Genomic DNA, 57,671 nt, shown 5'->3' on the forward strand with positions numbered 1-57,671 from the left:
CTCGTTGAACGCTTCCTCATCCTCGAGGAACGTTTGTAATCGCTGGAGATCGTCGATTGCCGTAGTTTTGTCGAAAGTGCCTCTTTTGGAAATTGACAGGTAAAACGCCTTCGCCTGTTTGAAAGCTCCCGACAGAAAGCTGAATGCTCCCGATTGTCTGATCACAACAAGTGGGCCTTCAACGTCGGACGCCTTCAGACGAGTTTTAACAGTGACTGCGCCACTTAACTCCGCGTGCCGCTGGCGAAGAGCCTCTGCTCTTTCTAAAAGCCCCCTGAGGGTTTCGATCGAAGCCGCGTCGATCAAGCTCGCACGGCGCTGTGCGACAACTCGCTCACTGGTTTCCGACCATATTCTACGCGCGTTGCGCACGTCTCGGACAGTCCATTCTGCTGCACCGGGTACACGGCGTACAAAAGCCGATACATCGGCGCTAAGCCGTTCTGCCTCGATTTTGGCATTCGAGTGAAATTCGATTTGCAGTATCCGATCAGATGCATCCAATCTTACGATCCCGTTCGCCTCACAGATATCGGCGATACGGGTGAGTGAATCAGAAAGGTCTGGCATCAAAGGATCGGTGACAACTTCACTGAGCTTTGCCACCTTCTCTTGAGCGCTCGCACATCGGTCAAGGAATTGCGAAATCGCTGACGCGGGAGCCGCGACCGCAATTGTGATATCGTCGTCCGACAAAGACTGCGGATTCCATTCGACGAGACGATTTATCCATGAAGCTAGCTGAGTAACATCGCTAAGCGTAAGGGTCGAAATGCCTGTCCGCTTGCGCAGGGTCGAAAGGGCCTCATCAAACCGCTTATAGGACGACGCCGCCTTCTCGGTGCGGGCAATAATAGCGTTCATCTTGAATGGGCTGGTGTCGAGGGATGTGGTGCCGCGCCAATACGGACGCTTGGCGGCATCCGTGGAGGATATCTCTGCCAATCTTCGTACCGCCTCAACCAAGTTGTTGATCTCGTGTTCCTTGAGATCGGCCTTGGGCAACCGATGTTCCAATACGGCCGTTGGCGTAAGGCTCGACAGGGCATCTTGTGTCGCGATCGCAGCGCCCAAAACAGCATGGACTGATTTGCCGCTACCGTTCCACTCTTCTGAAAGGATGCTGACGTAGCGCGCCAAGCGGTCTCTAGCTGCAGCAAACCGTTCTCGTTCTTGTTGCATATACCGGGGCGATGGTTCCACCGCATCAAGTCGCGCTCGAAGCGAGTCCATGAACTCCTCTCGGCTCCCCTTTCCCGCAAGAAGCGGCAAAACGAACTCCCCTAACCCAACTTCTTCGAGACGAGAATGGACGACTTTCAGGGCCGCGGATTTTTCGGCAACGAAAAGTACCTTCTTGCCCTTCGCCAACGCCGCGGCAATCGAGTTGACGATCGTATCGGACTTCCCTGTCCCAGGCGGGCCCTCGACAGCGATGTTCTTGCCTTTCACGAGATCAACGAGGACGCTAAACTGTGAAGCATCCGCCTTTTTCACTAGATGAGGGACATGCGCCTCGACATCTGGAGCGTCGACTTCGTACTCGTTCGCAATCGCTCCGGCTTGTCCAACCTCAGAGCCAACAAGGAGGTTTTCGATTACGCTGTTTTCGGAGAAATCCGATATTGCTGTATCAAGGTCTTCGTACATGGCCATGCGTGCTGCGGGAAACACACCGAACACGATCCAACGACGGACACGCCAAGAAACCTTTGTCTGCTCGACAGCGGAAACCTCCTCAAAATAGGCCTCAAGAGACCCGCCGCCGAAAACAGGTAGCTCGATATCGAATTCACGGCGGAGCTTTTCGCGCAGTACCAAATTTGTCTCTGCTTCTTCTCCGGCACCTTCGACAGTGAATACCGGTCCTGCAGAAGTTTTCTGGCGCGACATTGACGTAGGCAACAGCACCAAGGGAGAGTAATAAACGCGGTTATCGCCGCGCTTGGGGTCCTTCCACTCCAGGAAACCAAACGCGCCACGAAGCAGGTTTAAGCCCGTCTCTTGCTGCCAAGTTTTTCCCTTGGCCATCAGTCCGTTAAGCTTGCGCTCTAAATCTGGCCCGAGAAGCAGCGTCTGGATGAGGTCATCGTTATGTTTCGAGTCTATGTTTTCGCTAGGTTCAGGCAGGTCAAACCCAGGATCAATGCCGTGATTACGGGCATGCTGGGTGAGAGGTTCATCTTTTCGTGTGATCCGTTTCGGCATCCCGAGTTTTTCACGGATGCAGTCCTTTAGCTCCCGCTCCAATGTTCGCGCTAGGTCTGGATAATCGACAGCATCCGCGTTCAATTTCGAATGCTGCTCAAGATATATGGGGTCTGTCACCAGCCCGATTGCAAACTCCTCAAGAAAGGAGGCACCCTGTTCGTCGGGCGGGCCATCCTCAAGCGGTGGCAGCGCGCGAAAATCAAGCGAAACGTCGTTCAATAGCGAATAGAATAGCCTGTCGGGAAGCTCGTCGACAACGCGGACATACCCTGCGGAACGAGAACCGAAACTCAAGGAGACCAAAGGGTTCTTCGCAGAAAGATCAAGTAGTCTTGGCCTGATCTCCTCGATCTTCGACCTTACCAGCTGGCTGAAATCCTGCGCTTTTGATTGACTCGCGTCGGACATAGAGGACTCTCGTAATATTAGGGTATTTCGTGGTGTCTCATGCCGGACCTATACAAATCAAGCGTGAATTACTTGATCCTTATCGTCACTCCTAGATTGTATTGAAGATGTGATGCCCGGCACTCGCTAGCCGTAAAATTGAAGACGCCTTGCCGAAACGCGATCAATGCTCTGCGCCGAACTGCTCGCCTTTGCCTGTTCTGCAATCTTGTTTCTACGGAAGAGCACCAGGAGTTTCTCCACGGAGACTACGCCGGTGATTTCACAACAAGTCGCGGGCGACGTGAGGTCAATCGCCCGTCGCCCGATGAAGTCGGATGGTCCGGGCGACACTGGCGAACGGAGCAAGCTAGTTTTGTACGAGCTGGATAAAGTCTCCGAATTTGAGGCCGTGGTCGTTGATCCGTCGTGGGGGAGCCGCACGCAGCATCGGATCAATCGATCGGCCCCGATTCAATCCCCCTTGAGGCACCCGGCTTTCAGCCGCTCGAAAATTGCCAGAGGTTGCCACGCCGGTTCACTGCCAATTTCGGACGCTTTCCCATATTTCTCCAACGGCGACAGCTTCGAGAGTGTCGTCACGCCGGCGATGAAGGAAGCCTGTAGCGCCTTCAACGCCTTTTGATCGGCGAAGAACATGTCATTGGATGGATTACTGCTCGCTGTCACCGACTTGCTCTCCGTGTATACGAGTATGCCGGGAACATTGTAGTCCGGATAGCGTGACCTCGCCCACTCGAGATGTTGGTAGACTTGCCCGACTTCTTCAGAGTTAATCGCATTGCTGCCAAGCTTGTCCGTCTTCAATTCGATGGGGATCGCTACCTTGGTATTATGATCGATCCAAACGTTGTCCGGACCGTCGTGCTCATCTGTATCAGGCCGCCTAGACTCGAAGCCCAACGCCGCCCCAATGACTCTAACCGCTTCCTCCGCCTTTTTGTGCGACTGATCACCGTACGCAGATTCAGTTGCTTTCATCAGTTTCATCAGCTTGCGACTAGCCTCGGGCACGGTAAGCGCGCAGAACTCGCGTAGCCCCTCCTCGATTACGGTTTTACAGGCCGGAAGCAGGCCGACTTCCTCCTGTTCCTGACGGGGCAGTGGAAGTTTGCCGCCCAGCCTGTTTCTCGCCTCGTCAAACCAATCGAACATAGCGTCGGAACGACTGAGAATGGCGTTGGCCGCGCCGAGCCAGATTGCATACCAACCAGCGAGGCGCGGATTCTTCATCCGCACTTCATCGATAATCTCCTCGAACTGCCTGAGCGCTCCACTGTGATCCCCCTGCCAGAGCATGAGAATGAAATTCGCTTCGCGCTTCGCTAGCTCATCATCAAATTTTGTGTAGTCCTCACGATCGCTGATGCGCTTCTCGTCGATCGGGTTCTGACCGATCTGCGCCTGATAATACCCAAGCCAGCCTTGGTCGCGCTCGATGATTTGGGTCACGATTGACTCGATTTTATCGGGCGTCATGTCTTTCAGCTGATCGCAGAACTCCTCAGAAAGACGTATCTGTTCTTGAAGGACTTTCGGAAAATACGCTTGGTTAGCAACGTTTCGCAGCCAGTTCTCGGCATCGCTGGAATAGATGAAGTAGATGCCGTAGTCGTTCTTTCCGCGATTGATACGGCCAAAGAGCTGAGTGAAACGATTGGCGACCCGAGGGAAGAATGTCTGATCTAACTTAATACGATCGAACAGGTATCTTTCCAGCTGCGCCGAACCAACTGGCACTCCATCAACCGCCATGACACGGCAGTCATCGTCGGGCAAATCAATGCCGTCATATCTACCCAGCAACATGAAGGCCCCTGTCGTCCCCGCACGGAACTCGTTCAGCCTTTGCGTGAATGTATCAGCGCTCTTGGGCGGGGAGGCAAAGTCGTCCCATTTATCTGCCGCCTTCTCCGTCGGGGTAGCGATCAGAACCTTCACTTTTTTGCTTAGGGCTTGGAGACCCTTCACGTCGTCACAGAATTTGTTCAGAGACGAGCTAAACAACATGAGCCTCTCACCGAGGCCGGCGTCAACGTCCGGTTCAATCACCCTTGGGGATCGACCAAACGCACGGACGATATCGCCCTTGGACTGGACCGTGGCCGAAAGGAAGACCTTGGGCACACTCTTGTCTTCAAGGGCGCGGACATGGAGTGCGGGAATAAAAGGAGGTGTGATCTCGATTATGAATTTGCTGATGGTAATCGCGCAGTACTGCAAATGTCCACGCAGATAATCGAAGGGCAACTGAAGGCCGATATCGCTGTCGATGTGCGGTTCCAACGCGGCTTGGAACTCGTGGCTGCGGTTGTGCACTCCGTTTGGTGGGCAAAGCGCTACGGAACCTGAGGAGAAATCCGAAACAATCTGCTCAAAATTATAGACCTGACCGATATCATGGAAGCACTCCTTGATGATCGCCGCAATTTGGGAATAGAGAACTTCGTTCTTTGCCTTCCTAATCGTCAGGGTAAACGCGTCTCGGACCAAACGCTCACCGACATGCGCATCATCAAAGATGACAGCACCCGGCGCATTCTGGCCTTGGAATTTGTTCCGAGTGTTCAGCAGGGCCTGATAAGTCGTTATGCAAAACGATTTTGACTGGGCAAAATTCTGGTCTGAAAATTTCGACTGGTAAAAAGTGGTCGGCATAATCCCGATACCGTTGGCTTCGCGAACCGTTTGATGGATCAAGTCAATCGTCGGGCAAACGTAAAGTACATTTCGGACGCCTTGCAAAAGATAACTCTGGGCGATCAAAACCCCAACCAGAGTTTTTCCGGCACCAGTATACATTGAGATCAAGGTGTCTTGCTTCGGATTCCTGTACCATTCGTCCAGCGCTTGTGCTTGGCCTTGCCAGAGCTCCTTGATTTTCGCCTTCCCGGATGGTCGACTGCGGAAAATGTCCCGCGGATTGGGAGACGCGCTCCTCGCTTTGGGCTTCTCCAGTCCACCGAAATCAAAAACCATGATCCACCTCCCGTCAAGAAGGGGAGACTAACAACCAGTCGTATAAAATCAAGAAGCGATTAATCGTATAAGTTAGGATCGTGGACGAGGAAGTATTCAAAGAATCAACGGACCTCCGGATTACAGCCGTTACACTAACGCGATGTGGAGTGCGCCACTTCCTTTATCTGAAAGCGCCGCTGCGGTGTTTCTCTTTCGTCGACGATAAAATGAAAAGCAAGCGATCTGGATTGCTTCCGCACTCCCTCAGCTTCTTAAATAGTGAACTCACTACTTCGATGCCGTCCCACGCCAGATAGCGAGGAAGCGGTTAAGCGCTGTAACTTGTTGACGTATGAGGCTTTGATTTCGCGCCCGCGCCCACCCTTGCGAGAGCCTGACCGAGAGCCATCTCGATGTCGAACAGATTTTTGGCTTTCAAAATCGTGGGATCGCCAACCAAGCCTAAGTGCACCAATCCGTCATCTACAGATCGGTCAGCATCGACCCAGCCGCTCGCTATCAGTGGGGTCTCCTCTGACAGTTCGGGTACGCGACCCGCGCGACTGGCCACGATAGTAAGAAACACTCCATCCCTCCCCTCGTAAATCTGCTCAACAACGAAGACTCGATCAACGAACACATCCTGCTTTTCATCGAGATAGAGACCGACGTCTTCGCCGAAGCGAACTACAAACGCGTCACATTCAATTCCGAGGTCTGCATACGAGACGTCGCGGGCATCGTGGCTTGTATCGGAAAGATCGCTAAGTTCGTAGGCAACTGCGCCAGCAGCACCCCATTTCCGGATTACTTCAGCTAGTAATCGAGAGCGTGCCGCTTCGTCGTCGAAATGATCAAGCGATGGTCTATTGGCCGTCGCTGCTTCGCTAGGTCGTGGGTTGTTCATCGATTTTGCTCCCAGAGTTCGATTTAGAACCGATGAGGCTCAGTATCGCAAGGGACAAACTGAAAGGCTGCCAAAGTCGCTCAAATTGATCTGCCGGGACGAATAGAAGAGGCACGCTCGATCTCGAGCTGTGTTTAAAAGTCTGCAAAATTCTGTAGTTTTTTTATCTTAGATTCAATGAGATACAGATATTAGCCATTTCAAGCTGACTCTCCGGTCAAAATCAGCTGAAAAATACCCCCGGGTTAAAGTATTTCCCCGGTCAGAATGCGTGACTCCGCACAATTATCGGCAATTAAAGGCCGTCCGCCAGGCCACAGGGTAGAAAGAAAAACCCCGGCAATAAGCCAGGGTTTCATATCAGTGACAGGGCTCGTCTCAGGCAGAGAGCCTGCGGCCGCTTGCGACCAGCATACCAGCCGCACCTTCCAGCCAGCCGGCTTTGAGTTCAAGCGCCAGAAAACGGCTGCGCTCGAACGGGCCGGGCATGATCAGGTGCTGGGCCTTATCGGCAAAAAAGCCGAAGCGCTCATAATAGGCGGCGTCGCCGACCAGAAGAATTCCGCCATGGCCACGTTTGGTTGCCTCGGAGATTGCTGCACGCATCAGCGCCGAACCGATGCCCTTGCCTTCATGGGCAGCATCAACCGCAAGCGGGCCAAGCAGCAGCGCTTCGACAGCGCGGCCTTCGCGCGAAATGCCAGCTTCGACATTCCACAGGCGCACCGTGCCGATGACATGGCCGTCCTCGTCACGCGCAACGAGCGCCAGACCTTCCGCTGGCACACGGCCGGCGCGCAGCTTTTCGGAAGACTTGCGGCGGCGGCCAGCGCCCATGGCGCGGTCGAGCAGGTTTTCACGGGCAACGACATCGCCCGGATTTTCCTGATCGACATGAAATGTCTGCGGGGTGAAAAATGCACGTACCGAATTCAGAAGAGCGGCCATCTCTCGGCCCTCCATCACACAACCGCCCACACGCGGCCCTTGATCAAAAATGGTGGAGCCGTTCCGGCCCGCCGACACGCTTTCCTCGGCTGGAAGAGGAGCAGCAAGCAGGGATTTGCGCAACAGCACAATCGGCAAAGCCGGAACGGAAGCTTGTTCGAGACGCCGCCTTACTCAGCGGGCGGCGTTCGGATCAGATGACGTAGGCTTTCAGCGGCTCGAAACCGTTGAAGGCAACCGCCGAATAGGTCGTCGTATAGGCACCTGCGCCTTCGATCAGAACCTCGTCGCCGATGGTCAGAGAGACCGGCAACGGGTACATGTTCTTTTCGTACAGCACGTCGGCGCTGTCGCAGGTCGGACCGGCGAGAACGCAAGGCTCCATCTCGTCCTGATCGCGCTCGGTGCGGATCGGGTAGCGGATAGCCTCATCCATCGTCTCGGCGAGACCGCCGAACTTGCCGATGTCGAGGAACACCCAGCGATGGTTGTCGTTGTCGGACTTGCGCGACACGAGAACAACTTCCGCCTTGATGACGCCAGCGTTACCCACCATGCCACGGCCCGGCTCAATGATCGTCTTCGGGATCTGGTTGCCGAAGTGCTTGCGCAGCGCCGTGTCGATAGCCTGGCCGTATTCTTCGGCAGCAGGAACGTCGCGCAGGTACTTGGTCGGGAAACCACCGCCCATATTGACCATCTGCAGGTGAATACCCTGCTTGGACAGCGAAGCGAAAACGCGCTTGGCATCGCCCAGCGCTGCATCCCATGCGTCGAGATTCATCATCTGCGAACCGACATGGAAGGAAACGCCGTAGGATTCGAGGCCCAGCTGATGTGCATAGACCAGAACATCAACAGCCATCTGCGGTACGCAGCCGAACTTGCGCGACAGCGGCCATTCGGCACCTTCACCGTCCGTCAGCACGCGGCAGAAGACGCGCGCGCCAGGAGCGGCACGGGCAACCTTCTCGACTTCCTCATGGCTGTCGACGGCGAAGAGATCGATGCCGAGCGCGTAAGCGCGGGCGACATCGCGTTCCTTCTTGATGGTGTTGCCGAACGAGATCCGGTCGGACGTTGCACCTGCATCAAGCGCCATCTGGATTTCAGCCACGGAGGCGCAATCGAAGTTCGAGCCGAGCGAAGCAAGCAGCTTCAGGATTTCGGGAGCCGGGTTTGCCTTGACCGCATAGTAGATCGCGCTGTTCGGCAGGGAATGGCGGAACGCGTTGAAATTGTCGCGCACAACGTCGAGGTCGACGACGAGGCAAGGGCCTTCGGGACGTCGGGTCTTGATGAAATCGAGAATGCGTGCAGTCGTCATCGATATATTCCCTATAAAACCGGCTCCGGAAAATCCGGAGGACAAAGGACGCTCGAGATATGCATACGAATCAGCCGGTGGAGGCGCAGAATCGATAGCATACGCTCAAGGCGCAAATATGAATGACGCCCTGCCAGAGCATCATTCGGCTTTGTCTGCCATCGATTGGAGGGAATGACCCGACCGCACTTCAGGCAATGATGGTGTGCCTCTTCAGTACCCCGGCTGATGGAAAGCCGGCAGAGAACCAGAAAGGCCCGCACCGTCGTTGCTTCATATGTCCTCGCATTTCCCGGTTGGCCGGAATAGCGACTGGAGGGGTTAGTTCCAGGTACCTTACCGAACTCCTCACCACATCGAGGACTCGGCGGACACACATGGGCACGTGCGACTTTGGGCAGCACGGGAGATAAGAATATTCGCCGTCATAATCAAGAGGATTTTTTCACCATATAGCGGATTTTTTCGGCAACCATTTTACGGGTTGAACAGTCGCGCCTCAGCGTTCAATTATATGGAACGAACCGGAGGATTTTCATGGACACGCTCACCCGCATCCGCGCCTTTATCGACGTTGTCGAAGCGGAGGGTTTTTCCGCCGCTGCCCGCAAGACCGGGCGTTCCAAGGCGCTTTTGTCCAAATATGTCCGGGAACTGGAAGATGATCTCGGTGCACTGCTTCTCAACCGCACCACCCGGCAATTCTCGCTGACGGAGGCCGGCCATACGTATTATCGCACCGCCTCTGACATTTTGAAGGAGATCGACAACCTCGCCGATCTGGTGCGCGAGAAGAATGCCGATCTGAAGGGCAAGCTCAGAATATCCGTTCCGCGCACCTTCATCGACGCCGATGTTGGCCAGAGCCTCATCGATTTCGCCAAGGAAAATCCGGAACTGTCTCTGGAAATCGTCGCCGATGACCGATTCGTCGATCTGATCGAGGAAGGGTTCGACCTTGCGATTCGCATTACACGGCTGGAAGATTCAGGCCTCATCGCCCGCAAGATCTCCGATTTCCGGGTCTATGCAGTAGCAACGGCGGATTTTGTCGCCAGACATGGCCCGCTCAATGGTCCGCAGGACTTTTCCCGCGTGCCCTTCATCATCGACACCAACACCCGCTTCCACAACACCGTGCGTTATCTTGAAGCGGATGGCGGCTCGAACTCCGTTACCATCAGTGGACCGATCGAGGTGAACAGCCCGCAGGCGACACTCCGGGCCGCCCGCGCAGGGCTTGGCATCGCCATGGTGCCGGACTTCATTGCAAGACCCTTCATCCAGTCCGGCGAGCTTGTGACCCTGTTCGACGACTATATTTCCAAAGACCGCGGCATATATGCCGTCTACCCCCACCGCCGTTACCTTCCCGCCAAAGTGCGCAGCTTCGTGGATTATCTCTCGGCGTGGTTCAGGAAAAATGGATGAAGAGCGGGGGAGCGGTATAGTTTCCGCCGACCTTCCCCTGGTCGTGCCGTATTTAATCCGGCATCGAGCCGCGGCGCGCCCGCGCCATGAATGACTCTATCGCGATCAACGACCTGATCGCGCTGCACCCCGAATCTGGTCCGGGGTGCAGGAGTGCGGATGCAACGCCTGCCTTTCAGCGGGGCGTTGCATAGCCGGAAACAACTTATCAGAACGGCGAATCCGGGAAGTAGAACTGCTTGGCATTGTCCTTGGTGATGAGCGTAGCGTCGAGAATATACTCGCCAGCAACCGGCACCTGATCGTAAAAATGACCAGCCGTAAGCTGCATGGCGGTCGCCACCATCGCCGGCGGATAGAGCACGTCGACCGGAATTAGCTTGTCGCCGTCCATGACGCGCTTGATCATGTCCTTGGAACCGGCGCCAGCAACGATATACTTGATATCGGTGCGTTTCGCCTGCTGGATTGCCTCCAGCACGCCAACCGCCATGTCGTCGTCCTGACACCAGACCACGTCGATCTTCTTGTATTTGGTCAGGTAGTCCTGCATCACGCGGAAGGCGTCGTCGCGGTTCCAGTTGCCGTACTGGCGGTCGAGAACCTTGACGCTGGAGCCGGCAATTCCCTTGTCGAAACCATCCTGGCGCTGCTGGTCGATCGGGATCGGCAGACCGCGAATGACCACCACTTCCGCATCAGGCGTGGTTTTCTTGATGTATTCGCCTGCCACTTGTCCGAGTGCCGGATTGTTACCCGCTACATAGAGATCGCGGATCGAATTGTCGTTGACGCTCGGCGCGCGGTCGACGAGCGCGACAAAGGTGCCCTTGTCCTTGATCTCCTTGATGGCGTTGACGAGCGGATCGGGATCAGACGGCAGCACGACCAGTGCGTCCAGCCCCTGCACGGCAAGGTCCTGAAGCGCGTTTGCCTGGTTGGCGGCATCCGGCGAGGTCTTGACGATGACGTTCAGACCCGGATGCTCCTTCATCAGAAGCTTTGCCACCCGTTCGGCATGGTAAACGACGCCCGCCGTCCAGCCGTGGTCGGCCGCCGGAATGGATACCCCGATCGTTACCTTCTTCTCCTGCGCATGGGCAGAACCCGCAAGAACGGCAGCCAACGCGACAAATGCCACGCCGATGAATTTTCTACGCATAGTCTCTTTCCTCCCAAGACCGGGGCGTTCCTCCTGTTTAAACCGCGCATGCCCCAGATTGCGCGGCCAGATGTCTCATCGATCGTCCGGCTATCTGCGGCTGAGCGAACGCTGCACCAGCATGGCGATGATGATGATCGCGCCCTGAATGGCACCGATCAGATATTCGCTGACGAAGTTCGACAGGATCATGATGTTGCCAACGATTTCCAGAATGAAGGCGCCGCAAATCGTACCCCAGATGCGGCCCACACCACCCCGTAGCGCCGTGCCGCCGACGACGACGGCGGTGATGGCCTGCAACTCCCACAACATGCCTGTAGTGGCCGAAGTGGAGGCAAGACGCGGCACGTAAAGCAGGACGGCAACGGCGACGCAAAGCCCCTGAACCACATAGGCAATCGTGCGGACTCGAGCGACCGAGATACCGGAGTAACGCGCCACATCCTCGCTGGAACCCACCGCCGTCAGATGCCTGCCGTAACGAGTACGGTAAAGCACGAAAGCGGCGATGGCGGCAGTGACGAAGATGACGATGACCGGCACCGGCACACCGATCACATTGCCGAAATAGACCGGGCGATAAAGCGTCTGGATTTCCGGGTTGCGCAGCGTGATCGCGCCACCCTGCGACAGCCAGGTGGTCAGCCCACGATAAATGCCCATGGTGCCAAGCGTGGCGATGAAGGGCTCGATGCGGCCGATGGTGGTGATGAGGCCGTTTGCAAGCCCGCAAGCGGCGCCGATGGCGATGGCCAGCGCCATGGCGGCCAGTAGCATCACCAGCGGATTGGCAATAACGCCACTGTTCATGAACAGGATCATCAGGCTGGCAACGAAAGCCACCATCGCGCCGACGGAGAGATCAAGTCCGCCGGATGTGATGACATATGTGGCGCCGAGCGCAATGATGGCGATGAAGGCGCTGCGGGTAACCACGTTCAGCAGATTGTCGATACCGATGAAATTCGGATTTGCGACGGCGCCGAGAACCAGCAGCAAAGCCAGCGCCACAAAGGGCGCAACGGCGCGCAGGTCCCAGTCTTTCGAGGTCTTCGGCGTTTTGCCGTTATCAAGTGCGGCCTCAGTCATATTTCCCCTCAATTGTCTTTTCTTCAGGCCAATCTGCCGGGACATCAGCCCTCAGGCAAATTCCTGCGTGTGCACGCCAGTCGCGAGTGCCACGATATCGTTTTCGGTCATGCGTTCCCCCGTCACCTCGCCGACGATCCTGCCGGAGCGCATTACAAGGACGCGGTCGCAGATGCCGATCAGTTCCGGCATCTCCGAGGACACGACGATGATCGACCTGCCCTCGTCTGCGAGCTTTGCTATGAAACGGTAGATCTGTTCCTTGGTGCCGATATCGATGCCGCGTGTTGGCTCGTCGATGATGACGATCGATGGATCGAGCAGCATCATCTTGGCGAGCAGCAGCTTTTGCTGGTTACCGCCGGACAGCTGGCCCGCGAGCAAGTCCTTACTTCCCGTGCGAATATCGAAATCACGCACCGCATCATCGAGCGCTGCCTTCTCTCGACGAATATCGATCTGGAACAGGCGGCTGAATTTCCTCAGCGAGGCGAGTGTGAGATTGACCCGCAAATCCTTCGTCAGCAGCAATCCCTTGCCCTTCCGATCCTCGCTCAGATAAACGATACCGGCCTTCAGACTGTCTTCCGCCTTTGCAAAATGCACAGGCTTTCCGAGATGGCGGATCGTCCCCCGCCCTGGACGCAGGCCAAGCACGCCCTCCATAAGCTCCGTTCTGCCCGCGCCGACGAGACCAGCAAAACCGAGGATTTCGCCCTTTCGCAGGCTGAAACCGGCATCCTGCGCATAACCGGGAACGGTGAAATGCTCCACCTGCAAGACAGGCTCGTGCTCGCCACCGGCGTTCCTGTCCGGATAGAGCTTGGCGACATCGCGTCCCACCATCAACCGCGCCATATCGGCAGGCTCAAGCGCCGATATTGGGTGGGAGCCGACCAACCTGCCATCGCGCAGAACAGTCACACGGTCGGCAATCTCCTTCACCTCCGGCAGGCGGTGCGAAATATAGAGCACGGCCACGCCTTTTGCCCTTATGTCCCTGATAACGTTCAAGAGCGCATCGGTTTCAATGGGCGTGAGGCTTGCGGTCGGCTCGTCGAAAATGACGACGCGATGCGGCACGAGCAGAACGCGCGCTATCTGCACCAGCTGGCGCTGGGCAATCGACAGGCTGCCGACGACGGCATCGGGATCGATCGTACCGCCGAGATCGGCGATAGCCCTCAGGGCGCCGGCACGCATGGCGCGGTCGTCCATCATCGGGCCTTTGCACAATTCGCGGCCCAGATAGATGTTCTGAGCCACCGTCAGATCCGGGGCCAGCAATATTTCCTGATGCACGAGAACGATGCCGCGATGTTCAGCGTCGACAGGTCCGCTCAACGTAACTGCCTCGCCATCGATCCTGATTTCCCCACTCGAAGGCTTCTCATTGCCCGCAAGCAGTTTCATCAACGTCGATTTACCAGCGCCGTTCTCGCCAATGATGGCGTGAACTTCGCCGGCGCGCACGGCAATCTCTATATCCTTCAGAACCTGGACGGGACCGAAAGACTTGGACAACCCGACAGTCCGTATAAGGACCTGATCTGGAGATTCCTCAGCAAAAGCCATGTGTCGTCACCGGTACGCGGTGCGAATGAACGGAGCTTGCCCCTCGATTTTACTTGAAATCATCATGCACGAACTCCTCCCAAAGCTCTTGGGAAGAAGCTAACGTCCGTTTTGAGGTACGTAAAGCAAATTTCGCTGGTCTTTTAGAATACACTCAAATTTGACCAGGACGATGGCGCCTAAAGGCTAAAAAATAGGCGGCCATGGTCCCGCAGAGCGTTGGAAATCCTCAGTGAGGCAAGGCACCCACGGGATGCCTGTGGCTAGAGAAGGCGCTTCAGGGAGCTGGCTTCCGGTTGCGGGGAGGCCTTCGTTGTATCGCTGTTGTCGGCAGACCTGTTGCGCATCGCGGCGTAATAGGCGTTTTTCTGCTCGTACATATGCATGTCTGCACGGCGCACCAGCGATTCCATTGTCTCTCCGGCTTCGCTGGTTGCCACGCCCAGCGAAAGACTAAGCGGCGCATTGGAGTAGAACTGGTTGTTGATCTTCAGCAGTTCGTAAATGGTATCCACCATCGCCGCGGCGATCTGCTTGTCTGCGCCGGGCAAAAGGATCGCAAATTCATCACCGCCAATGCGCGCCGCATGGTTTGGCGCAGTAACGACACCGTTCAGGACTTCACCAAGGCGCCGCAACAGCGCGTCGCCTGCGTCGTGCCCGAGCTTGTCATTGGCGTCCTTGAGGCCATTGAGATCGATGACGATGGCCGAAACGGGCCGGATCGTGCTGCGTTCCAGCCTGTTCATTTCGTCCGAATAGAAGGCGCGATTGTGCAGCTTGGTCAGCACATCGTGCTTGCCGAGATATTCGAGATAGGCTTCCGCCTTTTTCCGCGCCGTAATATCAGTCAGCGCCACCTGCACCAGTGACCAGTCACGTTCGTGGCCCGGAAAAACAGAGAAATGCAGCAGCACGTGCCGCTCTGAACCATCCAGCGCGTAGTTCACCACTTCGCGATGATGGTTAAGATTGCCGTTCCACAGCTCCATCAGCTGTTCGCGGAAGGGCTTTTCCATTTCACCCCGGAAAATATCGCCAAGCCGCTGCAACAGAACCTGACGGTCGGGTGCACAAAACAGGTCGAGTGTCGCCCGGTTGACGTCGATCACGCGGATTTCGCTCATGCATTGGCGCACGAATTCGGGATGCACATCCATGAACACCCGGAAGTCGATGATGCCGCGTTCCCTGACCTCCTCGATCAGACGCCGAACCCGGCTGAAATCCTCCACCCACAGGGAAACGGGCGAATGTTGGAACATGCCTTCAGCATAACGGCGGTTGAAAAGCTCCTTGCGGCGAGCCTCCTCACGTTCCGTCACATCCTCTGTGGTCAGCAGCAACCGCCCGAGTGTCTGTTCGTAGCCGGGTATGACCGCACCGCGCAGCTGGATATCCAGCCGCTTTCCGCCAATCGAGTAATTGACGGCGTTGCTGGTGAATTCGGTTTTTCCAGCCCAAAGTTCGGAAAGCTCGTTCACATGGCTTTCAAGCATGTCATCGCGGAAAATCCGGTGCAGATTATCTATCAGATGCGCCTTGTCCCGCGCTTCGAACAGTTCAAGTGTCTTGGCATTAACCTGCACGACGCGGATTTTCTGCGAGCACGCCGCCACCCGCGACAGATCTTCCAGCAAAAACGCCCGGATGTCCTCGACGCCCTGCGCCCGCCAGATATCGAACTGGCTTTTCACCTCGCTGAAATCCTCGATCCACATCGCCACAGGGGCAAGATTGAAGATATTGGTATCGATCGTTTCAATCATACGGGCAGTCTTCTTCAGGATAATAAGGGCGGATGCCGAATGCCGAAATCGTGCGAGACAGCGATGACTGACCGCATATCTGGATTTATTAGGGATATTCGATCCAACGCAAGCCTTTATCGCGCAAGCCAAGGGATTGCGCGATAAATCTCGGTTTCGCCAAGATTCCGCCCGTTACCAGAGCTTCACGTGGCGGTTCACATCCTTGTAGAGCAGGTAGCGGAAACGGCCCGGCCCGCCTGCATAGCAAGCCTGCGGGCAAAATGCGCGCAGCCACATGAAATCACCCGCCTGCACTTCCACCCAATCCTCGTTCAGCCGGTAAACCGCCTTGCCTTCCAGCACGTAAAGACCGTGCTCCATGACATGGGTTTCCATGAAAGGAATGGTAGCGCCCGGCTCCAGGCTGACGATGTTGAGGTGCATGTCGTAACGCACGTCGTCGGGATCGATAAACCGGGTGGTCGCCCATTTGCCGTCCGTATCGGGCATCGCCGACAGAGCGTGTTCATCTTCATGCGTGAAGATCGCCGGCGGCGGCTCCAGCCCGTCCACCGCCTGAAACGCCTTGCGGACCCAGTGGAACTTGACCGGTGCCGTGCCGGAATTGCGCAGCTGCCAGCGCGAGCCGGCGGGCAGGAAGGCGAAGGAGCCGGTCCGCAATGCATGCTGCACGCCCTCAAACTCCACGGTCATTTCACCATCAACGACAAAGATCGCCGCTTGCGCCCTTGCGTCCGGCTCCGGCCGCTCGCTGCCGCCGCCAGGCTGCACTTCAACGATATATTGCGCAAAAGTCTCGGAAAAACCGGTCATCGGTCGGGCGATGATCCAGGCCCGGGTCCCTGTCCAGTGCGGGAGCACGCTCGTCACGATATCGGACATGACGGTTTTGGGGATGACCGCATAGGCAGTCTTGAAAACAGCCTTGCTCGACAGCAGTTCCGTCTGCCCCGGCAGACCGCCCATATCCGAATAATATTTCTTCATTTCAGCCATTCCATTCTGCAACGCATTTCGCGCGAATTCTTAGGCCTGTAGCGACGTTTAATCAAATAATTATTGGCGTGCACAGGCCTTGCCGCCCGCATGGTAAAATGCGGGCGGCCTATTTCGCGCGGACATGCGAAACGAGGTTGGGCTCAGGCCTTTTTGCGCATCGTGGCATAGACGATATTGTGGTTTTCGCCGAAAAATACCTCCGCCTCGATACTTGCGGGATCGGCGCTGGCGTTGACGATCCGCCACATATCCGCCTTCGAACGCAACAGCAGCGCCCAGTTCATGAAGGTCTCCATGTAGCCATCGACCACAATGTCTTCGGAGAAGTTGGCGAAGAGGAACATTCCGCCGGGCTTCAGCATCTCTATGCAGCGCCGCGTAAGCTTGATCGCCACCTTGTCATTCAGGTAATCGTAAAGACCGGCGGCATATACCAGATCGAATTTGCCGAGCTCGTGCGAACGCAGGACGATGTCACGCACCGAACCGTCAATCGCCTCGATGCAGCTGCCGTTGAAATCGCGGGCAACGGAACCGACACTCAGGGGATCTTGATCAAGCGCCACCCAGCGCCGGATCTTGCCCTCTTTCAAGGCCACGGATGAATCCGCCTCGCGCAGATGTCCCGATGCAATGGTGAGGATTTCCGTTTCGCTTCCATGCCGGGCCGCAGCCTCGTCAACAAACCGGGTCAGCAAATCCCGCCGCTCGCGGACAGCGACCGAGGAACTGGCGTCCTTCGTATAATCGTAGAGAGCCGCGCCAAGCGGCGTTGCGTTCTTCACCTTATCGGCAACGCTGTCGTGACCGTAGATGAAGTCGAGAAGCTGCGCATCGCCCGAATAGCCCCGCGGCTTTTCGAACGACCAGCGCGTGAAGGGATCTTCCAGAAAATAGTCCGACACGGAGTGATTCTGCACCAGAGGAATCAGTTCAGCCCACACGCTTGAGTGGAGCTTTTCGCGCAGGCCATGCAGTGCGCCAGCCGTTCGATGTATTATCTCATGTGCTGAAACACCATTTTCGAACTGCTGTTGTGCCAATTCGAGAATGATCGCGATCTCTGCTTTCGCAACTGCGAAATGCTCATCGAACGCTTCCGTTTTCCGCGCAAAAATCTCTTTTGCGACAGTATCAGGAGTGATCAGACTTGCCCCGTCCAGATTTCTTTTCTTTACCTGCCTCACTTCAGCCTCCAGTATTAACACATTGTTAACTATACGTTTCTGGGAGACGGAAGGCCACTCGCTTTCGATTTTTGAGCAGTGTAGGGATACATTAGTTTATTAGCGTATTTTTTTGGTCACACTCGTGGACCGGAGGAGAAAGCGGATACGCGATTTAGTGAAACTTAATGTTGCGAGCGTATGATGCGCTCTTGCTTTTCATGTTTCCGCCCGCATGGAGAGAAATCGGCAGGAAATCGCGCTTAGCGTGAAAGTACACGCAAAGGTCGAATAAGCAGTTACTTGATAAAGTATACGCAACACTATGGGAAAGTGCATGAAGCACACGTTAGGCGAGGTGAGTGGACAGCAAGAATATCGGCGGCCGGACGCCCGGTTTTCTGATGAACTTCTTGCCCTTTACCAGCAGGAAGGTGAGCGTAGCCGCCGGGGTTCGATCAGGCGGGGCCTGTGGACGGCTGTTTTCATCTATCTGCTATTTGCCATTACCGACATCATTCTGGTGCCCGACGTCGCCTTTTACACCATAATCGCAAGAGTTATCGTCGTCCTGACGTCCCTGCTGACGCTCGAAATTCAATTGCGCATGGGCGCGAGCACCGCAGCACTTGACCTCACCTGCGCCACTGCGCTCGTCATGGGCTATATTGGCTGGCTTGTGCCCTCGCTCTTGACCGACAATCTCGAAAACATGTCCTATTACATGGTTTTCGGGGCGATCTTCATGATGGGCGCCAATCTGTTTTTCACCTTCCGCTTCCATCTTTCGCTCGTGTCATCGGGCATCATTCTCGTCACCTACTTTCTGGCGGCGACGCAGTTTCCCGAAGATGCGTTCTACAAGCTCGCTTTCGGCACCTTCTATATCTCCTGCTTCGTCTTCACCTCTTACGTGAACTGGAACCTGAACCGGGAACGCTACCACGTTTTTCTCAACGCACTGGAAGCCAAGGCCCAGCAGAAAGCGGCGGACGAGCGCGGGCAGGCGCTGTTGCGGCTTTCAAATACCGATTCCCTGACAGGCCTGCAGAACCGCCGCGCCATCGACCAGCATCTGCGCCTGTTGTGGGACAATTGGAGCAAGAAGGGGGAAGGTTTCGCCGTCTTTCTGATCGACGTGGATTTCTTCAAGAAATACAATGATCGCTACGGCCACCAGGAAGGCGACAAGTGCCTCGTGACGGTGGGCAACGCCCTGCAGGACGCGATCATCGACCATGGCGCCTCCATCGGCCGTTATGGCGGTGAGGAGTTCATCGTACTCGCTCCGTTCAAGTCCAGACAGCAGGTGGGTGAGCTTGCCGAAACCATCCGCCACACCGTCGAAGACCTGTCGCTTTCGCACGATCAGCGCCGGGACGGAACCTTCATCGTCACCGTCAGCATTGGCGCGTCTTTCACCCGTCCCAATCCGGATGGCAAGCTCGAAAAGATCATCAACGAGGCCGACCGGGCGCTTTATATCGCCAAGGCCAATGGCCGCAATTGCATGAAGCTGTTCGATCCGGACGATCCGCAGACCAGCGACGAAACCGAAAATATCGCCGCACTTCTGAAAATCGCTGTCGCGGAAAACCTCGTTTCTCTCGTCTATCAGCCGATCCTCAACATATCGACCAACGAGACGGCAGGAGCCGAAGCGTTGATGCGGCTTCGCCTGCTCGACGGTGGCTCCGTTTCGCCCGGCACCTTTATCCCGATTGCCGAACGCACCGGCACGATAATGGAGCTCGGTCTCTGGACCATAAAGACCGCCTGCCGGCAGATACTGGCCGATGACAAGGTATCGGTGGTCAGCGTCAACGTATCGCCGATGCAGCTGAAGAACCCTGGTTTTGCCACTTCGGTCGCAGCGATCCTCGTTGAGGCGGGGATTGCCGGCGGCAGGCTGGCGTTCGAGATCACCGAGGGTCTGGATATGGAGATGCATTCGGATGTATTACGCTGTCTGAACGATCTGAAGACGCTCGGCATAAATATATGGCTGGATGATTTCGGAACCGGATTTGCGGGCCTTTCCTGGCTGCGGATGACGGATTTCGATACCGTAAAGATTGACCGCTCCTTCCTGCATGACAGCAAGACACCCCGTGGCCGGGCGATGTTGCAGGACATGATCCGTCTCATCCGCAATCGCGGCCACAAGATCCTTATCGAAGGCGTAGAGACGGAAGAGCAGCTGAGACTCGTGCGCCAGCTCGAGATCGATTATGCGCAGGGTTATTATATCGGACGCCCGGTCGTCGCCAAAAGGCTGAATGTGGCGACTACCCCCTACCCGCAGCCCAAAATGCTACAGCGCCCCGCCTGACGATGCGATGGCGGTGGCAAGCCGCCGTCACCGACAGGCCCCGTCTTAGTGATATGCGGGCGGAATGATCGAGAATTTTGCCGCAAGTTCCGAAAACGCAGCACGCGTGACGGGATCGACAGGTGCGCCCTCCCTCTCCCGCTTTGCCGCTACCGCCCATTCACGATCGCCCGGCGCCATGACCTTGCAGTCCTCCCGCGCTGGCGATCCCCGCAGTACCTCGAGATAGCGTTTCATGCCCTCGTCGAACACTTCGCGCTCAAGGAAGGCTTCGGGCTTCAACGCCAGGACGAAGGCCCCAAGCCCGCGCGGCTTGGAAAAATCTGGCCCCGACATTGGGGCGATATCGAAACTGAGCTTCATGCCGCTGAGAACGGCGCTAAAGATTTCCACCATTCCCGCAAGCGCCGCTCCCTTGAAACCAAAGGCACCGCCCAGCGGAGCCAGCATTTCAACGGCATTGGGGTTCTGCGTGTCGATACCGTCGCCATCAGACGCAACTCCTTCCGGCAATTGCTGTTCCAGGCTGCGGTAAAGCAGAACCCGGTTATAGGGCACGGCGCTGGTGGCCATGTCCAAAAGCCAGGGCATGTCATCGGCTGCCGGCACGCCGACTGCAATGGGGTTGGTGCCGTGGAAACGCATCGCGCCGTCATGCAGGCGCACGAAACTGTCGGAGTTGCAAAAGGCAATGCCGATATACCCCTGCCGCGCCGCCTCCAGCACGTAAGCGCCAGCGGGGCCGAAATGCGAGGAATTCCTGATCGCAACGGCGCCGATGCCGAATTTCCCAGCAAGCGCCATGGCGCTGTCCATGGCCGCATAGGTAGCGCGGGCGCCATGGGCATGGTCGGCATCGATCGTCTCCACTGCGCCGAAGCCGGACACGCGGCTGATCTGCGGCCGCGGATTGAGACGCCCGCCTTCAAGTCCTGCGATGTAGTGAGCAAGAAGCCGAACGCCGTGGCTGTCTACGCCCAGCCGTGTGCCATGCATCATGGCGCGGGTCGCCGCATCGGCGGTTTCATCATCGGTGCCGACAGCCAGGAAAACGGAACGGCAAAACCGCTCCAGTTCATCCAGCCTTGCGAGGACAGTGATATTTTCATTGCTGTGCGACATCAGGGGAACCTCCCGATTCCAGAATCCATGCCGCACAAGCTAGTCACGGGGCGCGTTTTTGCAATCGAATATCGCGCCCCGAATGGATCAATCAGTCGTCGCCGCCAATCGCCTCGTAGGTGTCGCGCTCACCGGCGATGATGGCGCGCTTGCCGACATGGTTGGCGGGACCGACAATGCCTTCCTGCTCCATACGCTCGACCAGGGAGGCGGCACGATTGTATCCGATCGACAGGCGGCGCTGGATATAGGAGGTGGAGCATTTCTTGTCGCGCATCACCACCTTAACGGCCTTTTCATAGAGATCGTCGCTATCGTCGTCGCCCATCGATGTCTTGTCGAAGACCGCCGTTTCCTCTTCCGCCTCGTCGTCAGCCTCGTCGGCGTCTTCCGTAACGGTGCCGAGATATTCAGGCCGACCTTGGGTCTTCAGATGCGCCACGACCTTTTCCACTTCCTCGTCCGACACGAACGGACCGTGGACACGGGAGATGCGGCCGCCACCCATCATGTGCAGCATGTCGCCCTGGCCGAGCAGATGTTCGGCGCCCTGTTCGCCAAGGATGGTGCGGCTGTCGATCTTCGAGGTCACCTGGAAGGAAATGCGGGTGGGGAAGTTGGCCTTGATCGTGCCGGTAATGACATCGACCGAGGGGCGTTGGGTGGCCATGATGAGATGGATACCGGCAGCGCGCGCCATCTGCGCAAGACGCTGGATCGCGCCTTCGATCTCCTTGCCTGCGACCATCATCAGGTCGGCCATCTCGTCGACGATGACGACGATATAGGGCATGGCGGTGAGGTCCATTTCCTCCTGCTCGTAGACAGCTTCGCCGGTTGCGCGGTCGAAGCCGGTCTGCACGTTGCAGAACACCGTCTCCCCTTTGGCGCGGGCGGCAGCGGCCCTTGCGTTGTAACCGTCGATATTGCGCACACCGAGACGCGACATCTTGCGATAGCGGTCTTCCATTTCGCGTACGGCCCATTTCAGTGCCATGACCGCCTTCTTCGGATCGGTGACGACAGGGGTCAGAAGATGCGGAATGCCGTCATAGACCGAAAGCTCAAGCATCTTGGGATCGACCATGATCAGCCGGCATTCCTCCGGCTTCAACCGGTAGAGCAGCGACAGGATCATGGTGTTGATGGCGACCGACTTGCCCGAACCGGTGGTACCGGCAACGAGCAGATGCGGCATCTTCGCCAGTTCGGCGATGACAGGTTCGCCGCCAATGGTCTTGCCAAGGCAAAGGGCCAGCTTCTGGCGGGTCTCGCTGTAATCGGTCGCTTCGATAAGCTCGCGAAGATAGACCGTCTCGCGCACCGGATTGGGAAGCTCGATACCGATGACATTGCGGCCGGGCACGACGGCGACACGCGCCGAGAGCGCCGACATCGAGCGGGCGATATCGTCCGACAGGCCGATAACGCGCGAGGACTTCACGCCGGGGGCGGGCTCGAATTCGTAAAGCGTCACAACTGGGCCGGGGCGCACATCGATGATCTCACCCTTGATGCCGAAATCCTCCAGCACGCTTTCCAGTAGGCCGGCGCTTTGCTCGAGCGCCTCCGGCGTCATGGTCGTGGTCTGCTGGACGCGAGCCTGCTGCAGAAGATCGATGGAGGGGTATTCATATTCGCCGTCTGCAAAGACCGGCGCTTCCCGGAACATCGGCTGCGAGGCCTGGATGGGCGCGCGGGGCGTGAAACGCGGCTCGGCAACGATTCTTTCCGCCAGCTGAACCTGCTCAACAGGCCTCTGCGGCTCAGCAACTGCGACCGTCTCCACGACCGGCTGCGTAGCGACCTCTGGTTCAACGACCTGAGTTGGGGCTGGAATTGCAGGATGATGCACGCCGATTTCGCGGTAAAGCCTGATCGCTGAACCACCCGGAATCCTGATGACGGGCGGTACGTCCGAAAGCCGGATTGCCGGTGCGACCGGAGATGCGGATGCCAGCGTCGGGGCAATCGCAGGCGCCGTCAGCAACGGGTTTGCGAGAACGGTGCGCGCAGATGCGGTAAGGCCTTCGCCGGCGTCATCCGGCAGATCGAGCGTCATCACTTCCCAGAAAAGCTCATCCGGCAGATGGGCGGCAAAGGCGGGAATGGATGCCTGCGGCGTTGCAACCTGTTCGACAGATGCAACCGACGCGGCGGGCAGCGGCTGAACAGGTGAATCGGTTCCCGGTACCGGCGCGTCGAAGACGGCGGCTACATCAACTGGCTGAGGCGGCATCAGCGCTGCTGCAGCGGCTTCTTCCGCCTGTTTGCGCGCAAGCTCCAGTCGCAATTTGTAGGTCAGCGCCCTGGCGCCTCGCGCATCCGGCGGCTGCGGCAGAAACGGCATGCGTGGCGGTTGAATGCGCGGCTCCGGCGACTTTACGACCGTCGCAAGTGCAGGCTCCTGTACAGTAGCCTCCGGCTGCACGACCATCTCAGGCTCGGCAGTTTCAGACAGGATGTCGGTGGGTGCCTCCTCTTCCGCAAGATGCGGCGTCTCAACCGGCATGCGCCGGCTAAAGGCGCTTTCCGGCGTACGGGTGAAACGCACATTCGGGCCAAGCACGAAAGCATTCTGCCAGCCCGGCATTTCAGCGCGGCCTTCGATGGCGTCGGCAGCGCTGACATCGGCATTCGGCCGGGGCGCAACACCCGCCTTCATTGCCGCGACCTGCTCCTGACCGGCAACGGCCTTGCCGCCGGCATGACGAGCCTTATCGCTCCCCTCCCCTACGCTATTGGACGAATTCTGGAATCTGGATCGGGAGAAGCTCATGGCAGCGTGCACACTCATCATAAACGTACATATTTCGGTCTCCCTGAAATAGAAAATAAAGGTTAATTACCCCTTTCCAAACCGGGTCACGCAGGCAGAATTTCGCTTTAGCCACAGGTGAGACGTGACATACACCAGCAAGGAATCGGCACTCCAAGCCTCTATATTTATTGCGTTAAATCAGTTTTTCATCGCCGTTTTACGGCAACCGGCGCGGCTTAAGAAAAGGGGAGTGACGCCTTGAAGCATATTGTTTCCGCAAGCGGTCGCGCAACGTAAAATCATTGCTGTAAAGCCCGTGAATTAACGTGGACACTGCTGCGGTTGCAGTCTTAAGATCGGGCAGGCCGCGGCCCAGCGGAAAGGCCCGCCCGCCCTCATTCCGGAGTGAACCTCATGTCGCCTGTCCACCTGTCCCGCCGCTCGCTTCTCAAAACCTCGCTCCTTCTTGCCGCAACCACCGGACTTGCGGGCATTGCCGCCGCGCAGCAGTCAAAGCCCGGTGGGCGGTTGATCGTTGCGGCCGATTCGGAGCCGAAGAACCTCAACCCGGCCATCGTTGCCTCCAACGGCGTGTTCTATATCTCGAGCAAGATCGTTGAGCCGCTGGCGGAAGCCTCCTTCAATGGCAGGGACGGGCTGGAACCAAGGCTTGCGACGGAATGGCATGGATCGGAGGACGGTTTGAGTGCCACGTTCAAGCTGCGCGAAGGAGTGACCTGGCATGACGGCAAACCCTTCACCTCTGCAGATGTGGCCTTTTCCGCACTTTCTGTTTGGAAGCCGCTGCAAAACCTTGGGCGGCTGGTCTTTGCCAATCTTGAAAAAGTGGATACGCCTGATGACCACACGGCCATTTTCCGCTTCTCCAAGCCGACACCCTTCCAGCTCATCCGCAACGCTTTGCCGGTTGTCACCAGCGTCGTGCCGAAACATCTTTATGAAGGCAACGATATCGCCACCAATCCGGCCAATACGAAACCAGTCGGCACCGGACCTTTCGTTTTTGCGGAATATAAGCCCGGCGAATATTACCGCCTGACTCGCAATCCCAATTACTGGGGCAAGAACCAGCCGCAACTCGATGAGATCATCTATCGCGTTCTGCCCGACCGGGCGGGCGCCGCTTCTGCGCTTGAAGCCGAAGAAATCCACCTCGCTGCCTTTTCCGCCGTGCCGCTTGCCGATCTTGCCCGCATCGCGAAGGAGCCGGGCATCAAGGTCATCCCGGAGGGTTACGAAGCCCTCACCTATCAGCTCGTCGTGGAAATTAACCACCGCCGCAAGGAGCTGGCCGACCTCAAGGTCAGGAAGGCGATCGCCCACGCCATCGACAAGAAATTCGTCATCGACAAGGTCTTCCTCGGTTACGCCACTGCATCGACCGGCCCCGTACCGAAAAATGCACCCCAGTTTTACACGGGGGACGTCGAGACATACGATTTCGACGTCGCCAAGGCGAACGCCCTGCTGGACGAGGCGGGTTATGCACGCGGAGCGAACGGAACGCGATTTTCACTGAAGCTTTTGCCGGCCCCTTACTTCAATGAAACCAAGCAATTCGGTTCCTATCTTCGCCAGGCGCTACAGGAAATCGGCATCGATGCTGAGCTGGTCAACAATGATGCCGCCGCGCACCAGAAGGCCGTCTATACCGACCATGCCTTCGATCTCGCCATCGCGCCCCCGGTCTTCCGTGGCGATCCGGCGATCTCCACCACCATTCTCGTTCGCTCCGGCATTCCTGCCGGCGTCGGCTTCTCCAATCAGGGCGGCTATGAGAACAAGGCGCTCGATGCACTGATCGACAAGGCGGCGGAAACCGTGGACACGGCAGCCCGCACGGTACTCTACAAGGATTTCCAGAAGCAGGTCGCCGCCGATCTGCCGCTGATCAATGTCGCCGAATGGGGTTTCATCACGGTTGCGCGCGATACTGTCAAACACGTCGCCAGCAATCCACGCTGGGCCGTTTCCAACTGGGCGGATACGGTGGTCGGCACCTGAGGAAGCGCCGTGAGGCGCGCGGCGACATTGCTACGGCGAAGGGTGATCAGCGCCATTCCAGTGCTGCTGATCGTTCTAGTCTTTACCTTCGTGCTGCTTGAAAACGCATCCGGTGACGCGGTTGACGCCTATCTCGTCTCCATCGGTGGCGGCGACGCCGGACTGCGGGATGCCCTGCGCGAGCAATATGGTCTGAACGGTTCGGTGTTGGCCCGCTTCTGGCTTTACGCCAGCTCGGTGCTGCGACTCGATTTCGGCTGGTCGCTTGCGTTTGACCGACCGGTGCTGGGGCTGATACTCGAACGGCTGCCGAACACGCTGCTCCTGATGGGCAGTGCCACCGCACTTGCTTTCATCACCGGCACCGCGCTCGGCATCCTGGCGGGCGCCCATCCCGGCGGGTTGACCGACCGGGTACTCTCGGCCCTGTCGCTGGCGCTCTACGCCACGCCGGGGTTCTGGCTCGGCCTTGTGCTCGCCATCGTCTTTGCCGTGCAACTGAGGTGGCTGCCAACATCCGGCATCGAAACCATCGCATCCGGAAAACAGGGATTTGCAAGGGCGCTCGATATTGCCCGCCATCTTGTCCTGCCGGTCGCCAGTCTCGGCCTGATCTATCTGGCGCTTTTCCTGCGTGTCATGCGTACTGCCATGGCGGCGGTCTGGCCGCTGGATTTCGTACTCTTCGCCAAGGCCAAAGGGCTTTCGAGACGGCGGATCGTGCTGCGCCATGTCGCACGCAACGCCGCACTGCCCCTCGTCACCGTGCTTGGCCTGCAAGCGGCAACCATGCTCGGCGGCAGCGTGGTGATCGAGAGCGTTTTTGCGATTCCCGGTTTTGGCCGGCTTGCGCAGGAAGCCGTCAGCGGCCGCGACACACCGCTCTTGATGGGCATTATTCTGACAAGCGCCGTTTTCGTTATCCTGATCAATCTCGTCGTTGATATTCTCTATGCCGTGTTCGATCCGCGCATCGGCAGCGGGGAGCAACAGACATGAGTTTCACCCTCCGGCTCCTGCGCAGTTTCGAAGGTGCAGCAGGCGCCATCATCCTGACACTGCTAGCTGTGACAGCGCTCGCCGCTCCCCTTCTGTTTCCCGGTGACCCGCTGTCGATCGTCGGTGAGCCGCTCATCGCGCCCTTCTCCGACGCCGCCTTCCCCCTCGGCACCGACCGGTTGGGCCGCGATGTACTGGCGGGACTTTCCCACGGTGCGCAGGCATCCCTGCTCGTCGGCATCGGCGCTGCCGCTGCCGCCCTCATGATCGGCACCGTCGTCGGCACAATTGCCGGATTTGCCGGTGGCCTCGTAGATGAGGCGCTGATGCGTGTTACCGACGCCTTCCAGATCGTGCCGAATTTCCTTCTGGCGCTCGCCTTCGTCAGCACCATCGGCCCATCCATGCCCATCGTCATCCTTGCGATTGCGCTTGGCGCCTGGGCGGATCCAGCACGACTGATGCGGGCGCAGGTGTTGAGTATCCGCGAGCGGGATTACGTGCAGTCCGCCCGCGCCATCGGCATGTATCCGCTGGAGATCGCGTTTCGGCAAATACTTCCCAATGCGCTGCCGCCGGTTCTGGCGCTCGCCGCCATCATCGTCGCTGCCGCTATCTTAACCGAGGCGGCATTGTCCTTCCTCGGCCTCGGCGATCCGAATATCGTCACCTGGGGTTCGATGATCGCGGAAGGACGCAACGTCCTGCGCTCGGCGGCGTTTCTCTCTGTCATCCCCGGCATCGGTCTTCTGGTCACGGTTCTCGGCGTCTATCTTCTCGCGGAGGGAATCAACAAAGCGATGGCGACGAGGAAAGAAACGCCATGAGCGGCAATGCACTCTGCAGGATCGACGATCTCAGCGTCCGCTATGCGGCCGGCGACGGACCGGCGCTGCAGGATATTTCGCTGACGATCCGGCAGGGACAAAGGTTGGCGATCATCGGCGAAAGCGGTTCGGGCAAATCGACGCTCGCCAAGGCAATTGCCGGGCTTCTGCCTGAGAGCGCACGGGTTTCCGGCGATATTTCCTGGAGCCGCGACAGCGGTCTTTTCACAGACAGGCCGCAGCCGGGTCGCGATATCGGCTATATTTTCCAGGATACCGGTGCGACGCTGAACCCGGTTCTCACCATCGGTGAACAGGTGGCGGAAGGCGCTGTCCGGCATCTTGGCCTTTCATGGAAGCAGGCACGAGATCTTGCCCGCGATCTTCTGGAACGGGTGCGGTTGCCGCATCCCACCCATCTCCTCGGCGCCTATCCGCACCAGCTTTCCGGCGGGCAAAGACAGCGTGTGGCGATTGCAGCCGCCATTGCCGCGCACCCCGCAATCCTGATCGCCGACGAGGCGACAAGCGCGCTGGACACGGTAAGCCAGGCCGCGATTGCCGCACTGCTGGATGGGCTGGTGCGTGAAGAAGAAAGAACGCTGGTCTTCATCACCCATGATATTGGTCTTGCTTCCGGCCTTGCCGACGAGATCGCCGTTCTGCATGCCGGACGGCTGGTGGAGCACGGCACCACCAGGCGGGTGTTATCCGCGCCTGCGCACGACTATACGCGCGCACTGCTCTCCGACTATCTCGACCTTTCGACACCGCCTCTGATCAATGAGGCAGCATCATGAATGAAGCCCTTCTGAGCGTAGAGAACCTCTCGAAAACCTACCGGACCGGCGCACGTACGGTGGAAGCACTGTCCGATATATCCTTTTCGCTTCAGCCCGGCGAGACGCTTGGGCTTGCCGGCCCCTCCGGCTGCGGAAAATCCACACTGGCACGCATCCTGATGCGGCTGATCCCGGCCGACGAAGGCACGGTCCGTTTTGAAACTCGCGACTGGCTGGCGCTTGATGGCGGCGAACTGCGCGCGGCGCGGCGGCATATGCAGATGGTGTTTCAGGATACGCATGGCGCGTTCAACCCGCGCGCCAGCGTCGAGGATGCCATAGGCGAACCGCTGCGTATTCATCGCATCGTCGAACGACGCGAACGCCCGGCGGAAATCCGCCGCCTTCTCGAGCGAGTCGGGCTGCCCGCCAGCTATGCCGGCCGCTCGGTGTTCGAGCTTTCCGGCGGCCAGCGGCAGCGCGTCGCAATTGCCAGAGCCATCGCACTCAGACCACCCCTTCTCATTCTGGACGAGGCCGTTTCAGCGCTCGATGTCTCCGTACGCAGGCAAATTCTCGAACTGCTGGTCGAAATACAGCGAGAGACGGCCGTCGCCTGTATTTTCGTTTCCCACGACCTCGCGGTCATCCGCGCCGTCTGCCACCGCGTCGCCATCATGGAGGCGGGTCGGATCGTCGAGATCGGCAGGACAGCAAACATCGTTTCCACGCCGCAATCCTCGACCGCCAGAACCCTGATCGAGGCTGCGCCGCGCCTGACCATCACCACGCAAGGATAAGACATGCCCGCCCCGGATTACGCATTGCTGCTCGACCCGCCCGCCTTTCCAGCAGACCGTTACGCCGCTCTCGCCGACCGGCTGGCGGCGCTGATGGGCACGAATAACGATGTGCTTCTGGTACAGGCGGAAGCAGTGCTTGCGCTTGAAGCCGCGGCCACCAGCCTCGCGCGGCCTGGTCTGAGAACGCTCAATATCGTCACTAGTCCCTATGGCGCGTGGTTTGGGGGCTGGCTGGAGCGTGGCGGCGCAACGGTTCGCAACCTGACCACCGCTCCGGCAAAGCCGATATCACTTCACGAGGTCGAGAGAGCGCTGGACGAAGGGCCAGGTTTTGATCTTCTCGCTATCGTGCACGCGGAATCCGCAAGCGGCATTCTCAACCCCCTGCCCGCCATTGCCGCGCTCGCCAAAGACAGAGACGTCGTCACGGTCGTCGATGCCGTCGCTTCCATCGGCGGCCATGCCTTCGAGGTTGACCAGCTCGGCATAGATATTGCGGTCATCGGCCCGCAAAAGGCGCTGGCAGGCCCGGCGGGCTTATCCGCCATCTCCGTCAGCGAAAGTGCCTGGAAACTTCTTTCACATGGCAATGCACCTGAGAACTCCATGCTTTCACTTCTCGACCAGAAGAAACTCTGGCTCGATACCGGCCGCGGCGCGCTCCCGGGAACACCTGCGCCGCTGGAATTCTATGCGCTGGAGGCGGCGCTCGACCGGATAGAGGCAGAGGGTCTGGCATCCGCCAATGAACGCCACGAACGAGCGGCGACAGCTACTCGTAACGGCATCAGGGCCCTTGGCATGTCGACGTGGGTGGAGGAGACTGACGCGTCTGCTCTGGTTTCGACAGCGATCTTGCCGGACACGGTGGATGCCGGCGCATTTCTGGCGGCTGCGTCCAGGGAGCAAGGTGCGGATGTCTCGGGCGGTGTCGGTCCCGGTGCGGAACGGCTGATAAGGCTCAATCACACCGGCCGGCGCGCCAACCAGGATTCGGTGCAAGCCAATATCACCGCTGTTTCAAGCGCCCTGAGAAGCCTCGGCCATGCCGCAGATACCGATTCCGCGCTGGAAGCGGCCGAAAAAAGCTATTCCGGCACCTCCTCGAAGGGTCTCTGACAGCGCCGATAAACGTTCGTTGCGCGAAATCGGGTGCTGGCGGAACGTCAGTCACGCCATTGTTGTTAAAAATGGTAGACAAATTCCTTGGTCAATCTTGACGAAATCATGGCAACGCGCGAAACTTAACGCACTGTTAACTCGCGTGAAGAAGGGAAATGGCCATGGTAGCAGGGTTCAACATGCTCTCCTTTGACCTCTTTGGCATCGGCCGAAGAACGCCCGCCATAAACGAGCGGGTCGAGAAGGATTTGCAGGACAGGACGCCACGCAGACCGGACGACCAGTCCAACGATGACGACCGTGATCAGGAATACGAACTGTTCTTCTGGTCGCTTTATCCTGTGATTTGATTTTTTAAGCGCAGGCTGACGGGGCGGTTGAAACGTCGTTTTCCCGTCCTGCGGCCTTGAGCCGACATGTGTTCAGCGTAGCCTTAAACACGGTGAAACAGTCGATCCGTGACGTACACTTTAAACATGCAACGTCATCCTCGGGCTTGACCCGAGGATTTACAAAATCTCGAACAATCAAATATTTGCAGATGCTCTGGACAAAGCCCGGGCATGACGATGGAAAGGGCAAAGCCCTTTCCATCAAAGAGCCGTAAACGGCCCTGCCTTAGTGGTTGTCGCGCGGCAGACCCTTGGTTTGCGCAATGCGCTGATACTTCACGGCCGGTTCCAGAACCGCGCCGGTTTCCATTTGGCTGACGATGCCGCGCTGGATTTCCTGCCATGGCGTCTGGTGATCGGGGTACTTGAAGCCGCCCTCGGCGGAGAGCGTTTCGTAACGCTTGGCCAGTTCCTCGCCGGAAATCAGGATGTCGGCCTTACCACGACCCACATCGATACGAACGCGGTCACCCGTCTGCAAGATGGCCAGACCACCGCCTGCCGCTGCTTCCGGAGAAGCGTTGAGGATGGACGGGCTGCCAGACGTGCCGGACTGGCGGCCGTCACCGATGCAGGGCAGCGAATTGACGCCTTCCTTCAAGAGATAGTCAGGCGCACGCATGTTCACCACTTCTGCCGCACCCGGATAACCGATCGGACCGGCACCGCGCATGAAGAGAACGGTGTTGGCGTCGATCTTCAGCGACGGATCGTCGATGCGGTGATGGTAATCTTCCGGACCGTCGAACACCACGGCACGGCCTTCGAAGGCTTCCGGGTCGTTCGGGTTCGAGAGATAACGCTTGCGGAATTCTTCCGAGATCACGCTCGTCTTCATGATGGCAGAGGAGAACAGGTTGCCGCGCAGAACACGGAAACCGGCGCGCTCCTTGAGCGGCTGGTCATAGGGACGGATGACCTTTTCGTCTTCGATGATGGCACCACGGCAATTGTCGCCGATGGTTTTGCCATTCACGGTCATGGCGTCTTCCATGATGAGCCCCTGGGTCATCAGCTGGTTGACGACAGCCGGAACGCCGCCGGCATGGTAATAATCCTCGCCGAGATATTCACCGGCCGGCTGCAGGTTGACGAGCAGCGGCACGTCTTCACCGTAGGTCTGCCAGTCATCGACCGTCAGTTCAACGCCGACATGGCGTGCTAGGCCGTTCAGATGGATCGGCGCGTTGGTGGAGCCACCGATGGCCGAGTTGACGCGGATGGCGTTGATGAAGGCATCCTTGGTCATGATGTCGGAAGGCTTAAGGTCTTCCTTGACCATTTCGACGATGCGAAGGCCGGTGAGATAGGAGATTTCCTGACGGTCGCGGTAAGGCGCCGGAATGGCGGCCGAGCCGGGCAGCTGCATGCCGAGTGCTTCGGCAAGCGAGTTCATCGTCGTCGCCGTGCCCATGGTGTTGCAATAGCCGGTGGAAGGTGCGGAAGAAGCGACGAGCTTGACGAAGCCCTGATAATCGATTTCGCCCTTGGCCAGCAGTTCACGCGCTTTCCAGACGATGGTGCCGGAACCGGTGCGCTCGCCACGGAACCAGCCGTTCAGCATGGGGCCGACGGAAAGAGCGATGGCCGGAATGTTGACGGTGGCCGCCGCCATAAGACAGGCAGGCGTGGTCTTGTCGCAGCCGATGGTCAGAACAACGCCGTCGAGCGGATAGCCGTAAAGCACTTCCACGAGGCCGAGATAGGCGAGGTTGCGATCGAGACCCGCCGTCGGGCGCTTGCCGGTTTCCTGGATCGGATGCACCGGAAATTCAATGGCAATGCCGCCCGCTTCACGAATGCCTTCGCGCAGGCGATGCGCCAGCTCCAGATGGTGGCGATTGCAGGGCGAAAGGTCCGAGCCGGTCTGCGCGATGCCGATGATAGGGCGATCGGACTGAAGCTCGGCCTGGCTGAGACCGAAGTTCATGTAACGCTCGAGATAAAGCGCGGTCATATCAGCGTTTGCGGGGTTATCGAACCACGCGCGCGAACGAAGCTTGCCTTGGGTTGCGGGCAGATTGTCGGATTTGGTCATGATGCGGTCTCCAGCCGGAAGTGGCCAACGGTAAAATATTACGAAATGCGACAAGCTTATGTTGTGCGCAAGGAAAATGGAATCAGCTTCTCGGAAGCACGCATAACCGACAGACGAGCGCCAGACGAGTGACCTGGAGCCGTTCTTCAGCTTTAGCCGAATATTTTTCGGTGTTTACGACCATACCGACGTTGCGCAATGGCCTCTTCCCTCCCTGCCTTGCCGGATTGTAACTGACCCCGAGGCCCCACATTCCGTCACGACCTGACTTGCTTATTTGTATTACTATTAGATAGCGGCGCGGCCTGTCAAGCCGGATCAGACGATATTACGGGCGAGTTTTGCGCGGCGCAGAAATTAGAATATACACAATAAGCCATTGATTTATAACTGTTTAATGCTGCAACTCCATAAAATCGGCATGACGTGAATTGGAAATCCGCTAAAAAACCCCTTTTCAAGAGTATTACTATATGCTCATAGTGACGTCGTCACGCTGACATCATTTCTGGGAGGATAAGATGAGAAAAGCTCTTGCGGCAATCACTGTCGCCGTTTCCGCATGCCTTGCATCCAGTGTTTCCGCACAATCGCTGACCGTCGGCTTCTCGCAGATCGGCTCCGAATCCGGATGGCGCGCCGCTGAAACCACTGTCACCAAGCAGCAGGCCGAAAAGCGCGGCGTTACGCTGAAATTCGCCGACGCACAGCAGAAGCAGGAAAACCAGATCAAGGCCGTTCGCGGCTTCATCGCGCAGGGCGTCGATGCAATCCTGATCGCACCTGTCGTCGCAACCGGCTGGGACGCCGTGCTGAAGGAAGCAAAGGAAGAAAAAATTCCTGTCATCCTGCTCGATCGCCAGATCGAAGCGCCGGATGATCTTTACCTGACCGCGGTCACCTCGGATCAGGTTCACGAAGGCAAGGTTGCCGGCGACTGGCTCGTCAAGGATGTCGGCGCGAAGGACTGCAAGGTTGTCGAATTGCAGGGCACGACCGGCTCTTCGCCCGCCATCAACCGTAAAAAGGGCTTCGAAGAAGCCATCGCTTCGCACAAGAACATCAAGATCGTGCGCTCACAGACGGGTGACTTCACCCGTACCAAGGGCAAGGAAGTGATGGAAAGCTTCATCAAGGCCGAAGGCGGCGGCAAGGATATCTGTGCCGTGTACGCTCACAATGACGACATGGCCGTCGGCGCGATCCAGGCGATCAAGGAAGCCGGCCTGAAGCCGGGATCCGACATCAAGGTCGTGTCCATCGATGCCGTACCTGACATCTTCAAGGCCATGGCCGCCGGTGAAGCCAATGCGACGGTGGAACTGACACCTGACATGGCCGGTCCTGCCTTCGACGCTCTCGAAGCCTATCTGAAAGACAAAAAGGCACCGGCGAAGTGGATTCAGACCGAATCCAAGCTCTACACAGCGTCTGACGACCCGATGAAGGTCTACGAGGCGAAGAAGGGTCTGGGTTACTAATAGACCCCTTATCTTCGGAAGGAGCGGCATGTCATGCGTGCCGCTCCGTCACAGCTTCTTTCATGCAGGGCCTGCGCAATGTCCGAAACGGCACCACTTCTGGAAGCACGCGCCATCGGTAAATCCTTTCTCGGGATAACGGCGCTGGACGGCGTCGATTTTTCGCTCGGGCGCGGTGAAATTCACGCGCTTCTCGGCGAAAACGGCGCGGGGAAATCAACACTCATCAAGATACTGACCGGCGTTTACCACCGCGACAGCGGCTCCATCTTTCTGGAAGGTAGCGAGATATCGCCCACCAATGTCGGCGAAGCGCAGGCCCTCGGTATCGGCACCGTCTATCAGGAAGTAAACCTTCTCGAAAATCTGACCGTTGCCGAAAACCTCTTTCTCGGCCGCCAACCGCATCGCTTCGGGCTCATTGACAGAGCCTCGATGCAGAGACAATCGCAGGCGCTGCTGTCCCAATACGGGCTTTCGATCGACGTCAACGCCCTGCTTTCCAGCTATTCCGTGGCTATCCGCCAGATCATCGCCATTGCCCGCGCCGTCGATCTTTCCGGCAAGGTGCTGGTGCTGGACGAGCCGACCGCCAGCCTCGATGCCCATGAGGTCGAGATGCTGTTCGGTGTGCTGCGGAACTTGCGCGCGCGGGGTATCGGCATCGTCATAATCACCCACTTCCTAAACCAGGTCTACGATATCGCCGACCGGGTGACGGTTCTGCGCAACGGCCGCCTCGTTGGCACGCGCGACATCGGCAACCTGCCGAGGTCCGAACTCATTGCGATGATGCTTGGTCGCGAGCTTCAGCACATCACCCACGAGCATCAGGCCACTGACGACACGGTTGCCGAGGGCGAACCGCCGATCCGTTTCGAGGGGTACGGCAAACGCGGCAGCATCGCCCCCTTCGACCTCGGCATTCGTCCGGGAGAGATCGTCGGCGTCGCCGGTCTTTTGGGGTCGGGACGAACGGAAACGGCTTTCCTGCTGTTCGGCATCGACAAGCCCGATACCGGCAAGGCCACGATAGACGGAAAGACCATCGCTCTTTCTTCGCCTGAAGCCGCAATCACGGCCGGGTTCGGTTTCTGCCCGGAGGAGCGCAAGACTGACGGTATCATCGGCGACTTTTCCGTGACCGACAATATTGCTCTGGCTCTCCAGGCCCGCCAGGGATGGGCGCGGCCGCTTTCGCGCCGGCAGAAGGTGGAACTGGCCGAAAGCTTCATCAAATCGCTGGACATCCGCCCGGCCGATCCTGACCGGCCGATAAAATTCCTGTCCGGCGGCAACCAGCAGAAAGCCATTCTGGCGCGCTGGCTTGCAACCCATCCCCGGCTTCTGATCCTCGATGAGCCGACCCGTGGTATCGATATCGGCGCCCATGCGGAAATCCTCAAAATGATCGAAAAACTCTGCACCGAGGGCATGTCGCTCGTCGTCATCTCGTCCGAACTGGAAGAACTGACCGCCGTTGCCCACCGGGTCGTCGTGCTGTCCGACCGCCGGCATGTCAGCGAATTGAAGGGCGGCGAGGTGACGGCCGACAACATCATGCGGGCAATTGCGGATGCGGCCAGAACGGAGGCGGCATGATGGTGGCTGTGACAAGGCGCCTGAAAAGGCTTGCTCCCCAACTGATCGCCCTCTTCGTCATTCTGGCAGCGATTACAATCGTTTCGCCGGGCTTTCTGCATGTTTCGTTCCAGAACGGCAGGCTTTACGGCAGTCTGATGGATATTCTCGTGCGTGCCGCACCCGTGGCGCTCCTGACGATTGGCATGACGCTGGTGATCGCCACCAAAGGCATCGATCTGTCGATCGGTGCTGTTATCGCCATTTGTGGCGCGGTGGCGGCAACACTTATCAGCAACGGCCATTCCATCCCAACCGTCATCGCCATCTCGCTTGCTGTTGGCATTGCCTGCGGCCTGTGGAACGGGGTGCTGGTAGCCCTTCTCGACATCCAGCCGATCATCGCCACGCTGATCCTGATGGTGGCGGGGCGCGGCATCGCCCAGCTCATCACCGAAGGTGTCATTCTCACCTTCAACGACGACAGCTTTTCCGCCATCGGCTCCGGCTCCTTCGCCGGCATTCCCCTGCCCGTCATCATCTGGTTGGCGGCGGCGCTGGTAATCGGCCTTCTGGTGCGCAAGAGCGCGCTCGGCTTTCTGATTGAGGCAACCGGCATCAATCGCCGCGCGGCGGCACTTGCCGGTGTGCGGGCACGCTTCCTGCTGTTTTTCGTCTACGCCGTTTCCGGTCTCTGCGCGGCCATCGCCGGCATGATCGTGACCGCCGACATTCGCGGCGCGGATGCCAACAATGCCGGGCTGTGGCTGGAACTGGACGCCATATTGGCGGTGGTGATCGGTGGTACATCGCTGAATGGCGGCCGCTTCTCCATCACCGCATCGCTGATCGGCGCGCTCATCATCCAGACCATCAATACCGGCATTCTGGTCTCCGGTTTCCCGCCGGAATTCAACCTAATCATCAAGGCTGGTATCATCATGGTGGTACTGACACTGCAATCGCCGGCAATCATGGCGGTTCTGGGCTTTGTCAAAACGCCAAAGCCACACGCAAAACCGGCCACCGCCAACGGAATGACCAAGGAAGGTACCGCGCGATGATCCACAGCCGCAATCTTCCGTTCCTCACCACACTGACGATCTTCCTCATCGCCTATCTTCTCTGCGTGCTGCAATATCCGGCGATCCTGTCGACACGGGTGATCGGCAATCTATTGACCGACAATGCCTTTCTCGGCATCGCTGCCGTTGGCATGACTTTCGTGATCCTGTCGGGTGGCATTGATCTGTCCATCGGCTCCGTCATCGCCTTCACCAGCGTTTTCGTAGCTGTCATGGTCGGCACCTATAATATTCACCCGCTGCTGGCCTTCGCCATCGTGCTCGTGATCTCGACGCTGTTCGGCTGCATGATGGGGGCGATGATACGCTTCCTGTCGATCCCGCCATTCGTGGTGACATTGGCGGGCATGTTCCTGGCGCGTGGCGCGGCCTATCTGATCTCGACGCAATCCGTACCGATCTCGCATCCCTTCATCGATGCGATACAGGGATTTTATTTCCGCTTTCCCGGCGGCGGCAGGCTGACAGCACTTGCTATTGTCATGCTTCTCGTCTTTGCCGCCGGCATGCTGATTGCCAGCCGCACCCGCTTCGGCGCCAATGTCTACGCACTTGGCGGTAACCCGCAATCGGCCGAACTGATGGGTGTGCCGATCGGTACAACGACAATCGGCATCTACGCACTTTCCGGGTTCCTGTCCGGCCTCGCCGGCATCGTCTACACGCTCTACACCTCATCGGGTTATTCCTTGGCGACCGTGGGCGTGGAGCTGGACGCTATTGCAGCTGTTGTCATTGGCGGAACGCTTCTGACGGGTGGAATGGGGCTGGTGGCGGGCACCTTCGTCGGACTGCTGATCCAGGGGTTGATCCAGACCTACATCGTTTTTGACGGAACCCTGTCATCCTGGTGGACCAAAATCGTTATTGGCGTGCTGCTTTTTGTCTTCATCGTGTTGCAGCGCGCAATCATCTGGTATTCAAACAGGAGACTGGCCGGACCACATCCGGCATAACCAACACGGAGGCTTTATTGGGGCTGCTCGAAACGACGATAAGCGGGCGAAAACGCCGGAACAGCCACGCGCATGTGGTCTCCGAACTCGGCAGCGCCATCGTCTCGGGCAGGATCGCGGAAGGATCCCTGCTGCCTAACGATGCCGAACTGTCGCTCCGTTTCGGGGTCTCGCGCACCGTGTTGCGCGAGACGATGAAGACGCTGGCGGCCAAGCGGCTGGTCGAACCCAAGGCAAAGGTCGGCACCCGCGTTCTCGACCGTTCGAGCTGGAACTTCTTTGACCCGGATGTGCTGGGCTGGCGCTGCGAAGCCGGGATAGACCAGGAATTCGTTACACATCTGGCGGAAATCCGCCTCGCGCTCGAACCGGCGGCGGCGGCAGCTGCCGCGCTTCAGGCATCGAATGACGATATCGTTTCCCTTTATGTGATTGCCGCCAAATTCGACAATCCGCAGCATACCCCGGAAACCATCGCCAAGGTCGATCTCGAATTCCACCTCGCCGTGGCGCACATGTCAGGCAATCCGTTCATGCGTTCGGCAAGCGGGCTGATCGAGGCCGCCCTTGCGATCTCATTCCAGCTTTCATCCCCGGCCTCGTCGCCCGGAACCATCGCCGAGATCGCCGCAAACCATCTGCGGATCGTGCACGCCATCGCCGCCCGTGATGCGGACGCCGCCGTGAAAGCCATGCGCCATGTAATCGAGGTCGGCAAGGACCGGACGCGAAAGGCAATCAAGACGCCTTGAAGGCGAAAAGCCTATCGACATCCCTTCTGTCACCCCGGGCCTGATGCCGGCATGACGGAGGGGGTGGCTTTTCATCATAAAATTCGGACCCGCACGGATGCGGGCCCTTTTTCTTCCGGCAAGTATCTTACCCCTGCGACGCTTCAATCTGCGGCACCACGCCACGGCGCGATGCCATGAGTGATGCGCCGAGGAGTGCTGCAATGCTGACGAAAACGAAGACCATCGTCGCACCCTGAAGGTCGATCAGCAGTCCGCCCAGAACAGCGCCGCTGGAAATGGCGATCTGGAAGGTGGTGAGCAGCAACGCGCCTGCACTTTCGGCCTCGTCTGAGGCGACGCGGGTGATGAAGCTCTGCACGCTGACAGGAAGCGCACCGAAGGCGAAACCCCAGGAGGCAATGGCAAAGCCAGCGACAACGGGAGATGCACCGGCAATCACCAGCACGGAAGCGGATGCGGCAATCAGGGTGGCGGCAAACGTCACGGCCCATGCCGTGTTCTTCTCAGCGAGGAAGCCGCCGAAGAGATTACCGAAAAAACCGCCCACGCCGTAAGCCAGAAGAACGAGCGAGATTGCTTCGACGCCAAGCTGCGGCACGTCTTCGAGGAAGGGGCGAACATAGGTGAAGCCGGCGAAGTGGCCCGCGACGATGAATAGCGTCGTCAGAAGGCCGATCCTGACCTGCGGGCGCTGCAATAGCCGGAACATGGTGGACAGGCCGGGCGCACCGGCCGGCGGCAGCGAGGGAACGGTGAGCAACTGCACGACAAGTGCGATGACACCCAGCACGCCGGCGACGGCAAAGGCCGCACGCCAGCCAAGCGTCGCGCCGATCCACGCTCCGACAGGGGCTGCGCAAACGGTGGCAACCGAAACGCCGGTTAGGATGATGGCCATGGCGCGCGGCATCTTATCCAGCGGAACAAGCCTTAGCGCCAGCGCCGCCGACATGGCCCAAAAGCCGCCAAGGCCGATGCCGAGCAAAACGCGCGATGTAAACAGCATGAAAAGACCGTTGGCAAAAGCGGCCAATGTGCTGGAAATGATCAGCAACGTCGTGAGGCCAAGCAGGGTCCACCGGCGATCAATGCTGCGCGTGCCGATGACGACGCCGGGACCGGCAACCGCTGCGACCAGTGCCGTGACGGTGATGGATTGGCCGGCAATGCCGGAGCTGATGGAAAGATCGGTCGACAGTGGCGTCAGAAGGCTGACCGGCAGGAATTCCGCCGTTACCAGCCCGAAGACACCGAGCGAAAGCGAAACCACCGCCGCCCACTTCGCATCCGGCTCTTGTCTGTGTGGCGCATATTCAAGTTCGTTGATTGTTCGGTTATTCATGAAAATCTCCTGATGCGCATTCTGGGAACGAGCCCTGAAACGGAATGGCAAAACGATGAAGCCGGTGGGAGCCCGGTGCGTCGCCTCACAAATCGATGGTCGTAAGCTACGCGTGACAGCTCGGCGTTTCCATGCTAAAAAATCCGCATTCCTTAACCAAACGTCCGAATTTGTGAGTTGCCATGAATGATGCACTGACGGAAATGCTGCGTGGTCTGCGGCTTGACGGCGTGGAATATGGCCGCTGCCGCATGGCAACGCCCTGGGCGACGGCCTTTCCCGAGCAGGAGGCGGCGCGGTTTCATTTTATTGGCGTGGGCCAGGCAAAATTACGCAAACCTTCCGGAGAATGGCTGACGCTTACGTGCGGCGATGCAGTGCTTCTTCCCCGTGGCCACGCCCATGTGCTGGGCAGCGGCGAGGATGTGACACCCGCCCTCTTCGACCGGTTCGGTAAAAAGGAAGTATGTCAGGGCATTTTCGACATGGAATGTGCCGGTGCCGGCGGCGACACGGTAGCCTTTACCGCCTCGATGCGTTTCAACATGGATAATCTGCATCCGCTTTTGCAACTGATGCCGGATGTGATGCTGACCAGCGATCTCGCCAAAAGCGATCCGGCCATTCCGCATCTCCTGGAAGCCATGGCGCGCGAAGTGGAACTGAACCGTGTTGGTGCCGGTGGCATTCTGGCGCGGCTTGCCGATGTCTTGACGGCAACACTGATCCGCACATGGGTAGAATATGGTTGCGGCGATTCCAGCGGCTGGCTTGCCGCCGTACGCAATCCCGAACTCGGACGGGTGCTTGCAGCGATCCACCTTACCCCCGAGAAAGACTGGAGCGTGGAAGAGCTTGCCTCCCTGATGGGCGCATCCCGCTCGAGTTTTGCAGAACGCTTCACCCGTGTGGTGGGTGAAAGCCCAGCCCGTTATGTCGTTCGCATACGCATGCATCAGGCGCGACTGTGGCTGCGCGAGGGTATGCGTGTCACGTTGGCGGCGGAAAAGCTCGGCTACGATTCCGAGGCATCCTTCAGCCGCGCCTTCAAACGCGTGATCGGCGCGCCGCCCAGCCAGTTCCGCAGGAAGGACACCTCTGGTCTGGAAGATGCGGCATAGAGCGCATCTTAGAGCACGTCCGGCTTAAACAGAATCTTTGGACGCGCTCTATCTCTTTGTTTTTACGCATTTTCTGGACGTAAAACCGCTACGCACTTTTACTGGAAATGCTCTAATGGAAATTGCGGGAAATGACCTTTATCCTCTCCACCTCATCTCCATCCTGGGTCGCAGGCGGTGGGCGTTTCCTGATGTTGCGATGATCGTCCGGCGGAATACCGTGGTGGAACTCGTCGCCGCGCCCATGCGGCAGAGGAAAGGGGTGGTTGCGCTCACCCACGCTTGCCAGCGCCTCTGACAGATCGGTCAGCCGGTGGGCGACCAGATGCACCACCTCGCCTTCCCGTTGGATCTTGCCGTAAATGCCGACCATACCGGCGGAAAGCACCACGCGCCGGTATTTTTCGAAGGTCTTTACCCACAGAACCGCATTGGCAATACCCGTCTCATCCTCCAGAGTCATGAAGATCACTCCCTTTGCCGAGCCTGGGCGCTGGCGCACCAGAACCAGCCCCGCCGTTTCCAGCCTCGTGCCATCACGGACGCGCACCGCCTCCGCGCAGCTGACGATGCGCCGGCGGGAAAGATCGCGCCGCAGGAAGGACATGGGGTGTTCGCGCAGGGTCAGCCCCACATGGCCATAATCCTGCACCACCTCGCCGCCATCAGTCATGGGCCGCAGCGCGACGGAGGGTTCGGAAAGCTCATCCACCACAGCGTTTTCCCGGCTGGCAGCGGCAGCAAAAAGCGGCAGCGGCTCATCCCGCAACGCCTTGATGGCCCACAGCGCCTCGCGTCTGGAAAGCGACAGCGACGGCAGAAAGGCATCGGCTTCGGCGAGACAGACTAGGGCAGCGGCGGGAACACCTGCCCTCCGCCAGAGATCGTCCACGGAAACGAAATCGCGATCCTGACGGCAGGCGACGATTTTTGCTGCATGATCGTTGGAAAGCCCCTTTACCATGCGCAGGCCAAGCCGCACGGCGTAGCGCTCTTTACCATTCGCATTCTTCTTGCCCGTGGGCTCCAGCGTGCAATCAAACCGGCTGTTGTTGACGCAAACCGGGCGCACCTCCACGCCATGATCGCGCGCATCACGCACAATCTGCGCCGGGGCGTAAAACCCCATTGGCTGCGAATTGAGAAGCGCCGTACAGAAAATATCGGGATGATGGCATTTCAGCCATGAGGAGGCATAGGCGATCAGCGCGAAGGAGGCGGCATGGCTTTCTGGAAAACCATAACTGCCGAACCCTTCCAGCTGCTTGAAGATGCGTTCGGCGAATTCTTGCTCATAACCACGATCCACCATGCCATCGATCATATCCTGACGGAATTTGGAGATGGTGCCGACATTCTTGAAGGTCGCCATGGCGCGACGCAACTGATCCGCCTTACCGGGTGAAAAACCGGCGCATTCGATGGCGACGCGCATCGCCTGCTCCTGAAACAGCGGTACACCCAGCGTTTTGCCCAGCACGCCTCTCAGCTCCTCTTTGGGATAATGTTCTTCTTCTTTTTTGTCACGGCGACGAAGATAGGGGTGCACCATATCGCCCTGAATGGGACCGGGACGAACGATGGCGACCTGAATGACGAGATCGTAAAATATCTTTGGCTTCAACCGCGGCAGCATGGACATCTGCGCCCGGCTTTCAATCTGGAAGGTACCCAGCGTGTCGGCTTTCTGGATCATGGCATAGGTAGGGTCATCATCCTGTGGGACAGTGGCGAGATCGTATTTAACGCCCGTGCGCTCCTCCAGCATGTTGAAACCGCGTCTCATGCAGGAGAGCATGCCGAGCGCCAGGCAATCCATCTTCATGAATTTGACGATATCTATGTCATCTTTGTCCCATTCGATGATCTGCCGGTCGTCCATGGCGGCGGGTTCGATCGGCACCAACTCGTCCAGCCGGTCATGGGTCAGAACGAAGCCGCCCGGATGCTGGCTGTGATGGCGCGGTGTGCCGACAAGCTGGTTGGCCAGCTCGAAGGCGAGCTTCAGGCGGCGGTCCTCCATATTGAGGTTCAGTTCCTGCACCTGTTTTTCGCCCACCCCTTCGCTCCAGCGCCAGACCTGCGAGGACAGAAGTTTGGTCAAATCTTCCGGCAGGCCCAGAACCTTGCCGACATCGCGCAGCGCCCCGCGCCCGCGATAACGGGTGACGACCGAGCACAGCGCGGCCTTGTCGCGACCATAAGTGTTATAAACCCACTGGATGACCTCCTCGCGCCTTTGATGCTCAAAATCCACGTCGATATCTGGCGGCTCGCGCCGTTCTTCCGAAACGAAACGTTCGAACAGGAGATCAACCTTGAGAGGATCGATGGCGGTGATACCGAGCACATAACATACCACCGAATTGGCGGCTGAGCCGCGCCCCTGACAGAGAATATTTTCCCCCCGTGCAAATTGGACGATGGCATTTACTGTCAGAAAATAGGGTGCATATTCCAGCCTGCCGATAAGCCCCAACTCATGATGCAGTGCCTTTTCGACCTTCTCCGGCAGACCATCCGGATAACGCCCCGGCGCCGCTTCCCAGACGAGCTTTTCCAACGCCTGTTGCGCCGTCAGCCCCGGCAGGCTGCGCTCTTCAGGATATTGATAGACCAGCTCCTTCAGCGAAAAGGTGCAACGCTTCGCGATTTCGAGGCTGCGGGCCAGTGCTTCCGGGTAGCGGGCAAACAGCCGGTGCATTTCCTGAGGCGGCTTCATATAGCGGTCGGCATGCCGCTCGCGCCGGAAACCCGCCTCGTCAATGGTGCAATTGTGCCGGATGCAGGTAACGACATCCTGCAGCATGCGACGCTCGGGCACATGAAACAGCACGTCATTGGTAACAACAGTCGGCACATCAGCGGCTGCAGCCATATTCGACAATTCGAAAAGCCGCATCTGGTCGTTGGGTCGTCTTCGCAGGCTCAGCGCCATATAGGCCCGGTCAGCAAAAGCGGCTTTCAACCGGCGCAGGCGAAGCGCGCAGAGATCGTCAGCCAGATCGGCGAGCAGCACCACGATAAGGCCTTCGCCATAAGCTACGAGATCGTCCCATGTGAGCCGACACTTACCCTTGCCACCCCTCTTCTTGCCGACGGAAAGCAGCCGGCAAAGCCGCCCGTAAGCCGGGCGATCCATGGGATAGACAAGCACGGAAAGATCGTCATCCAGATCGAGCCGGCAGCCGATGACGAGCCGGATGCCATGATTATCGGCCGCTTCATAAGCGCGGGGAATGGCCGCAAGGCTATTGCGATCGACGATGCCGAGTGCCTCGATACCGAGATTTTTTGCCTGTTCGAACAGTTCATCACAGGAACTTGCACCGCGCAGGAAGGAGAAATGCGTGGTCACCTGAAGCTCGGCATAGCGCAGCGTGCTCATGCGAAGACCCCATGGATGAACCAGCCCTGCGAGCCCGTCTCGGTATGTTCGCCATCACCGGAGCGGAAAATCCAGAAGCGCTCGCCGCTTTCGTTTTCGACAGTGAAATAATCGCGCACGGCGGCCTTTTCGCGGTCGCGTTTCCACCATTCGCCAAACACCCGTTCCGGCCCATCAGCGCGCCGCACATTATGGCGCACGCCTTTCCAGATGAAATAACGCGGCGGATGATCCGGAAGCAGCGCCAGAGTTTCGATGGGTTCCGGCCTTGCAAAAATCCTGACCGGGCGCGGCCAGTGGCAAGGCCAGCCGAGGGTATCCTCAGGTGCCAGCGCCGAAACGCTGGCAAGAGAACGTTCCGGCACGTCGCTTGCCACCGCCGCATAACGATAGACCCTGTGGCCGCGATTGAGGATGACATCGACCGTATCGGCGATTTCCGCACGCCCTTCCTCCAGAAGCGAGGACCGGGCCTGCGCGGCGACAAGCGGCTCGGCATGGGTGGCGGTCAGCACCATCATCTCGATGCCGAAACCGGGATCGATGGTGTCGATCCGGTCGGTCAGAAGCCGGACAAGCTGTTTGACATCACGCACCGGTCTGGAGGTGCCGGCCCGCACGGCCTGCAAGCCGCTATCCACCCGGTGCAGCACAAGATCGACGCGACGTGCGCCAAGGCCACGCTTTTCCAGCGAGACGCAAAGCTCAGCAACCAGCTTTTGCACATAGCGGGCAATTGTCTCCGCCGCCGCGATCGGCTCGGGAAAGGCGCGGCGCACCTCCACCAGTTCGGCAATGCGCACCGGCTCGATAGGTTCGCCAGTCTCGCCAAAAGCCTGAGTGAGCCGCCTGACCACTTCCGGGCCGAAACGCAGGGTCAACGGCGCCCGTGGAGCCTCGGCAAGTTCGCCTATGGTGCGAAAACCGAGCACCTTCAATCCGGAAACGATACGCTCCTCCAGCCTGAGCGCCGCCATAGGCAGCCCGCTGATCGCCGCCCGCTGCCCGCCCGGCGATACGATGCTGATCTCCTTACGGCCAAACCGGGCAAGCGCATGGGCCGCCCCCCAGCTATCGGCAATAGCAGCGCGGGCGGCGAAGCCTGCGGCATGCAGGCGGTTCACCATGCCGCTCAACATCAGCGTCTCATTGCCGTGCAGATGGTCCGCACCTGCCGTATCCAGCACCAGCCCATCAGGCGGATCTGCGGCGACGATCGGGGCATAGATACGCAGGAAATGAAAAGCGAGCTGTTGCAGGGCGCGGGCATCCGCCGCCGCATCCAGATCCTCGACAACGAGACCCGGCACCAAAGCCTGCGCCTTGCTGACGGGTGTACCGGGCCGGATGCCCACCGCCTTTGCTGCCTTGTCCAGTGCCAGCACGAGGCGGCGGCTTCCCTGACGGCCGATCATGACCAGCGGCTTTTCAACCGGCGGCGCGTTCTGCCCCGAAAGACGCCGGTAGCGATCCGTCGGCCATGTCGGCAGGTAAAGCGAGACGACCCTTTGCATCACAGGCTTCCACTTCAAATGCAGCGCTTTCGCCGCCGCGACATCGCAAAAGTTCCAGAAACCAGCGTGGCCTGCCCACCCCCGGCACCGGCAGGGGCGAAGATGGCCGGACAGAGACACGCCAGCGGGTGACAGCGGCCGTCGGCTCGCCAAACAACGCCGCATCGGCCGGGCGCCGGAAGCGGCGGATGGCGATGCCGGTGACACCAGAGGTTTCCGCCGCCAGTTGCAACCGTCGCGAGGCATTCATCGGCAACTTCGCAAGCTCGCCCATCACGGCGCCAAAACCGTTGCAGCGCAAGCCTTCCTCGAAACAGTCGAGCACGCCTTTCTCATCGCGGCATTCGACGATGATGACCCGGTTCTGCGACAGGCCCGCCTGCGTCAATCCCGGCATGAACAGATCCCTGCGGGTGACACACCATAAGACCTTGCCGGACAGCCTTGCTGCCACACCGGCCGCAAAAAGCGCCGCTGCCGCACCATCGGCGGCGCCATTGCCGCCGCCGCTCACCTCATGCAGGCAACCGAGCTTCAGCCCGCCTCCAGGCAAATGGTGATCGATGGCATCCACGCCAAAAGGCAAGGCCTCGTGCAGGCGGTGAGGACCGCCACCGATCCTTTCCAGCCTTTCACGCAGCTCTTCGACAACGAGCAACTGTTCCGCGCGCTTTTGCATGGCATGACAGGTTTCAATTCCGGTTTTTCAGTTCTATTGTTCCTGTTTTGTTCTTATTTCAGCAAAGAGTCAAGCAATGCTGTGCGGCTCTTCAACAGGTTTGCGCGGGAAGAGAGGGATTATGGCCTTGCGGCCATGTGTACCACCGTTAAAACGGATTATCCGGTCGGCCTCTCCCTTTTTGCGGATAATTGACGCGCCGGACATCAGGGTTTGGAGGAAACCGCCGATGATCGCCAGCATTCTGATTGCCGTGGTTGCGGCCATCCATGTTTACATCACCATTCTGGAAATGCTGCTGTGGGAAAAGCCGGCCGGCCGCAAGGCCTTCGGCCTCTCTGCGGATTTTGCGCGACAGACGAAGGTGCTTGCCGCCAATCAGGGGCTTTACAATGGTTTTCTGGCAGCCGGATTGATCTATGGGCTCACGCAGGGCGATGAAGGACTGAGTTTCAAGGTCTTCTTCCTCACCTGTGTCCTGGTAGCCGGCATTTTCGGCGCCATTACCGCCAATATGAAAATCCTGTTCATTCAGGCTTTGCCGGCATTGTTTGCGCTCGGCTTCCTCTGGATCGGAGTATGAACCTATGACCGCATGGAACGATCTCCGCGCAAAAGACGCCCTCAACCGCATATTTATGGCGGCAGTGGCGAGTGCAGATCCCGCAAAGGTGCTGCAACATCATCTTCCTTACCCGCCCAAGGGCAGGTGTGTGGTGGTCGGCGCGGGCAAGGCCTCGGCTGCCATGGCCGCAGCGCTTGATAAGGCCTGGGCGGATGTGAACCTCTCCGGTATCGTCGTAACACGTTACGGTCATGCCGTTCCGGCCGGGCGCATCGAAATCATCGAGGCCTCCCATCCCGTGCCCGACGACATGAGTGCGGAAGCGGCAAGACGCATTCTTGCCGCCGTTGAAGGGCTGACCGCAGACGACATGGTGATCGCGCTAATTTCCGGCGGCGGTTCGGCACTGATGGTCGCACCTGCCGAAGGCATGACGCTTGCGGACAAGATGGCCGTCAACCGCGCGCTTCTCGCCAGCGGTGCGACGATTTCCGAGATGAATGCCGTGCGCAAGCACCTCTCCCGCATAAAGGGCGGACGACTGGCGCTGGCCGCCAAACCGGCCAGAGTGGTTTCGCTGTTGATTTCAGACGTACCGGGCGACGATCCCTCCGAAATCGCTTCCGGCCCCACGGTTGCCGATCCGAGCGATATCAACAATGTGCGGGAAATCGTCTCCCGTTATGCGCTCGATCTTCCCGAGAATGTGCGCAAAGTGCTGGAAAAGGGCGAGGAAACGCCGAAGACAGGCGATATAGAAGAGGACATCAGGCTGATCGCGACACCCTCGCTCGCCCTACAGGCGGCGGCGGACGAGGCGGTGAGGCTTGGCCTTACGCCGCTCATCCTCGGGGATTCGCTGGAGGGCGAGTCAAAGGATGTCGGCGCGGTGATGGCGGGTATCGCCCTCTCCGCCAGCCGCAAGGGCCTGCCAGTCAAAGGCCCGGCCGTGCTGCTTTCCGGCGGAGAAACCACGGTGACGATCGGCAAAGGGCTGGCCGGCAAGGGTGGGCGCAACACGGAATTTCTGCTGAGCCTTGCACTGACGCTGAAGGGTGCAGACGGTATCTGGGCCATTGCCGGCGATAGCGACGGCATAGACGGCGTTGAGGATGCGGCAGGCGCACTGGTGACGCCCGATACGCTTGCGCGTATGCGCAACGCCGGTGCCGATCCGCGCCAGTCGCTGGTGGGACACGACAGCTACACCGCCTTCAAGGCGGTTGGCGACCTTGTCGTTACCGGTCCGACGCTGACGAATGTGAATGATATCAGGGCGATTTTGATCGGGTGAAAGCAGGAGAGTTCGAGCCTGTTATGGCCTTGCGGTGCGCCTCGTTGAAGGTGGCTGTTTTGACTATACCGTCGGACAGGTATAATCTGGTGGCCTGTCTTTTGGAGCCTCAGCCATGCGTTTTGGAGTGCTCGTAATTGGTCTAGCCCTGGCCCTGATCCCCACCTTGGCGGATGCCCACAATTGCAAATGCCGAAATCGCGGTGTCATGTTCGAACTCGGCCAGACATCCTGCCTGAGGGTCGATGGCGGCTCCTATCTCGCGCGCTGCGAAATGAAACTCAACGTCTCATCCTGGACGAGAATACAGGACGGTTGCCCCGTGACTGAACGAATGCAGCAGCAGATGACACGCGCAAATTGATCACGTCTTCAGGTGGGTCGTGAGGGGAAGCAGGCAGAGATATGCCGAGAGCTTGCCCCCTCATCCGGCCCTTCTCCCCCCAAGGGAGAAGAAATGCGCCGCGACGCCATGTCGATCTTACAGCTTCACCCAGCCGCCATTCTTTTTACCGGATTCGATGCAGGCGGTGACAAAAGCAACGCCTTTGACACCGTCATCGACGGTCGGATAGGTGACCGCCTTGTCGAGCTCCGAACCGGTGCGGCGGGCTTCGATGGCGTGTGCCGCTTCGGTATAGATGGTCGCGAAGGCTTCGAGATATCCTTCCGGATGGCCCGAGGGAATGCGCGTGACACGCGCGGCCGCGGCACCGGCGCCAGCACCGCCGCGGGTGATGAGCTGTTTCGGCTCGCCAAGCTTCGTGAACCAGAGATAGTTCGGATCAGCCTGCGTCCACTCGATGCCTGCCTTGTCGCCGTAAACGCGGACCTTCAGCCCGTTTTCATGCCCGACAGCCACCTGGCTGCACCAAAGCAGGCCCTTGGCTGGTTGCTTGCCGTCCTTTGGCTTGAAGCGCAGCATCACATGCGCATTGTCGTCCAGACGGCGACCTTCCACGAAGGTATGTACATCCGCTGCCAGTTCATCGGCTTCCAGACCGGAAATGAAGCAGCCGAGATTATAGGCATGGGTGCCGATATCCCCTGTGGAGCCGCCGACACCGGATTGCGCCGGATCGGTGCGCCAGACGGCCTGTTTCGCACCGGTCTGCTCCAACGGCTCAGCCAGCCAATCCTGCGGATATTCCATCTGCACCAGACGGATGTTCCCGAGCGCACCGGTTTCCACCAGTTCACGCGCATGCCGCACCATAGGATAACCGGTGTAGTTATGGGTGAGGATGAATAGTGCGTCCGCCTTGTCCGCCACGTCCTTCAGCTTTTTGGCATCTTCCAGATTGGAGGTCAGCGGCTTGTCGCAGATGACATGGATGCCGCGTTCCAGAAACGCCTTCGCCGCAGGATAATGTACGTGGTTGGGCGTGACGATCGCTACCGCCTCGATACCATCCTCGCGAAGCGCTTCCTTCTCTGCCATTTCTTCGAATGACCCATAGCAACGCTCTGGAGCAAGCCCGAGTTCGCGGCCGGAGGCGAGGGATTTTTCCGGTGTCGAGGACAAGGCCCCGGCCACGAGATCGAAGCGGTTGTCGAGCCGCGCGGCCATGCGGTGAACGCCGCCGATAAATGCACCCGAACCGCCACCCACCATGCCCAGGCGAATCCGCGTGTTCGCCTTGTCGGTTGTCTTTCCTTCAATAGCCATAATGTCTCCTCGGCATTTTCTAAGCGCATTCCCACACGGAAAACGGCTTCACACTTTTCCTGGAAATGCTTTTAAAGCCCAAGCATGCGCCGGTTGGCCGCATCATCGGTGCCGGCAGATGCGAAATCATCAAAGGCTTTTTCCGTGACGCGGATGATATGGTGCTTGACGAACTCGGCCCCTTCCCGGGCACCGTCTTCAGGATGTTTCAGCGCGCATTCCCATTCAACCACTGCCCATCCGTCGAAATCATTGGCAGCCATTTTCGAGAATACCGCACCGAAATCCACCTGCCCGTCACCCAGCGAGCGGAAGCGGCCCGCACGGTTGACCCAACCCTGATAACCGCCATACACGCCCTGGCGGCCGGTCGGATTGAACTCAGCGTCCTTGACGTGGAACATCTTGATACGGTCTTTGTAGATGTCGATATTGTCAAGATAATCAAGGCATTGCAGCACATAATGCGACGGGTCGTAGAGCATGTTGGCGCGCTTGTGGTTCTTCACACGCTCCAGGAACATCTCGAAAGTCACGCCATCATGCAGATCTTCGCCGGGATGGATTTCGTAGCAGACATCCACGCCCTGCTCATCGGCATAATCAAGGATCGGCGTCCAGCGTCTTGCCAGCTCGTCAAAGGCGGTTTCCACCAGACCGGCCGGGCGCTGCGGCCACGGATAGATGAAGGGCCAGGCAAGAGCGCCCGAAAAGGTCGCATGTGCGTTGATGCCGAGATTTCTCGAAGCCTTCAGGGCAAGCTTCACCTGTTCCACCGCCCATTGCTGGCGAGCCTTCGGATTGCCGCGCACTTCAGGTGCTGCAAAACCATCGAAGGCTTCGTCATAGGCGGGGTGAACGGCAACCAGCTGGCCCTGCAAATGGGTGGAAAGCTCGGTTACCTCGACGCCGTTCTGGCGGGCGACACCCGCAAATTCATCGCAATAATCCTTGGATTCGGCGGCCTTTTTCAGATCGATCAACTGCCCGGCCCAGGTGGGAACCTGCACGCCGGCATAACCCTTTTCTGCCGCCCATTTGGTAATGCCGTCCCATGTATTGAAAGGCGCAGCATCACCGGCAAACTGACCGAGAAAAAGACCCGGTCCCTTGATCGTTTTCATAAAAATCTCCTCCTGTATCGATACAGTTTAGCGGTAAAACCGCTTTGGCTCCCAATTTGCCAAGCTAACCGCTCATAATTTTCAGACAAGCCCCAAATGCCGGGGAGCGAGAGAATTTCGTTATTCCACTAAAAAACGAAACACGTCTAAAGCGCCAGACCGCTTGCCCTGTCGAATACATGCACACGCTCGTGATGCACGGTGGCGGCAAAGGGGGTGTTGACCTTGACCAGTTGCTCGCCATCCACCACCGCCGTAACCTGATCGCCCGCCAGTTCGAAGACCACATGCGTCTGCGCGCCTGTCGGCTCGACCAACACCGTCCTGCCGGACAGCGAAATATCGCCGCCGACGGTCGAACCGATATGTTCCGGTCTCAACCCAATCGTCACCGACTGGCCGCGCTTGACATTTCTTGAGGCGGCAATGCGGATCGCCGTCCCGTCCTTCAGCCGGGCGGCAGGTTGATCGCCCTCGCCGTCGACCACGCCTTCGATGAGGTTCATGGCCGGCGAGCCGATGAAGGCGGCAACGAAGAGATTGGCAGGTGTCTTGTAAAGTTCGAGCGGCGTGCCCTGCTGCTCTATACGGCCGTGATTGAGCACCACCACCCGGTCGGCCAGCGTCATTGCCTCGATCTGATCATGGGTGACGTAGATGGAGGTCGTACCTACTTTCTGATGCAGAGCCTTGATTTCGCTACGCATCTGCACGCGCAGCTTGGCATCCAGATTGGACAGCGGCTCATCGAACAGGAAGACGGCCGGGTTGCGCACCACGGCGCGGCCCATGGCGACGCGCTGGCGCTGGCCACCAGAAAGCTGCGAGGGCTTGCGGTCCAGAAGCTTGCCGAGATCGAGCATGCGTGCGGCTTCCGCCACGCGCTCATCGATGACGTTTTTCGGCTGCCCGGCAAGCTTCAGGTTGAAGCCCATGTTTTCGGCGACCGTCATATGCGGATAAAGCGCATAGGACTGGAATACCATGGCGATATTGCGCTCGCGCGGCGTCATGGAATTGACGACGGTGCCGCCAATGAGGATATCCCCATCGGTGATTTCCTCCAGCCCGGCGATCATGCGCAGCAGGGTAGATTTGCCGCAGCCCGAAGGCCCGACCAGCGCAATGAATTCGCCATCGGTTATATCGAGCGAGATGCCGTGAATGACATCGAGCGAGGCATAGGACTTGCGGATATCCCTAAGTTCGACGGAAGCCATGTTTTGCTCCTTTCAAGTCACGATTTGACGGCACCGGCCGTCAGGCCCGCGATGATGTGTTTCTGTGCGAGGAAGAAGACGATGACGGTCGGCAGGATCGTCAGCGTGATGAAGGCGAGCACGAGCTGCCATTCCGTGCCGAATTCGCCGCGATAGACCATGATGCCGAGTGGCCAGGGATATTTCGATTCCGAGTTCAGCATGATCAGCGGCAGAATGTAGCTGTTCCAGCTGCCGACGAAGGAAACGATCCCCACCGTCGCCACGATGGGTCGTGAGAGCGGCATCGAAATGTGCCAGAAGAAGCGCAGATAGCCGCAACCATCCACAAAAGCGGCCTGAAACAACTCTTCCGGCAGATTGCGAAAGTAATTGCGAAACAGAAGGATGCTCATGCCGAGCCCGAAAGCCACCTGCGGCAGAACCACGCCCCAATAGGTATCGAGCAGACCGAGATCGCGGATGCGGATGAACAGCGGCAGGATGGCGGTCGCCGCCGGGAACATCAGTCCCAGCAGGAAGTAATTCAGCAGGAAAGACGAGCCGAAGAACTTCACATGCGCAAAGGTGAAGGCGGCCATGGCAGAGACGGTCAGCGTCAAAAAGACCGTCAACAGCGCAATCACCAGCGAATTGAATATCTGCAGCCAGTAGCGTTTGCCAAAGAGGATATCGCCGTAATTGGCCCATTGCCACTCGGCTGGCAAGCCGAACGGGTTGACGCGCAGATCCCCCAGCGTCTTGAAGCCGCCAAGCGCCGTCGTCAGAAGCGGGATGAGCACGATGGCCGCGATCAGGCTCAGCGATATATAAAGATAGAGCTTTGTTTGCAGCGGCATGCGGACGGAAGTGGATGGTTCAGTCATGGCGCATGAAAATCCTTTTGTAACCGAAGGCGAGCGTCACGCAGATAACGAAGAGAACGACACCCACCGCGCTGCCAAGCCCCACCTGCATGCGCATGACGCCGTAGGTGTAGAGAAAGGTGACCATGGTTTGCGTGGAGTTGGACGGACCGCCGCCGGTGAGCGGCATGATCATGTCGAACAGCTGTAGCGAGCCGATCACCGCAAAAAAGACGGACAGGCGCACCGTTGAGCCGAGCATCGGCAAGGTGACGTATCGGAACTTCTGCCAGCCGGAGGCGCCGTCGATTTCGGCAGCTTCCAGCACGTTTTTGTCGACGGATTGAAGGCCGGCGATGAACAACATCATGTGGAAACCGAAATACTTCCAGACGATGACGCCAAGCACGGCGTAGATCGCCACATCCTTGTCGGCCAGCACGTAAGGATTGGCGAAGCCGAAGAAATTGGAGATGGCAGCGAAAAGGCCGTAATCGCCATCATAAACGAAGCGCCAGATCAGGCCGGCCGCGACATCCGCAAGGACATAGGGCAGGAAGAAAACCAGCCGAAAGGCAACGACGCCCGGAAGGCGGTGCGCCAGCATCATGGCAAGCCAGATCGCCAGCGGGATCTGGATCAGCACGGAAATCAGGATGATGAGGCCGTTATTGAGCAGAGCCTGCGAAAAGGCGGCATTGCCGAACAGGACCTGGAAATTCTTCAAGCCCACGAAATCGGTCGGCGTGCCGTAACCGTTCCAGCGGTAAAGGCTGTACCATGCTGCCTCGCCCATGGGCAGGATGACAAACAGGGTAAAGAGCAGCAATGCGGGCGGAAGGAAGACCAGCAGGGTCAGCGCACGGTCATGCGCGACCGAGCTTTGCTTGCGCTTCGTCTTCGACGCGCCGCGCGCCGGTATGGACGCAGAAGTCATGGAAATATCCGTCATCTCTATCCGCTTTCATTCAGGCAGATACTGCGGCGCCGCGTCCCGCGCGGCGCCGTCATGGAACCGAAATCAGCGAAGCTCGAAAGCATCCTGAATTTGCTTGGCGCCTTCTTCGGCGCTCATCTGGCCGGAAACGATTTCGACGGAGACATCGTTGACCACGCGGCCAACGGCAGCGCCCAGTGTCTGGTCGAAGAAGTTCTGGTGCCAGGTAGAGCTTGCAAGCTGCTTGGCCGAATCCGCCAGCAGCGGGTTCTTGACCGCTCCATCCGCACCCGTCGCAACCGGCAGGATCATGCCCGCAGCCGCCATCTTTTCTTCACTTTCCTTGCTGGTCAGGAAGGCCGCGAAATCGATCGCTTCCTTGGAAGCGTTTTTCGTAACTGCCCAACCATTCAGACCGCCCAGCGTGTCAGTGACTTTGCCAGCACCACCTTCGACGGCGGGAAAGGCGAAGCGACCGATATTGTCTGCCGCAAGGCCTTTGCCGTCACCGGCATTCTTGCGCTGGTTGGCTTCAGTATTGTCAAAGCCGAGGATCATCGCGGCCTTGCCATCACCGAAGACGCCGAGCGCCTGGGGCCAGGTAGAGCCGAGATAGCCGGGCTGGAAGGGTTCGAGCTTGCCGAACTCGGCCAGTTGCTCGCCCGCCTTGATGATGGAGGGAACCATGAAGCCTTCACCCTCGCCCTTGCGGGCGGCGTCGAACACGGTCTGTCCGCCATTGCGCATGACGAGATAGCTCCAGTAGAAATGGATCGGCCATTTTTCACCGCCACCACCGGCAATCGGAACGATGCCCGCTGCCTTGATTTTCTTGACGGTGGCGCCGAGATCGTCCCAGGTCTTGATGTCTTCCGCCTTTACGCCCGCCTTGGCAAACAGCTCCTTGTTATAAAAGAAACTGACGAGGCTGACGCGGTAAGGCACGGCCCAGACCTTGCCGTCAAACGACAGACCATCGATTGCGGCCGCGCTATAGGCTTGGCGCAGCTTGCCACCATCGGCGTCGAAAACTTCCGTCAGGTCCTTCAGCGCACCGGTTTTGGACTGTTCTTCAAGAACACCGCCACCCCAGCTATAAAAGAAATCGGGAACGTCGTTGGACTGCAGCAGGGTAGGCAATTTTGCCTTGAACGCCTCGTTTTCCAGAAACTGCAGTTGCACGTCCACGTCAGGATGTTTGGCCTCATAGTCCTTGGCAATCTCCTCCCAGACGGCCACGGATTTCGGGTCCAGCTCCACATGCATCCATTTAACGACCGTTGCGGCCGAGGCGCTTGCGGCGCCGAGCATGAGAGCAATGCTTGTCGTTGTGGCAAAGCCTATCAGCCTGCCGCTCAGGCTTGCGCCTGCGTGCCTAATCGTCATGATCGTGATCCTCCCTCGGGGATTTCCTCATTTATTCCCCAATGCGGATTAATTCACCTTAGCATTCGCTTATTGTCAAGGCGCCATGCTGATTTTTTGAGCGAACGGCTTGACACACCCCTCCCTCACACCGTTATTTAATCCGCAATCCGACATAAATTGGTTTTCGAACCGGCATTGATCGCAGCAGGACCCCATGAAGACCGCAGACCCAGAACTGATGCGCGCGATCAACCGGCTAAGCGTGCTGGACAGCATCCGCCGCCACGGACCGATCTCCCGGGTGGAAATCAGCGAAAGAACGCAGCTTTCCACCACCACCGTATCCGCGATCACCGCATCGCTGCTCGATGACGGGCTTATCCTTACCCGCCATATCGGCGATATCCGCACGGAGGGCGCCCGCGGCAGGCCGCGGGTGATGCTGGAGCTGAACCCGGATGCGGCCCGCGTGGTGGGCGCCAAGATTGCGGCAAGCCGCATGGTCTTCGTCGTCACCGATTTTTGCGGCAACGTGCTGTCCACCCTCGCCCTGCCGATCCGTGTAGACCGCCAACCGATCGGCGTCATTGCCGATCTGGTGGAAGACGGGGTGCGGCGTTGCGTGGTCGATGCCGGACTGTCGCTGGAAGATGTGGACATGGTCTGCCTTGGCCTGCCAGGCGTCATCGAACATCGCACCGGCAGGATCCGCAGCAGCCCTATCCTGCGGGAAGTAAACGTCGATTTTGCCGAGGAAATGACCTCACGGCTGAATTCCCCCACCATCATCGAAAGCGACGCCCACGCCATCACGCTTGCCCATCACTGGTTCGGACATGCGCGCGATCTGGAGGACATGGTGCTGATCTCGCTCGAGCAGACACTTGGGCTTGGCGTGATGCATCAAAACCAGCTGTTTCGTGGTGCAGGCGGCCTCAGCCACAATCTCGGCGACCTCGTGATCGGCCTTGCCAGTGAAGGAACCGTGCGGCTGGCGAGCCAGGCGGGCGAGAACGCCATTCTCGGTTCCCGCCCGGTGGACGGGCGTTTTGCAGAAGCTATCAGGCTTGGTCGCGGCATGCAGCATGCCCATGCGCTGATTGCGGCGGAAGACAACGATCTTATAGCGGCAGCCTTGCGCGCCGGTGCAGCTCTTGGCCTGACGCTTGCCAATATCGTCACGCTGTTTGCGCCGCCACGGGTCATCATCACCGGCTCCAGTCTCGAGCTCGGCGAGCCCTTCATTACCAGCATCCGCGACAGTTACAACGCCGCCGTGCCGCCATCGCTGGCAGGCGTCGCAGAGCTGGTTTTCGACGTTGCAAGCGACGAACTGTGGGCGCAGGGGGCGGCAGCCGTCGCACTTTACGAGCTTTACGAATCGCCATGGAACACGACAGGGCCGGCGCTCTAGCCGGCAAGGTTGAGAGTGGGCTTAGGCATTTCTGATTTACGGGAGGAAATCACATGAACAAGGTCGGTATCGGCATCATCGGCTGCGGCAACATCTCCAGCGCCTATCTCAAGGCGATGGCGTCGTTTCCCATTCTCGACATTCGCGGACTGGCGGATATGAACGAGGACG

The 57,671-nt window shown here is 58.6% G+C and carries 45 protein-coding genes (2 of these 45 only partly in view); 20 read left to right on the plus strand and 25 right to left on the minus strand.

Going from position 1 to position 57,671, the window contains the following annotated elements; all coding sequences use genetic code 11:
* The 5 genes from G6L97_RS15420 to odc2 all read right to left on the minus strand — a co-directional run.
* Positions 1–2,619: the 5' end (the start) of a DUF4011 domain-containing protein gene (locus tag G6L97_RS15420; RefSeq protein WP_174003321.1), read on the minus strand. The gene continues 2,847 nt to the left of window position 1, outside the view; only the first 2,619 of its 5,466 coding nucleotides appear in the window; the start codon lies at positions 2,617–2,619; the stop codon falls past the left edge of the window.
* Between the two features lie 453 nt (positions 2,620–3,072).
* Positions 3,073–5,598 carry a DEAD/DEAH box helicase family protein gene (locus G6L97_RS15425; RefSeq protein WP_174003323.1) on the minus strand — a complete coding sequence of 842 codons (2,526 nt, stop codon included), beginning with the start codon at positions 5,596–5,598 and terminating at the stop codon, positions 3,073–3,075.
* A gap of 310 nt (positions 5,599–5,908) precedes the next feature.
* Entirely contained in the window at positions 5,909–6,487 is a 579-nt protein-coding gene (locus tag G6L97_RS15430) for a hypothetical protein (RefSeq protein WP_174003325.1), read from the minus strand.
* A gap of 378 nt (positions 6,488–6,865) precedes the next feature.
* Positions 6,866–7,435 (minus strand): GNAT family N-acetyltransferase, encoded by a 570-nt coding sequence (locus G6L97_RS15435; RefSeq protein ID WP_013761478.1) that lies wholly within the window; start codon positions 7,433–7,435, stop codon positions 6,866–6,868.
* A gap of 193 nt (positions 7,436–7,628) precedes the next feature.
* Positions 7,629–8,762 (minus strand): ornithine/lysine decarboxylase, encoded by a 1,134-nt coding sequence (gene odc2, locus G6L97_RS15440; RefSeq protein ID WP_003510663.1) that lies wholly within the window; start codon positions 8,760–8,762, stop codon positions 7,629–7,631.
* A gap of 537 nt (positions 8,763–9,299) precedes the next feature.
* Between odc2 and G6L97_RS15445 the strand changes: the two genes are divergently transcribed.
* Positions 9,300–10,193, plus strand: coding sequence for a LysR family transcriptional regulator (locus G6L97_RS15445; RefSeq protein WP_003510664.1), 894 nt, complete (start codon positions 9,300–9,302; stop codon positions 10,191–10,193).
* A gap of 208 nt (positions 10,194–10,401) precedes the next feature.
* Here G6L97_RS15445 and G6L97_RS15450 read toward each other — a convergent pair whose 3' ends face one another.
* From G6L97_RS15450 to G6L97_RS15475, 6 genes are all read right to left on the minus strand, one after another.
* Entirely contained in the window at positions 10,402–11,355 is a 954-nt protein-coding gene (locus G6L97_RS15450; protein ID WP_003510665.1) for a substrate-binding domain-containing protein, read from the minus strand.
* Positions 11,356–11,445: 90 nt separating this feature from the next.
* On the minus strand, positions 11,446–12,447 hold the full coding sequence (locus G6L97_RS15455; protein ID WP_112199101.1) for an ABC transporter permease: 1,002 nt from the start codon (positions 12,445–12,447) through the stop codon (positions 11,446–11,448).
* Positions 12,448–12,498: 51 nt separating this feature from the next.
* Positions 12,499–14,022: a sugar ABC transporter ATP-binding protein gene (locus tag G6L97_RS15460; RefSeq protein WP_003510667.1), complete on the minus strand. Its 1,524-nt coding sequence runs from the start codon at positions 14,020–14,022 to the stop codon at positions 12,499–12,501.
* A 263-nt stretch (positions 14,023–14,285) separates the two neighbouring features.
* On the minus strand, positions 14,286–15,791 hold the full coding sequence (locus G6L97_RS15465) for a sensor domain-containing diguanylate cyclase (RefSeq protein ID WP_174003327.1): 1,506 nt from the start codon (positions 15,789–15,791) through the stop codon (positions 14,286–14,288).
* A 174-nt stretch (positions 15,792–15,965) separates the two neighbouring features.
* Positions 15,966–16,790: a bifunctional allantoicase/(S)-ureidoglycine aminohydrolase gene (locus G6L97_RS15470; protein WP_019564590.1), complete on the minus strand. Its 825-nt coding sequence runs from the start codon at positions 16,788–16,790 to the stop codon at positions 15,966–15,968.
* Between the two features lie 143 nt (positions 16,791–16,933).
* Positions 16,934–17,980, minus strand: coding sequence for a class I SAM-dependent methyltransferase (locus G6L97_RS15475; RefSeq protein ID WP_112524279.1), 1,047 nt, complete (start codon positions 17,978–17,980; stop codon positions 16,934–16,936).
* Positions 17,981–18,296: 316 nt separating this feature from the next.
* Here G6L97_RS15475 and G6L97_RS15480 point away from each other — a divergent pair, with 316 nt between their 5' ends.
* Positions 18,297–20,291 (plus strand): putative bifunctional diguanylate cyclase/phosphodiesterase, encoded by a 1,995-nt coding sequence (locus G6L97_RS15480; RefSeq protein ID WP_174003329.1) that lies wholly within the window; start codon positions 18,297–18,299, stop codon positions 20,289–20,291.
* 45 nt (positions 20,292–20,336) lie between these two features.
* On the opposite strand, the gene G6L97_RS15485 is transcribed toward G6L97_RS15480, so the two are convergent.
* Positions 20,337–21,413 (minus strand): Ldh family oxidoreductase, encoded by a 1,077-nt coding sequence (locus tag G6L97_RS15485; RefSeq protein WP_019564593.1) that lies wholly within the window; start codon positions 21,411–21,413, stop codon positions 20,337–20,339.
* A gap of 91 nt (positions 21,414–21,504) precedes the next feature.
* The gene (locus tag G6L97_RS15490) at positions 21,505–24,213 is read right to left on the minus strand and encodes a DNA translocase FtsK (protein WP_174003331.1); all 2,709 of its coding nucleotides are present in this window, start codon (positions 24,211–24,213) and stop codon (positions 21,505–21,507) included.
* Positions 24,214–24,588: 375 nt separating this feature from the next.
* Here G6L97_RS15490 and G6L97_RS15495 point away from each other — a divergent pair, with 375 nt between their 5' ends.
* The 7 genes from G6L97_RS15495 (at position 24,589) to G6L97_RS15525 (ending at position 31,082) form a co-directional block, all read left to right on the plus strand.
* A complete protein-coding gene (locus G6L97_RS15495; RefSeq protein ID WP_113555717.1) occupies positions 24,589–26,199 on the plus strand; it encodes an ABC transporter substrate-binding protein in 1,611 nt (536 codons plus the stop codon).
* 9 nt (positions 26,200–26,208) lie between these two features.
* The gene (locus tag G6L97_RS15500; RefSeq protein ID WP_038493905.1) at positions 26,209–27,198 is read left to right on the plus strand and encodes an ABC transporter permease; all 990 of its coding nucleotides are present in this window, start codon (positions 26,209–26,211) and stop codon (positions 27,196–27,198) included.
* Positions 27,195–28,025, plus strand: coding sequence for an ABC transporter permease (locus tag G6L97_RS15505; RefSeq protein ID WP_038493908.1), 831 nt, complete (start codon positions 27,195–27,197; stop codon positions 28,023–28,025). Before G6L97_RS15500 ends, G6L97_RS15505 begins: the two co-directional genes overlap by 4 nt.
* Positions 28,022–28,825 carry an ATP-binding cassette domain-containing protein gene (locus tag G6L97_RS15510; protein WP_174003333.1) on the plus strand — a complete coding sequence of 268 codons (804 nt, stop codon included), beginning with the start codon at positions 28,022–28,024 and terminating at the stop codon, positions 28,823–28,825. Before G6L97_RS15505 ends, G6L97_RS15510 begins: the two co-directional genes overlap by 4 nt.
* Complete coding sequence (locus G6L97_RS15515) at positions 28,822–29,607, plus strand: ABC transporter ATP-binding protein (protein WP_112497384.1); 786 nt, start codon at positions 28,822–28,824, stop codon at positions 29,605–29,607. The genes G6L97_RS15510 and G6L97_RS15515 overlap by 4 nt, the downstream gene beginning before the upstream one ends.
* A 3-nt stretch (positions 29,608–29,610) precedes the next feature.
* A complete protein-coding gene (locus tag G6L97_RS15520; protein WP_174003335.1) occupies positions 29,611–30,729 on the plus strand; it encodes a pyridoxal-phosphate-dependent aminotransferase family protein in 1,119 nt (372 codons plus the stop codon).
* A gap of 158 nt (positions 30,730–30,887) precedes the next feature.
* On the plus strand, positions 30,888–31,082 hold the full coding sequence (locus tag G6L97_RS15525; RefSeq protein WP_013761494.1) for a hypothetical protein: 195 nt from the start codon (positions 30,888–30,890) through the stop codon (positions 31,080–31,082).
* A gap of 268 nt (positions 31,083–31,350) precedes the next feature.
* Here G6L97_RS15525 and G6L97_RS15530 read toward each other — a convergent pair whose 3' ends face one another.
* Positions 31,351–33,162 carry an IlvD/Edd family dehydratase gene (locus tag G6L97_RS15530; RefSeq protein ID WP_003510695.1) on the minus strand — a complete coding sequence of 604 codons (1,812 nt, stop codon included), beginning with the start codon at positions 33,160–33,162 and terminating at the stop codon, positions 31,351–31,353.
* A gap of 521 nt (positions 33,163–33,683) precedes the next feature.
* On the opposite strand from G6L97_RS15530, the gene ytfQ reads away from it, so the two are divergent.
* The 5 genes from ytfQ to G6L97_RS15555 all read left to right on the plus strand — a co-directional run bounded on the left by ytfQ (position 33,684) and on the right by G6L97_RS15555 (position 39,017).
* On the plus strand, positions 33,684–34,643 hold the full coding sequence (gene ytfQ, locus G6L97_RS15535; RefSeq protein WP_003510698.1) for a galactofuranose ABC transporter, galactofuranose-binding protein YtfQ: 960 nt from the start codon (positions 33,684–33,686) through the stop codon (positions 34,641–34,643).
* A gap of 78 nt (positions 34,644–34,721) precedes the next feature.
* The gene (locus G6L97_RS15540; protein ID WP_035251439.1) at positions 34,722–36,245 is read left to right on the plus strand and encodes a sugar ABC transporter ATP-binding protein; all 1,524 of its coding nucleotides are present in this window, start codon (positions 34,722–34,724) and stop codon (positions 36,243–36,245) included.
* A complete protein-coding gene (locus tag G6L97_RS15545; protein WP_003510702.1) occupies positions 36,245–37,288 on the plus strand; it encodes an ABC transporter permease in 1,044 nt (347 codons plus the stop codon). The genes G6L97_RS15540 and G6L97_RS15545 overlap by 1 nt, the downstream gene beginning before the upstream one ends.
* Positions 37,285–38,265 carry a galactofuranose ABC transporter, permease protein YjfF gene (yjfF, locus tag G6L97_RS15550; protein ID WP_081308475.1) on the plus strand — a complete coding sequence of 327 codons (981 nt, stop codon included), beginning with the start codon at positions 37,285–37,287 and terminating at the stop codon, positions 38,263–38,265. Before G6L97_RS15545 ends, yjfF begins: the two co-directional genes overlap by 4 nt.
* 17 nt (positions 38,266–38,282) lie before the next feature.
* Positions 38,283–39,017 (plus strand): FadR/GntR family transcriptional regulator, encoded by a 735-nt coding sequence (locus tag G6L97_RS15555; RefSeq protein ID WP_013761497.1) that lies wholly within the window; start codon positions 38,283–38,285, stop codon positions 39,015–39,017.
* 127 nt (positions 39,018–39,144) lie between these two features.
* Here the strand turns inward: G6L97_RS15555 and G6L97_RS15560 are convergent, their stop codons facing one another.
* Positions 39,145–40,362 carry an MFS transporter gene (locus G6L97_RS15560; protein ID WP_003510707.1) on the minus strand — a complete coding sequence of 406 codons (1,218 nt, stop codon included), beginning with the start codon at positions 40,360–40,362 and terminating at the stop codon, positions 39,145–39,147.
* Between the two features lie 182 nt (positions 40,363–40,544).
* On the opposite strand from G6L97_RS15560, the gene G6L97_RS15565 reads away from it, so the two are divergent.
* The gene (locus G6L97_RS15565) at positions 40,545–41,483 is read left to right on the plus strand and encodes an AraC family transcriptional regulator (protein ID WP_013761499.1); all 939 of its coding nucleotides are present in this window, start codon (positions 40,545–40,547) and stop codon (positions 41,481–41,483) included.
* A 112-nt stretch (positions 41,484–41,595) separates the two neighbouring features.
* On the opposite strand, the gene G6L97_RS15570 is transcribed toward G6L97_RS15565, so the two are convergent.
* The 4 genes from G6L97_RS15570 to G6L97_RS15585 form a co-directional block, all read right to left on the minus strand.
* The gene (locus G6L97_RS15570; RefSeq protein WP_174003337.1) at positions 41,596–44,871 is read right to left on the minus strand and encodes an error-prone DNA polymerase; all 3,276 of its coding nucleotides are present in this window, start codon (positions 44,869–44,871) and stop codon (positions 41,596–41,598) included.
* A complete protein-coding gene (locus G6L97_RS15575) occupies positions 44,868–46,385 on the minus strand; it encodes a Y-family DNA polymerase (protein ID WP_174003339.1) in 1,518 nt (505 codons plus the stop codon). The genes G6L97_RS15570 and G6L97_RS15575 overlap by 4 nt, the downstream gene beginning before the upstream one ends.
* On the minus strand, positions 46,300–47,064 hold the full coding sequence (locus tag G6L97_RS15580; protein ID WP_035199388.1) for an ImuA family protein: 765 nt from the start codon (positions 47,062–47,064) through the stop codon (positions 46,300–46,302). The genes G6L97_RS15575 and G6L97_RS15580 overlap by 86 nt, the downstream gene beginning before the upstream one ends.
* A gap of 69 nt (positions 47,065–47,133) precedes the next feature.
* Complete coding sequence (locus G6L97_RS15585) at positions 47,134–47,307, minus strand: hypothetical protein (protein WP_003510714.1); 174 nt, start codon at positions 47,305–47,307, stop codon at positions 47,134–47,136.
* Between G6L97_RS15585 and G6L97_RS15590 the strand changes: the two genes are divergently transcribed.
* The 3 genes from G6L97_RS15590 to G6L97_RS15600 all read left to right on the plus strand — a co-directional run bounded on the left by G6L97_RS15590 (position 47,294) and on the right by G6L97_RS15600 (position 49,287).
* Positions 47,294–47,647, plus strand: coding sequence for a DUF1304 domain-containing protein (locus G6L97_RS15590; protein ID WP_065687727.1), 354 nt, complete (start codon positions 47,294–47,296; stop codon positions 47,645–47,647). The two genes, G6L97_RS15585 and G6L97_RS15590, sit on opposite strands and share 14 nt — an antisense overlap.
* Before the next feature lie 4 nt (positions 47,648–47,651).
* Positions 47,652–48,923, plus strand: a complete 1,272-nt coding sequence (locus tag G6L97_RS15595; RefSeq protein ID WP_065687728.1) for a glycerate kinase type-2 family protein — start codon at positions 47,652–47,654, stop codon at positions 48,921–48,923.
* A gap of 115 nt (positions 48,924–49,038) precedes the next feature.
* A complete protein-coding gene (locus G6L97_RS15600) occupies positions 49,039–49,287 on the plus strand; it encodes a hypothetical protein (RefSeq protein WP_038493930.1) in 249 nt (82 codons plus the stop codon).
* A gap of 117 nt (positions 49,288–49,404) precedes the next feature.
* Here the strand turns inward: G6L97_RS15600 and G6L97_RS15605 are convergent, their stop codons facing one another.
* The 6 genes from G6L97_RS15605 to G6L97_RS15630 form a co-directional block, all read right to left on the minus strand.
* On the minus strand, positions 49,405–50,592 hold the full coding sequence (locus tag G6L97_RS15605) for a Gfo/Idh/MocA family protein (RefSeq protein WP_013761506.1): 1,188 nt from the start codon (positions 50,590–50,592) through the stop codon (positions 49,405–49,407).
* 71 nt (positions 50,593–50,663) lie between these two features.
* Positions 50,664–51,716 carry a sugar phosphate isomerase/epimerase family protein gene (locus tag G6L97_RS15610; protein ID WP_003510723.1) on the minus strand — a complete coding sequence of 351 codons (1,053 nt, stop codon included), beginning with the start codon at positions 51,714–51,716 and terminating at the stop codon, positions 50,664–50,666.
* 146 nt (positions 51,717–51,862) lie between these two features.
* Positions 51,863–52,936 (minus strand): ABC transporter ATP-binding protein, encoded by a 1,074-nt coding sequence (locus G6L97_RS15615; RefSeq protein ID WP_003510725.1) that lies wholly within the window; start codon positions 52,934–52,936, stop codon positions 51,863–51,865.
* Between the two features lie 17 nt (positions 52,937–52,953).
* Entirely contained in the window at positions 52,954–53,802 is an 849-nt protein-coding gene (locus tag G6L97_RS15620; protein WP_003510727.1) for a carbohydrate ABC transporter permease, read from the minus strand.
* A complete protein-coding gene (locus tag G6L97_RS15625; protein WP_003510729.1) occupies positions 53,795–54,733 on the minus strand; it encodes a carbohydrate ABC transporter permease in 939 nt (312 codons plus the stop codon). The genes G6L97_RS15620 and G6L97_RS15625 overlap by 8 nt, the downstream gene beginning before the upstream one ends.
* 69 nt (positions 54,734–54,802) lie before the next feature.
* Positions 54,803–56,104, minus strand: a complete 1,302-nt coding sequence (locus G6L97_RS15630; RefSeq protein WP_065687730.1) for an ABC transporter substrate-binding protein — start codon at positions 56,102–56,104, stop codon at positions 54,803–54,805.
* A gap of 196 nt (positions 56,105–56,300) precedes the next feature.
* Here G6L97_RS15630 and G6L97_RS15635 point away from each other — a divergent pair, with 196 nt between their 5' ends.
* The gene (locus tag G6L97_RS15635; RefSeq protein ID WP_003510733.1) at positions 56,301–57,500 is read left to right on the plus strand and encodes an ROK family transcriptional regulator; all 1,200 of its coding nucleotides are present in this window, start codon (positions 56,301–56,303) and stop codon (positions 57,498–57,500) included.
* A gap of 53 nt (positions 57,501–57,553) precedes the next feature.
* On the plus strand, positions 57,554–57,671 hold the 5' end (the start) of the coding sequence (locus G6L97_RS15640; protein ID WP_065687731.1) for a Gfo/Idh/MocA family protein. 983 nt of this gene lie beyond the right edge of the window; the window shows 118 of its 1,101 coding nt (coding positions 1–118); the start codon lies at positions 57,554–57,556; its stop codon lies off the right edge, out of view.

Origin of the sequence: Agrobacterium tumefaciens (assembly GCF_013318015.2) — a bacterium.
GTDB lineage: Bacteria > Pseudomonadota > Alphaproteobacteria > Rhizobiales > Rhizobiaceae > Agrobacterium > Agrobacterium tumefaciens.

What these genes read in the sequence shown, in the direction of transcription:
- G6L97_RS15545 (WP_003510702.1), top strand. Translation starts at nt 36,245, where the DNA reads ATGGTGGCTGTGACAAGGCGCCTGAAAAGGCTTGCTCCCCAACTGATC.
- G6L97_RS15630 (WP_065687730.1), bottom strand. Translation starts at nt 56,104, where the DNA reads ATGACGATTAGGCACGCAGGCGCAAGCCTGAGCGGCAGGCTGATAGGC.
- G6L97_RS15525 (WP_013761494.1), top strand. Translation starts at nt 30,888, where the DNA reads ATGGCCATGGTAGCAGGGTTCAACATGCTCTCCTTTGACCTCTTTGGC.
- G6L97_RS15635 (WP_003510733.1), top strand. Translation starts at nt 56,301, where the DNA reads ATGAAGACCGCAGACCCAGAACTGATGCGCGCGATCAACCGGCTAAGC.
- G6L97_RS15595 (WP_065687728.1), top strand. Translation starts at nt 47,652, where the DNA reads ATGACCGCATGGAACGATCTCCGCGCAAAAGACGCCCTCAACCGCATA.
- G6L97_RS15450 (WP_003510665.1), bottom strand. Translation starts at nt 11,355, where the DNA reads ATGCGTAGAAAATTCATCGGCGTGGCATTTGTCGCGTTGGCTGCCGTT.
- G6L97_RS15435 (WP_013761478.1), bottom strand. Translation starts at nt 7,435, where the DNA reads ATGGCCGCTCTTCTGAATTCGGTACGTGCATTTTTCACCCCGCAGACA.
- G6L97_RS15460 (WP_003510667.1), bottom strand. Translation starts at nt 14,022, where the DNA reads ATGGCTTTTGCTGAGGAATCTCCAGATCAGGTCCTTATACGGACTGTC.
- G6L97_RS15470 (WP_019564590.1), bottom strand. Translation starts at nt 16,790, where the DNA reads ATGGCTGAAATGAAGAAATATTATTCGGATATGGGCGGTCTGCCGGGG.
- G6L97_RS15445 (WP_003510664.1), top strand. Translation starts at nt 9,300, where the DNA reads ATGGACACGCTCACCCGCATCCGCGCCTTTATCGACGTTGTCGAAGCG.
- G6L97_RS15580 (WP_035199388.1), bottom strand. Translation starts at nt 47,064, where the DNA reads ATGCAAAAGCGCGCGGAACAGTTGCTCGTTGTCGAAGAGCTGCGTGAA.
- G6L97_RS15570 (WP_174003337.1), bottom strand. Translation starts at nt 44,871, where the DNA reads ATGAGCACGCTGCGCTATGCCGAGCTTCAGGTGACCACGCATTTCTCC.
- G6L97_RS15605 (WP_013761506.1), bottom strand. Translation starts at nt 50,592, where the DNA reads ATGGCTATTGAAGGAAAGACAACCGACAAGGCGAACACGCGGATTCGC.
- G6L97_RS15615 (WP_003510725.1), bottom strand. Translation starts at nt 52,936, where the DNA reads ATGGCTTCCGTCGAACTTAGGGATATCCGCAAGTCCTATGCCTCGCTC.
- G6L97_RS15560 (WP_003510707.1), bottom strand. Translation starts at nt 40,362, where the DNA reads ATGAATAACCGAACAATCAACGAACTTGAATATGCGCCACACAGACAA.
- G6L97_RS15610 (WP_003510723.1), bottom strand. Translation starts at nt 51,716, where the DNA reads ATGAAAACGATCAAGGGACCGGGTCTTTTTCTCGGTCAGTTTGCCGGT.
- G6L97_RS15510 (WP_174003333.1), top strand. Translation starts at nt 28,022, where the DNA reads ATGAGCGGCAATGCACTCTGCAGGATCGACGATCTCAGCGTCCGCTAT.
- G6L97_RS15490 (WP_174003331.1), bottom strand. Translation starts at nt 24,213, where the DNA reads ATGATGAGTGTGCACGCTGCCATGAGCTTCTCCCGATCCAGATTCCAG.
- G6L97_RS15485 (WP_019564593.1), bottom strand. Translation starts at nt 21,413, where the DNA reads ATGTCGCACAGCAATGAAAATATCACTGTCCTCGCAAGGCTGGATGAA.
- G6L97_RS15590 (WP_065687727.1), top strand. Translation starts at nt 47,294, where the DNA reads ATGATCGCCAGCATTCTGATTGCCGTGGTTGCGGCCATCCATGTTTAC.
- G6L97_RS15530 (WP_003510695.1), bottom strand. Translation starts at nt 33,162, where the DNA reads ATGACCAAATCCGACAATCTGCCCGCAACCCAAGGCAAGCTTCGTTCG.
- G6L97_RS15425 (WP_174003323.1), bottom strand. Translation starts at nt 5,598, where the DNA reads ATGGTTTTTGATTTCGGTGGACTGGAGAAGCCCAAAGCGAGGAGCGCG.
- ytfQ (WP_003510698.1), top strand. Translation starts at nt 33,684, where the DNA reads ATGAGAAAAGCTCTTGCGGCAATCACTGTCGCCGTTTCCGCATGCCTT.
- odc2 (WP_003510663.1), bottom strand. Translation starts at nt 8,762, where the DNA reads ATGACGACTGCACGCATTCTCGATTTCATCAAGACCCGACGTCCCGAA.
- G6L97_RS15515 (WP_112497384.1), top strand. Translation starts at nt 28,822, where the DNA reads ATGAATGAAGCCCTTCTGAGCGTAGAGAACCTCTCGAAAACCTACCGG.
- G6L97_RS15575 (WP_174003339.1), bottom strand. Translation starts at nt 46,385, where the DNA reads ATGCAAAGGGTCGTCTCGCTTTACCTGCCGACATGGCCGACGGATCGC.
- G6L97_RS15480 (WP_174003329.1), top strand. Translation starts at nt 18,297, where the DNA reads ATGAAGCACACGTTAGGCGAGGTGAGTGGACAGCAAGAATATCGGCGG.
- G6L97_RS15625 (WP_003510729.1), bottom strand. Translation starts at nt 54,733, where the DNA reads ATGACGGATATTTCCATGACTTCTGCGTCCATACCGGCGCGCGGCGCG.
- G6L97_RS15620 (WP_003510727.1), bottom strand. Translation starts at nt 53,802, where the DNA reads ATGACTGAACCATCCACTTCCGTCCGCATGCCGCTGCAAACAAAGCTC.
- G6L97_RS15520 (WP_174003335.1), top strand. Translation starts at nt 29,611, where the DNA reads ATGCCCGCCCCGGATTACGCATTGCTGCTCGACCCGCCCGCCTTTCCA.
- yjfF (WP_081308475.1), top strand. Translation starts at nt 37,285, where the DNA reads ATGATCCACAGCCGCAATCTTCCGTTCCTCACCACACTGACGATCTTC.
- G6L97_RS15505 (WP_038493908.1), top strand. Translation starts at nt 27,195, where the DNA reads ATGAGTTTCACCCTCCGGCTCCTGCGCAGTTTCGAAGGTGCAGCAGGC.
- G6L97_RS15565 (WP_013761499.1), top strand. Translation starts at nt 40,545, where the DNA reads ATGAATGATGCACTGACGGAAATGCTGCGTGGTCTGCGGCTTGACGGC.
- G6L97_RS15495 (WP_113555717.1), top strand. Translation starts at nt 24,589, where the DNA reads ATGTCGCCTGTCCACCTGTCCCGCCGCTCGCTTCTCAAAACCTCGCTC.
- G6L97_RS15430 (WP_174003325.1), bottom strand. Translation starts at nt 6,487, where the DNA reads ATGAACAACCCACGACCTAGCGAAGCAGCGACGGCCAATAGACCATCG.
- G6L97_RS15455 (WP_112199101.1), bottom strand. Translation starts at nt 12,447, where the DNA reads ATGACTGAGGCCGCACTTGATAACGGCAAAACGCCGAAGACCTCGAAA.
- G6L97_RS15600 (WP_038493930.1), top strand. Translation starts at nt 49,039, where the DNA reads ATGCGTTTTGGAGTGCTCGTAATTGGTCTAGCCCTGGCCCTGATCCCC.
- G6L97_RS15585 (WP_003510714.1), bottom strand. Translation starts at nt 47,307, where the DNA reads ATGCTGGCGATCATCGGCGGTTTCCTCCAAACCCTGATGTCCGGCGCG.
- G6L97_RS15465 (WP_174003327.1), bottom strand. Translation starts at nt 15,791, where the DNA reads ATGATTGAAACGATCGATACCAATATCTTCAATCTTGCCCCTGTGGCG.
- G6L97_RS15540 (WP_035251439.1), top strand. Translation starts at nt 34,722, where the DNA reads ATGTCCGAAACGGCACCACTTCTGGAAGCACGCGCCATCGGTAAATCC.